We start from the raw sequence: 41,708 nt of genomic DNA, 5'->3' as shown, positions 1-41,708 counted from the left end.
CCGCGATCGAGTCCGGCGTGATCGGGTCCGAGCCGTCCACCGACACCGTGCTGTCGTCCGTGAAGTCCGTCCCGGTGACCGTGACCGACGTGCCACCGGCGACCGGCCCGTTTTCCGGGTCCAGCGCGGTGAGCGTCGGGACGGCGAGCGGGCCGGCGTTCGGTCCGACGGCGGCCGAAGCGAGGTTGACGATCGCAGCCGGGGTCGCCGCCGACGGCAGGAGCCCGACACGGAGCGCACGCTGGGTGAAGACGCCGCCGGAGGTCTCCTGCACGTTGCCCTGCAGGGAGAGGACCTGGGTCAGCGCGTTCGCCAGGGGCGTCACGACCGTGGTCCCGAGACCACTGATCGTGGTGTTGATCGGCGCGACCACCTGCGTGACGACCGGGTTCACGATCGGCAGGACCGAACCCGCCGGCACCGGGGCGCCGAGGAGCGTCACCGTCAGGCCTCGCAGCGACGACGTCAGCTGCGTCACGACACCCTGGAGCTCTGCGGTGATCGCCGGCAGGAGCTGCGTCGTGAGCGCGTCGGTGATGTACGGCAGCAGCTCGGTGTTCGGCGGCAGGTCGTTGAGGTCGAGCCCCTGGCTGGCGAGCACTCCGGCGACGTCGATCGTGATCGCGCCCGTCTGCAGGTTCGCGGTGATCGACCCGTCGGCGCTCGTCACGGTCGTGACCGAGTCGAGGGCGGCGGTCAGGTTCGGGAGTCCGGACACCTGCACCGCACCCAGCGCCCGCAGTGCCGTCGGCAGGGCGTCCACCGTCGGCTGCAGTCCGGCGAGCGTCCCCCGGAGGTCGGAGACGGTGGAGGCGAGCGCCGGACTGGTGAGCGCCAGGTCGAGGTCGGCGACGCCGTAGTCCCCGGTCTGCGCACCATCGGGCCCGGCTGCCTGCGCGGCCGTCGCCGAGACGGCACCGACCTCGAGGTCGAGGTCGGCCAGCGCGCCGGCGAGGTCCTGCCCGATCAGCCCGGACAGCGCGAACGACGCGTTCGCCTGCGGGACGCCGTCCTGGCCTCCGACACCGATCCCGCCGGTGTTCGTGACCGCACCGGAGGCGGCGAGGGAGCTGCCGTCCGGGTTCGCCTGCGCGTACTGGTTGACCGCGCCGAGCGTCAGGATGCCGTTGTCGCCGAGCAGGTTGAGACCGTCGCCGAGGTCGACGTCCACAGCGTTGAGCGCGGTCACGTCGAGCGGGTGGACATCGGTGTCGGTCGCTCCGCCCGTGTTCCGCGCGTCGGCGGGCGTCACGGCGAGCAGGTCGTCGAGGTTCAGACCGAGTGCTGTCCCGCTGAGGAAGCGACCCTGCCCGACGGAAGCGGCCGGGGCCGCCGTCGCCGGCGCCGCTGCGAGCACGCTGCCGCCGGCCCCGAGGAGCGCGGCGGTGAGGACGGCCAGCCCCTGGGCGCTCCTGACCCTCCACGGGCTCCGGCTCGACGGTCGTGATGATCCAGGCACGTTTTCGGCGCGCGCGAATGTCCCAAGCCTCATGTGGCTCTGCTCCTGATCCTGATCCGAGCGGTTGGTGAGACCGCTTCCGGCAGTTGGTGAGACCGCCGACAGCTGGTGTGCTGTGCAGGGAGCGTAATCCTGAGGACTCTCGCACGTCCAGGGCCCCCGATCGGGGGTCAGGAGCGTGCGCTCGCAGGATTCGCGCGCCTCGGTGTCAGGCGCCGCCGAGCGCCCGCGTCGCCAGGTGCAGCGCGAGGCGGGTCTCCGGGTCGGACAGGTCCACGCGGAGCCGGCGCTCGACGCGGGCGATGCGGTCCGCCACGGTGTTGCGGTGCACGCCGAGCACGGCCGCGGTCTCGGCGATCGAGGACTCGGCGTCGAGGTAGGCCGCGAGGGTCTCCCGGAGCGCACCACCACCGCGTTCGAGTGGCGCGAGGAGCTGCTCCGCCGCCGGGAGGAACGTGTCGGTCTGCGTCCACGCGAGCAGCAGCTGGGCGAGCCCGAGCCGGTCGACGTGCACGAACCAGCCGGACTCGGGCCGGGCTGCTGCCAACCGGACGGCGTCGCCTGCCTCGCCGAGCGTCCGGAGGAGTCCAGCGGGCCCGGCGTGCACGCTTCCGACGCCCACGTTCGTGTCGACCGCCTGCCGCAGCGTGTTCTGGGCCGTGCGGGCGCCGGCGGCGAGCGCGGCGACCGCGGCCCGGTCGAGCTCGTCCTCGGCGGAGGTCCACAGCGCCCACCCGTCGGCCTGCTCGACGACGGTCACGGTGAGGCCGTGCGACGCGAAGGCGGACTCGACTGCTCCGCGCAGCGCGACCGGGTCCACCGCCTCCCCGGATCCGCGCGCCGCCACGAGCCGGATGCCCACGTGCCACGCGTCGAGCCGCCACCCGGCCGCGATGGTGCGCTGCACGAGCGCGGGGGCCGGTGCACCGTCCGCCGCCCGGAGGTCGTCGAGCATGGCCATCCGGTACCGCGCGTCGCGCTCGTCGTCGAGCCGCGTGAGGACGAGGCGGTGCCCGGTCGCCACCGCTGCCACGCGGAGTGCGGTCGCGACGGTCGCCCGTTCGGCCCGGAGCGGAGCGGTGAGCCCCACCGCCAACCATGCCCGCGCGCCGATGCCGGTCGGCACGGGGACCGCGACGACCGTCTCCCCCGTGTCGTCCGACGCCCACACCGGCTCGCTCGTGCCGGACGTGCGAGCCAGGAGTGCAGCGGTCGACGACGCGACCGGGTCACCGCGGAGCGCCTGCCCGGAGGCGTCGAGGAAGCGGAGGCTGTGCCCGAGGCCGGACTCGAGCCGGGTGAACAGGTCCTCGAGGGCTGGTCCGGCGTCGAGGCCGACGCGCGCCGCGGTGAGGGCGGCCCGAGCCGCGGGGGCGTCGCCGGTCCCGATGAGCTCGTGCAGCCGGACGGAAGTCGCCCAGGGGTCGGGGGCGCCGACCACCGTGACGCCGAGCCGGTCCGCGAGCGCGACCGTCCCCGCGCCGATCGGCGGCGCGTCGTGCGTCGGAGCGACGACGAGCAGGGGCACGCCCGAGGTCGATGCACGCCGGAGCAGGACGTCGAACCGGGCGTCGAAGCGTTCGAGCGGCGAGAGCAGCACGACCGCGTCGTCGGCGTCGGTGATGGTCCGACCGACCTCGGCCGGCGTCCCGGCGACCCCGCGGACGACGGACACCCTGCCGGTGACGGGTCCGGCGAGCACGGTGGTCTGCGACCCGAGCAGCGGGAGGACCTCGGCGACGGCGATCACGTGACGACCTCCGGGACGGGATCGGCATCGATGCCGAAGGCCCGGGGAGCCACGCGTGCCGTCCGCCGCGGCTCCGCCCACCACCACGGCGCTCCGGGCAGGACGAGCACGGCGAGCTCGTCCCCGACCCGAGCGCGGTCGGTCGGCACCGGCCGGAGGGACCGGGCGTCGACCACGACGATGCAGCTCGGTGTGCTCGCGACGGGCTCGCCGTCGACGAGGCAGTGCACCCACTCGCTTCCCGCCTCGATACGCGCGACCGCACCGGTGCGGGCGTCGCGGACGGCCATCGAACCGTGCACGAAGGCCACCGCGTCGCCGCCGCGCTGGACGTCGAGCACCCGGCCCTCGGCGAGGACGCGACCACCCACAGCGTGCGCGAGGCCGGCCACGTCGATGGACGCTCCGGCCGCACGACCGACTTGCAGCGCCCGACTCACACTCCCGGTGACCGCGCGCTCGCCGAGGACCTCGGCGTCGACGGGGCCGATGGCGAACGCCGCCCAACCGCCGCTGTGCGACACGGCCTCGCGCCAGACGGTCTCGAGGTCCCGTGGGTCCGGCGCGTCGACGACGATCCGGAGCCCGCTCGAGGTCACCGCGGCGGCCGTGACGGCGGGCAGTGGGTCGACGAAGAGGGACAGCTGGTCGATGCGCGGGGTGGCCCGCCCCACGAGGTCGGCGTCGACGAGGGGCAGGCCGGCGGCGTGCGCCGTGAGGGCGGCGGCGGGTCCGGTGACCCCGCCGATCTGGGCCGCGACGACCGCGTCGGCGCGCAGGCCGGTCCACCGTTCGACGGCGGCGAGGGCGTCGGGCAGTTCACGACCGCTCGGCGTCTTCTCCTCGAGCACCGTCGTCGACCCGACGAGCCCCACCGCCACGACGGACCGGGTCTCCTGCCCGAGGGGGACGACCGGGACGTGCCCGTCGCCGATCGCCCGACGGAGCACGTGCACCATGTGGTCGACCTGGCCGCCGCCACCGCAACCCAGCAGGGCGGTGCCGCGGCCGAACTCGTCGACGTCGCCGGCCTGGAGGCCCGTCACGGCGCCGTCACGCTGCTCACCCGGGTGCACGCGCCCATGCTCTCACCCCGCAGGGTCCGCTCAGGCGGTGGTGGTGAGCGCCCGCTCCGCGGGCACCGGTGCCGGGACGAGCTGCTCGACCGGCACGAACGTGTCCTCGAGCCCGAAGCACGACGGACCGAACACCGCGAGGGCCTCCGGCGTCCGCATGAGGTCCGGGGTGGAGACCCCGACCACACGGACGCGTTGCCCGTAGCGGAGGCGCTCGGTGGTGATCGGCTCCGCCGTCTCGGCGTCGAGCACGCACACGAGGTCCGGGACCACCGCGACGAGCTCGCCGTCTCGGCGTGCGACGAGGTTCTCGTTCTGGAACGCGATCTCGAGCGTCGAACCGTCGGCGCCCTGGACGACCGCCCGGCCCTTCGCGAACCCGTCGACCGTCCGGCGTTCGACGTCGACGACCTTGCCGTCGAACAGCTCGCGCAGGTGCGTGTAGATCGTCTCCGCGAACGCGTCGGCGAGTGCCGCCACCGGGTCGCGGTGCTCCTCGCGGGCACGGCGGACGGCGCGGCCCACGGACAGCGCGAGCGAGAGGGTCCGCGGCACCGCCGTGTCCTTGACCTGTCGGCCGGTCATCGCGTACTCGGCGATGTAGGCGACCCCGCCGAGTCGGATCGTGACGCCGCGGGCGAGCCACTCCATCTGCCGGTTGTCGTGCCCGGTGTCGATGACGACCCCGTGCCCGTTCTCGTCGCTGATCGCGAGCGGGGAGCCCGGGACGCCGTACACCGAGAACGTCTCCATCTGGAGCTCCGGGAACGCCCGGCCCATGCCGTCGGCGTCCACGACGGGCAGTCCGCCGGTGGCGCCGACGAGCAGCGGGATCATCGAGTTGATGCCGCCGCACTCGATCGGCATGGTGGCCGTCGCGGTCCGACCCAGGTGCTCTTCGAGCCGCCGGAGCGCGCCGAGGGGCTCCGGCCCGGCGGGGATCCGCTCGAGCACGACGGTCGGGGCGCCCATCTGCGCGGTCGGGATGACGAGCGCGTCGTCGTCGAGCTCGGACGGGTCGAGGATCGTGACGGGCCCGTGCTCCTCGATCGCCGCCTTGACGAGCAGCATCCCGATGGTCGGGTCGCCGCCGCCACCGGTGCCGAGCAGCGCGGCCCCGCGGGCGAGGTCGGGCAGGTCGTCCACGTCGATGGTCCAGCTCATCGGGTCGCTCCTTCGCTGACGGTGCCGTCGTGGCGGACCGCCGGGGTGTCGTAGCCGAAGTACGTCGGGCCGGCGAGGCCGAGGCCGCCGACGGAGTGCCACCGCTCGTCGGCCGGTGCGGTGACGACGCGGACGCGTGCGCCGAACCGGAGTCCTTCGGTGGTGATCGGTTCGCCGGTCTCGGCGTCCAGCGTGACGATGAGGTCCGGGGTCGTGGTGCGCACCGAGCCGGCCACCTCGACCAGCAGGTGCTCGTTCTGGAAGGCGAGCCGTGCCTCCAGGCCGGTGTCGGGTCCGGACCCGACGATGCGGGCGGTCCCGCGCGCGAAGCCGGTCACGGTCCTCCGTTCGACGTCGGCGACCTTGCCCTCGAAGACGACGGTGCCGCCGAGGACCGCCGCGACGGCCGCGACCGGGTCCTCGTTGGCCGCCCGGGCGTCGGCCAGGGCCTCGCCCAGCTCGACGCAGCGCGAGAGGCTGCCGCGCACGTACGACTCCTTCACCTGCGTGCCGGACATCGCGTACTGGGCGGTGATCGCCGAGCAGCCCATCTCGACCGTCGCCGTGCGGGCGAGCCGTTCCGCCCAGCGGTTGTCGACGGTGTCGAAGACGGCCGTGTTGCCCTTCTCGTCGGCGAGCGCCATCGGTGTCGCGCTGATGCCGGACAGGGTCGGCAGGACCATCTGGACCTCGGGGAACGCCCGACCCATCGCGTCGGCGTCGATGACGGGCAGCCCGAGCTCGGCCGCCGCCACGATCGGGCTGGTGGAGTTGACGCCGCCGATCTCGATGCAGGCGATGTGCGTCGGCGTGACGCCGAGGTGCGTCGCGAGGCTCCGGACCGCCTCGGCGAACTGGCCGGCGGAGGGGAGCTTCTCGACCATCACCGTGGGAGCGCCGATCATCGCGACGTTGAGCACGACCGCGTCGTCGGGCAGGTCCTCGACCGCCACGACGGGCACGGGGCCGTGCTCGCGGACGGCGGCCTCGGCCAGCAGGCGGCCGATGTAGGGGTCGCCGCCGCCGCCCGTGCCGAGGATCGCGGCACCGCGGGCGAGGGCCGAGCAGTCCGGGCCGATCTCGGTCAGGCGGTGGAGTGCCCCCGCGGCGGGGACGGCCTCGATCGTGCTCACCGGACCAGCGCCCCGAGCGCGAGGTCGCCCACGGCCTTCGCGCGGATGCGGGTGGCGTTGCCGGGCAGGTACGGGATCGGGACCTCGTCGAAGTCGACGATCGCGACGCTCGACGGGTCCGCACCGGCTGCCACGGCCCGGTCGACGGCCTCCTGGCGGGCCTCGTCGACGACGCTCGCCCGCTTGCCGTCGCTGATGGCGTAGACCTTGTCGACCTCGCCGGAGACCTGCGCGATCGCGGCGCCGATGGCGTTCGCGACAGAGTAGTGCTCGGGGCGGTGCACCGTGCCGAGGCCCGGGAGCTCGTCGGGCAGCAGCACCGACCCGCCGCCGACCGCGACGACGGGCAGCGGTGCCGACGACGTCCGCATCCGCTCGACGACGTCCGCGACGCGCTCCGCGATCACCGCGAGGGCACGCTCAGCGACCTCGGCGGGCACGCCCCGGACCCGGGCGGCGTCGCCGATCGCCCCTCGCCCGCCGCGCACGGCGACGTCGGTGGCGGTGAGGGTGTCGCCGCCGAAGACCAGCCCCTCCTGCGTGAGGCGGTAGCCGACGGAGTCCGGTCCGACGAGCGCGCCGTCCTCACGGATGCGCGAGCCGCCGCCGATGCCGATCGACAGCACGTCGGGCATGCGGAAGTTCGTGCGGATGCCGGCGACGGTCACCTCGCCCGTCGCCTCGCGCGGGAAGCCGCCGGTCAGGACGCCGACGTCGCTCGTGGTGCCGCCGACGTCGACGACCGCACAGGTGTCGAACCCGGACAGCACGGCCGCGCCGCGCATCGAGTTCGTGGGGCCGGAGGCGAAGGTGGCGACCGGGTAGCGGCGGGCGTACTCGACGTCCATCAGGGTGCCGTCGTTCTGGCTGAGGAAGAGCGGCGCCGCGATGCCGCTCGACGACACCGACGCGGACAGGCCGTCGACGATGCCGTCCGCGAGCTCCCGGAGCGCGGCGTTGATGATCGTCGCGTTCTCCCGCTCGAGCAGTCCGATGCGGCCGATCTCGCTCGACAGCGAGAACGCGACGTCGGGACCGAGCTCGGCGGCGAGGATCTCCTGGGCGCGCTGCTCGAACTCGTCGTTGATCGGCGAGAACACGGACGAGATCGCCACGGAGCGGATGCCCGCCGCCGCGATGGCCTCGGCGTGGCGCTTCAGCTCGTCCGGGTCCAGCTCCGAGATCACGCGGCCGTCGAACTCGTGGCCGCCGTGGGCGAGGAACGCGCGGGCCTGCACGGCGTCGACGAGGTGGCCGGGCCAGTCCGTGAACGGCGGCAGCGAGGCCGTGGCGGGCAGGCCGAGCCGGACCGCCGCGGTCGGCGCGAGGCCGCGCGCCTCGATGAGCGCGTTGATGAAGTGCGTGGTCCCGATCATGACCCCGTCGACGTCGGCCGAGCCGAAGTCGCGCTGCTCGCGGAGGCCGGCGAGCGCCGCGACGATGCCGGAGGTGACGTCCTCGCTCGTGGACCGTTTCACGGCGGCGGCGACCGTGCTGCCGTCCATGAGGACGGCGTCGGTGTTGGTGCCGCCGACGTCGATGCCGATGCGCATGGGGTTCCTTCCGGGTGGTGCGGGTACGGGGTGGTGCGGGTACGGGGTGGTGCGGGTGCGGGGTGGTGTCGGGGACCGGCCGTCCCGCCGCCGGATCAGGTGGGGGCGGGACGACCGGCCGTGGGTGGCGGCCGGGTGGGGGGACCCGACCGCCGGTCTGGGCGCTACGGGGCGGGGGCGGGGGCCGGCGCGGGTGCGTGCTCGTCGGCCGCGGGCTGCTCGGTCCTGCTGACGCCGAGTCCGCGGACCCATCCGGCCTTGCCTGCGACGACGTAGAGCACGAAGGCGATGACGACCGAGTTGATCGACGGGATGCCGACGGTGACGAAGTACCCGACGACCGCGGCGATCGCCCAGATGACGAGGGTCGCGGGGACCCAGGTCGGGCTCGTGGCCGGGAGCGACTCGCTCTCGCTCAGCTCGCGGCGCCACCGCTTCACGACGAAGTACTCGGCGACCATGATGCCCGCGATCGGCGGGAAGACGACACCGAGGACGATGAGGAACGGCGTGAACGCGTCGAGGAACCCGACGGCGGCGAGCACCGACCCGACGACGCCGAGCACGAGCGTGACCACCCCGCGGTTCACCTTGCGGCCGAACACGACGTCGATGAAGTTCGTGACGCCGAGGCTCGAGCTGTAGATGTTCCAGTCGTTGATCTTGAACGTGCCGAGCAGGATCACGAGGATGCCGACCCAGCCGACGCTCGACGTGATCACCCGGGTGATGTCCGACGAGCCGACCGCGTGGGCGAGCAGGACCCCGGCGAGGCCGATCACGTACTCGCCGAGCGTCACCCCGAGTGCGGTCTGCTTGACGACGTCGCCGACCGACCGGTTGAAGCGGGTCATGTCGGGGGTGATCACCGCGCCGACGATGAACCCACCGGCGACGAGGGTGGTGCCCGCGACGAAGCTGAGCTCCGGACCGGCCGGGGCCTTCGCGGCGAGTTCGGCGATGGAGTGCTTGCTCAGCTCGACCACCACGGCCCAACCGACGAGCACGAGGAACAGCGGCACCGTGACGTTCGCGAGCCACTGCATCGAGTGGAAGCCGCGCAGCACGATCGCCGTCACGACCAGGCCGAACACGAGCGACCACGCCCACGCGGGCAGGACGGGCAGGATCGCGACGAGGCCGGCGGCGGACACCCCGGACTGGATGCCGAACCAGCCGATGAGGCTGAGGCCGATCGCGAGGCCGACGAGCGCGGAACCGGCCTTGCCGAAGCCGGTCCACCGGGCGATCACGGAGGTGTTGAGGCCCTCCCGCATGCCGATGACCCCGACGAAGGCGGACACGATCTCGAGGATCACCGCGCCGAGCGTGATCGCCCAGAAAGCTTCCCAGAAGCCCATCCCGAAGCCGAGGGTGGCGCCGAGCAGGAACTGGGAGAGCGCGGAGATCTGCCCGAAGCGCTGCACGGCGACCTGGAACCAGCCGTAGCGGGCGGAGCGGGGGACACGGGACAGGGAGTAGTCGTCGACGACGACGGACGGGGCTGGTGGTGCTGACGCTGCACTGGCCATCGGGATGCTCCTGGGGGACGGGGAGCCGGTCGGGGCGACCGGGTTGCGGCAACGGTAGTGAGCGGTACGGATCTCCAGAACGGGCAGAGTGTCGTGACAGGCATGTGAACTCGTGCACACTGCACAACCCGGCTGCCGCGCTCCGATCGATCGCCGATCCCACCGAAGGGCGGACGGGAGGCGCGGGGCGGGCCCGCCACGCGCCTCCCGTCCGGACCTGGCGGCGTCCGCGACCGCGTGGCCGGACCGCTCAGTCGGCTGCGGTCGACGACACCGTCGGCACCCCGCCGACGAGCGTGAGCTCCGTCCCCGCGATCAGCCACGTGTGTCCGTCGTCGGGGTTGCCCTGGAAGAAGAGGTACTCGCGGCCGTCGTCGTCGCGGAGGTACCCCGGGTGGCCCGACTCGGAGTGGTTCCAGGAGCCCTCGGACCCGGCGGGCACGAGCGGCTCGTCCGACCCGCGCGTCCACGTGCGGCCGTCCGGACTCGTGGCCCAGCCGATCTGCTGCGGCGCGTTGTTGTAGGCGCCCGCGTAGAACATGGTGAACCGCTCGCCGTCCCAGCGCAGCGCCGGCGCCTCGATGCAGTCCTGCTCCCACGGCAGCTCCGGCGCCAGTGCCGGGCCATCGACCGACAGCTGCTCCCAGTCCCCCGGGCCGTATGCACTGCCCAGACGCGCCCGCGAGGTCCCGAGCAGCTGCGTCGTCATCGTCGGGTCGCGCGTCACCCACGCCAGTAGCAGCCACTCCCCCGCCACCACGAGGTCCGCGTCGATCGCCCGGCCGCACGTCCAGTCCCCGGTCGGTCGGAACACCGGGTTCTGCGGGTTCGGGGTGAACGTCACGCCATCGTCGCTGACCGCGTGGCAGATCGAGTCCTCGCGGCCGCGGCCGTAGGTCTGGAAGAAGAGGTGCACCCGGCCGTCGATCACCACCGCGCCGGGGGCTGCCGCTCCGCTGCGGTCGTACTCGCCGAACGACGGGAGCTCCGCCACGGTGTGCCACGAGACCAGGTCGTCGCTCTCCGCGATGCCGACGGACCAGCCCTCGGGTTCGTCGTCGCTCGCGGAGGGCAGCGAGAAGTAGAGCAGGTAGCGGTCGCCGAAGCGGATGACCGAGGGGTCCTTGGCGTATGGGCGTCCGCGGCGGGAGGTGTCGCCCCAGGGGGTGCCGAGGAGGCGGACGGTGGGGGCGGGGGTCATGGGGACAGCCTGCTCCGTCGGTGCGGGTGGGGTCGCAGCCGGGGTTGTGACGTGGACCGCTTGCCAGCGGATCGGGTCTTGCTCGGCGCTGCACATCGCGAGGTGCTGCGTTCCGGCGCTTCGGTCGTTGCGAAACCGTGACCACGTGAGCGAGATATCGTCTTTCAGCCGTGAAGTTTCAATGCCAGGATGCGATTGCGGCGACGAGGCCGCCGAAAGGATCACGATGAACCCCTTCACCCACCGCCGAACCGGTCTGGCATTGATCACCGTCGTCTGCGCATCGCTCAGCGCATCGCTTCTCGGCGCGGTTCCCGCGTCCGCTTCCCCAAGCGATGCCCCGGCGATCGTCCAACGCGCGGAACACGCGCTCGGCCTGCAGGACGATGACGTGACCGATGCGGTTCGGGTGCTGGATCCTGGCACGGTCGAGACGATCCCCGCTTCCGCGGACGCGCCTGCGGTGCCGGTCGTCGTGAACCCCGACAACCGACCGGGTGCTTCATACACCGCCGACACGCTCGCCGACGATTCGATTCGCTTCGCAGCTGTGTTCTCCTCGCGAACAGCGAGCACAGCCTCGTGGAAGCTCGCGGAGGGATCCGAGCTCGACGCCCTTCCCGACGGACGCGTGAGCGTCGGTGACGCCGACGGCAACCTCCTCGCGGGGATCGAAGCTCCATGGGCCGTCGACGCAACCGGGCAGCGAGTCCCCACGCACTACACCGTGTCAGGAACCACACTGACCCAGCACCTCAACTACACGCCGAACACGGTGTTCCCGGTCGTCGCCGATCCGAAGATCACGTCATTCCCCGGATACTGGACCGTGAAGTTCACCCGCTCCGAGAGCATCACGGTCACCAGCACCGTGGCTGCCTGCGCTGCGTTCTTCTCGAAGTCGCCCGTTCCCGCGCTCAAAGCCCTGACCATCGGGTGCGCTGTGTTCGCCGCGTACGGCACCCCACAGCTCGCGAACGGGAAGTGCCTCAGCGTCCACATCCTGGGTGCGCCACCCGTGTTCGCGACCTGGTGGCCCACGTGGCCCAAGTGCTAGGAACAGATCATGACACTCCTGATCGGCCTGCTCGTCGGAGGAGCTTTCGGCGTTGCGTCGGCCTTCGCGAACCGGTTCTGGGGAACCGTGCTCGCGTGTGTCCCGATCGCTTTGTGGTTCATCGCCTTCGCCGTCGTGTCACGTGGTGGCCTCCGAGGCGACGAGGTGGGCCCGCTCTGCTACGGACTGTTCGGCGTCGTCGTCGGCCTGTTCGTCGGGCAGATGGTCAACCGTCAGAATGCACGCCGCACCCGCTGACGATCGAACATCGCCAGCGCCGGCGCCGGCGCCGCAGGCGCCGGCATGGCCGATCCGGGCGTGACCCAACTCGGCGTGCACACGCTGACCGACGACCGGGCAATGCCGTACCGCACCGACCATGCCTCCGAGGCCGACGAGGACCGGCGCGCGAATGAGCCCGACGACGATCACCCCGGCAGCAGCAAGGACGGCACCTACCGGTCAGAGAACAACGACCCTGGCCGCGTCGATGTCGCCCAGAAGGAAGGCGCTGGGCCCAAGCATGTCGGCAAGAGGCTCGGCGCGGAGGCCGAGACCACGAAAGTAGCACCCCTCGACGGTGTACCGAACGCCCGCGTCCACGACGGCTTGGCGAAGAAGCCCGGCGGCACCTACGTCGGCATCGAGATCAAGAGCGGCACCGCCAGCCGGAACTCCGCGCAGCTCGCCTTCGACGCCGCTGTCAGTCCCAGCAACCCAGCCACCGCGAGCCTCAACGGCAAGCACATCAAGATCCCCGGGGCCATCGAGGAGAAAGTACCCTGAGCCCGATGTTCGTCATGACCACCAACTCCGAGTCCAGCATGCGGCTCACGGACAGCTTCCGGCCGTACCGGGACCAGATCCGCTTCAACCTCGGTCAGCTCGACAACGACGAGGACTGGGCCTATCAGCTCTGGTTCGTGCCCGACTCGGCTGGTTGGCCCGACGCACCTGGCTACTCAGACTTCGACTGGAACAGCCGCTACATCCAAGCCGGCGGCAGCGCCGAGCGGATGAGCGTCGAGATCCAACGCGTCGAGGACGGCGAGCTGCGTCACTACGTCGTCGGGCGAGCGCACGACACCGATGAACCGCTCACCGAGACGGTCAACGTCGTCGGCACCGACCACCCCGTGCACCCGGCCGAGGTGTTCGACGCCGACGAAGCGACCGAGATCTTCTTCCACTACTTCGGCGACAGCGGCACCGTGCCTGACGGGTACGTGCTGCGCTACCTCGACCTGTCGTAGTACGGCGCAAACCAATCACCCGCGCTCGGCCAGCCACCGTGCATGTGTCGGGGTGTCGCGCCGAGGCGGCAAAAAGAAGACCCCCTCCGGATCCGGCTAGTTCACCGATCCGAAGGGGGTCTTCACTGGCGGGCGATTCACGGATCTCCCTACTTCCGCGCAGCGACGCGGTTTCGGAAGGATGGGCGTTGCGGTCGTTTCCTCCGAGCTGTGCCGGATTTTCCTCCGGGTGACGCCATCCCCACCTGACCTGGGCTTTCCTGGCTTCCAGACCTTCGCGTTCCGAGCGGGGCCAGCCTTATCGCCGAAGGAGCCGGGGCTGCGTCCGCTCGAGTCGTTCCTGCGAGAGTATGCGGTGGCCGTCAGACCTGCTTGGTTCCTAACCCTCGATGATGAACCTGGCGCGCTCGTAGAGCTCGTCGAACGTGATGACCTCAACCTCGTTGTGCGATTTTCGGTAGAGCTCGAACGACTCCATCTGCTCGCCGTTGACGCCGGCGTCGGTTCTGAACTCGGCGAGGCTGCCAATGACCAAGACTTGCCGTGGCCGGGTCGTAGAGAAGTCCAGGCCGGTTGGTGAGCCGTCCGGGGCCGTCTTGCCCTCAATCTGCTTGATCATGTACCGGAACGCCTTGCGCACGGTTTTCTGTAGCTGCGCCGTCCCGCCGACGAGCTCGTCAGACGGAGCATAAACGTCCGGCGGACGGTACGCTGCGGCCTTCAGGAGCTCGGTGTCGTGGCGTTTGATTTCACAGAACAGGAGCGTGCTGATGCGGGCGCGCGTTCGCATTATCGCGTCGCTTCGCTTGCCCGCGCCTGTCCAGACGTTGTTGCCGACAGTAATACGTTCGAGCTTTCCCTCGTCGAGTGCAGCGTGAGAGACGAGGTCGAGCCCGTACCCGAAGATCCAAGACGCATCTTCGAAGAAGCGCTGCCATACCGTTTCTACGCCTCCGCCCCCGCTTGCCACCCGCTGCTGCATGTAGTCCGGATCGTGCAGTAGGCGCTCGAACTCCGCCAGGTGTTGCTTGCGGCCAGCAAGGGCGGCCATCTCTTTCTCAGTGAGCGGGGTCTCGAGCGCGGACTGAATGATGGGAAGGATGTCAGCGCGCGAACGTCCCTTCAGGGCCGCGGCGAGTTCCGCGTCTCCTGCGTCGATGACGCGGAAGGCTGAGCCGTCGACCTCGATCGTTGCGAGGTTGACGAGATAGGCCATCAGGCGCATGAAGTTCTCATGCCCGCCATCAGTGTCGACGAGCGCCTTGATGACGTGGCTTCCGCGGATCTTGCCCGTTTCCCAGTCCTGAATCGCACGTTTGCTCTTGTCGCGCTTCCAGAGCCGGATGCGAGGCGAATATGTGTCGCCATGCGCAATGAGACGAACTCCGCAGTACAAAGCCACTCGCTCGCGGTCGTCGAGGAGGAAGTCCTTGATCAGTCTGTGGCCATCGACGTCGTAAAAGTAATGGAACGTGTCCGTGCCGGGTCGGATCTCGAGCCCGTCAAGCTCTTGATGCTCCATGTCCAGAGTCGTGGGGTCATCAAGGTTGTCCAGCCAGCCTTGGAAGGTCATCGATCGATCCCGATGCCGTTCGAAGGTTTCGTTCTCACGCCCCGAGCTCCTCGTAGTCGATCGCACTCAGTAACGCCTGCAGTTCCGGCTGCTCGTCGAGCGGGAGCGGCGTGAGTGTCTTGGATACTCCGACCTGTTTCAGTTGCAGTTCTGAGGTCACGTCGTTGAGGATGCGGGCGGACTCAGTCGTCGTCCACTGCACACCGTCCAGCCAGTCCCGTTCGAACCGTGCTGCGACGAGTACGTCGGGGTGGCGGTTGCCGTATGCGTCGCGTTCCGGTGTCGTCGCGGCGACGATGCGGACCGAGTTCAGCCCGGGCGCGACAGCGAACGCTTCTTTGACGGTGACGAGGATGCAGCCGGCGACTGCGGTCGCGTGCCACACTGCTGCTTCCTTCTTCGGCACGGCTTTGATGGTCGGCCGACCCGTTGGGGTGACTTCGGGTTTCTTCTGCGGCATGCCGGCGAGTGTGGGGACGATGACAACGAGGGTGGCTTCGTCTCCGGTGACACCGAGCGGTGCGGCCGCGGCGTCGTTGTCTTCGAAAGCAGCCGCGAGAGTAGCGATGACCGCGTCTGGGTCGTTCGCCTGGAGCTGCGCCCATTCAGCGTCGAGTTGTGCCTGGGCAGCGGCGCGCTGCTTGGCCAGCTCGAGTTCCCGGGCATGAATCTCTGACTGTGCTGCCGCGGCTGCTTGTGCGAGGGCGTCGCGTCGGCGACCGCGGGCGAAGATGCTGATGCCTCTGAGGCTTGCCTTGCGATGGCGCTGCTCCACCTCAGCGGTGTCGATGAGTGGCGGTTCCGGAGCAACGGGCTGCTGAACAGGAGTGAAGTGCTCATGGTGCAAGCTCTCGATTCGTCGGTACACCTCGACGAGCTGGTCAGCGGCTTCCGCGCGGCTCGACGCGGCACCCGACCGGGTCACCGAGCCGGACGAGCTGCGCCGGCTGACACCGAGGCTCGTCGAATAGGTGACCGGCCCGACCCCTGAGGAGAAGCCTGTCGCTCCGCCGCCGACATGAACTCGTGCCGCTCGCGGGCCGATGCTCGTCCGCACGCCTCGGCTTGACACTCGCACCCGCACACCGGGTGCCATCCGAACTGAGAACCCCACGGACTCAGCCTAGAGGTGACATTGGCTCAGCCTCAAACCCCTCTCTGGGTGGTCGAATTGGCACGTCAGGCGACGGGCACGGACCGCCCGTTGCATGCCATCGACGAGCATCAGGTCGCCTGTCAGCCCCACTGCACGCCAGCGCAGACAAAGATCCCATCCGATCACGAACGAACACACTGGATACGAGCACCCAGACCGTGAACCTGGCTTCACGCTCGTTGCCCCTATCGCGGCCGCTTGGATACCGTTGCACAGTAGACGAGGAATGAGGCAAACGGTGGCGAAGAGCAACCTAGGCGCGTACCAGACGATGGTGGAGCTGGCGAAGAAGACGAACGGCCCGGTCAAGCTCGGCATCTACATCCTGGCGGGCGGCGTATTCATCGGTTCAGTGGCCGGCGCAGCTGCCGGTCCCGCAGTCAAGAAGGGCGCGAGTCGAACGGTTGCGTCGGTCAGGCGACGTTTCACGACGACGGCGGCGGCAGCGGGACGCGTGTACACAGTCTCTACCGGCGCAGATTGCGGCGCGGGGAACTACCTGCAGGTCGGCGACCGGTTCCGGATTGTTAAGGAGATCGAAGAAGGCGTGCTGATCGTCCTCGTGGGCGAAGACGAACCTTTCGGCATGGTCGACCCGGCGCTGCTCAGCAGCATCTCTGACTTCCGGCGCAACGGCAAAGCCTAACCTCGCTGCCCTTGCGCGGCGCGGCGGCTAGTGCCGGAGAGCCCAGCCGCAGCGACGCATATCCATGAAATCTCGCAGGCCGACGTGGCCGGTGAGCCACAGTTCGCGGAGGGGGCGCCGATGGTCGTCGCCGCGCTCACGAAGGTCGCGGTCGTGGCGCACAACGCGAACTTCGATATGGCATTCCTCCGTGATGAGTTGAAGGCCGCCGGTTGGAGTGCTCCGCGAATTGCGTCGTACCGCACATCGGACGCCAGCTACGCGTACCCGCCAAAGATGGACCGCCGCCGCATCGCTGCCTGTTGTGCGCTTCAGTCCAGGCACCCCCGCCCGATGCTGCACCGGCTCCGCCGCCGGCTACAGCTGGCAGCGACCGGCTTGATGGAATGCGCGTATCGGAGCGGACTGCTGACTTGCTGGAGAGTGGCTTGCGGTCGAAGCAGTGACCGGCGCCTCGCCCTTCTGGCAGAGGTCCCCCTTATGAGCGCCGTCACGTGCCGTCGTCGAGACGCTCTGCGAAGATCAGCGCCGTCGGTCATGATTCGACGCGGATCAGCTCCTTCGCAGCGACCGGTCGGTCGTCGTCGCTGAGGATGAATGGCTTCCCTGACATGGGCGACGGCCAGGCGAGGGCGCCTCGTTCGCGTACATCCCAGCCGAGTGCTCGAAGAAGACCCGCGCCGTCGCGGGTAGTCGTCGCGACGACCCGCTGGAAGCCGGCGTCGCGGGCTAGGGCGACGCCTTCTTGCTCGAGTGCCGTTGCGAGCTTGTCCTTTCGGTGGGGCGGAGCGACGCAGATGTGTTGCAGTACCGCTGTCTGTGTGTCGACGATGCGCAGCTTGGAGTCCAGATACGGCGCGAGGAAGGCGTAACCGACAACCTCGTCGTTCTCATCTGCCGCGATGAGAAGGACGTGCAGGGCTCATACCTCTGCGGGGAGGTCGAAGAACCCCTGGAGGTCGAGTTCGTCTTGCGGGTCGGGTAGTGCCTGCTGCGCCAGCGCCTCCACGCCGGGGACGTCTTCACGGGTGGCGAGGCGGATCCCGATGGGCACGGGGAGAGCATCTCACAGCTCCCGTTCACCGCCGCGCATAGGTCGAGGGTCGCTCGTTCCCAGAAGGAGACACTGTGATCGAAACGACCACCACCCCCGCCACCGCGACCGCCGTCTGGCGGTACCGCCCGTTGCCGAGGGCTGGCCGGCCCGTTCGGAACGGGTTCACTGGCTATGACGAGTCGGCTGCAGCAGCGCTGGCGAACGCCGTCGGCCTGCAATTGGTGCTCCTCTCCTCCGACGGCGTCGAGGCGAGCGGTGCTCGGTGACGCCTGTTGATTACGGACGTCCATCTAAGGGTGGGCTCCCCGTACCGCACTTGGCGCTGCCCAGACGTTCGGACGCTGCCCGCCCTCATTTCAACGCTGCAGGTAAGCCCCTCAGACGCGCGATTGCGCGCCCAGGCCATCTGCCGGGTGCCTGCTGCCTGCTTGCCGCGCACGGATGCGGTGAGGACGGTGATTGCGGTGACGGATAGGCTCCCGGGCGTGGAAGGCACTCCGGATCGCAGACAGGGCGCCCTGCTGGCGTCGGTGTTCTCGCCGGTGACGGTGCGTGGATTGGCACGTGAGGACGTCGGCGCTGCGGCGCCGCGGTTGCAGATTCTGGCCGAGTTGATGCGCGCCGTTCCTGGCGCCTCCGTTGGTGACGCTTTCGATGCGGCGCATCGGCTGCTGTCCCGCGGATACCGAAGCGAGTACGTCTTCAAGAACGACATCGTCTCTCGTGTGGTGTTTGGCCGGCACAGCCCTCGCACGGCGTCGGCGCTCGTTGAGCAGCCGACGGGTGAGTCCATCGCTGACGTGATGGTGCTGAACGGTACGACCACCATCTACGAGGTGAAGACTGACCTGGACCAGTTCACCCGGCTCGCCGGCCAGTTGAGGGATTACTGCAGCAGAGCCGAGTTCGTGAATGTCGTCACGTCTCCGGCACGCGTTGCTGCCGCCGCGGCGGCGACTCCGGAGCACGTTGGCATCATTGCGTTGCAGCAGCGTCGTGGTCAGCTGACGACGTTTCGTGCTGCGCAATCGAACCTGGCGCGTTTGAACGTCGCCCATCTGTTCCGGTTCCTTCGGACCGCGGAGGTGCAGGCTGTGCTGCGGCAAACGCATGCGTATGAACCGAACAGCCATCAGGGGCTGATGTGGGAGGAGATGGAGCACCTGTTCATGACCTTGCCGATTCCGGTGGCGCACAACCTGGTGCTTCAGCAGCTCCGCACCCGCGCCGATTCGTTGCGCGATGTGGTCACTGCGCCAGAGCTGCCGGAGAGTCTTCGCGCTCTCATGTATACGCAGTCACCTTCGAAGGTTGGGGTGCGTCGTCTGCGCGAGCGTCTGCGCCTGCCGGTGGCCCTCTTTCTGGGGTAGGAGCTGTGAACCCTTTCATGCGAACGTGAGGAAGTGTATTTTCCTTACCTCTATGGTCGTACCGCCGAACTGCTAGCGATCACGGAATCGGCTCACGATTTCGGCTCTCCGCAGCAGATCTTCCCTCTGATCGAAGCTGTTCGCCCGTCGGCGGCCCTACGTCGTTGCTTGGATGCGGTTGAAAAGGCCGGCAAGGAGATTTACGTCATCGTCAACCCGTCGCGCGGGAAGCTGCAGGCTCCGTCAGCGCAGACGCTTTGGCAGACGGAGATGACTGCGCACCTCGCGAAGTCATCAGTAGTGCGGCCCACATTCCGACAGGAGGACAGCACGCCGTTGACGGCACTCCAAGCGTTCGTGAAGCAGTACTCCGGTCGCGCCATCGGCGTAGTCCTCACGTCAAATGCGATTGCGCCAGCGGACGTTGCCGCGGCACTGAGTAATGCCAATGCGGTGGTGTTCCTGATGACCTCGGTGAACCGGACTGCTTACTCGACTGCCGTTGGAAGTGCGGCAACTATTGATGTTGAGGATAACTTCCAGACCGAGGCACGCAACGCGGACTACGTTGGTACCAAGGGGCAGGGGACGAACCACCTTACGTGGACAGGTCGGGCCGGCTTCAGCGACTTCACCGTGCTGCCCGCTGTATTCAAGGACGGCGGCGGCCCAACCGGGGCCGTCGCAGTGCATCTGACGTATGAAGAGCCTGCTGAACTTCGAGTGCAGCATTTCGTTTCGACGATCACCTCGAGTGGCGGTGCGCCGAGCCCGAAGTTCGCGCAGGCACTGAATCAGCTCGTGGCGCAGTTCGCAGCTACTCCCTCCCGGTTCCGGAAGTCCCCCGCACTCGACGACTACCTTCACCAGGCAAAGGTGGGTCAGTACACCAGCCCGGAGCGGAACAAGCGCCTGCAGATCATCCATCACCTCTTCACTGTCGCGCGGCACCTCGGGCTTTAGGCAATAGCGGCTGTCCTCCGCTCCTGGCCAGAGCCGCCCAACCAGGGAGAGCAGTGCAATGCTGGGCTGCCTCCCGCGTCACGCCTTTGCGAGGCGGCATGGGCTGGATCGCGCTTCGCCCCGTGAGGGCTCACCATTTTGAGTGCGACGTGGCCGCTGGGGACAGCGGCCACGTCTTGCCAGAGGTGTGCGCGGAGCCAGTCGGTGACCTTGGACACGTTGAACGGATCCCCATCCTTGACCGGTGACGTCGACGACCAGCACGACATCGTTCGCGTCCACAAGCTTCTTAATGCCGTCCCGGAGCTCTCCCGCGGCGAACTCCGTATCGGCTGGTGCTGGTGCTGGTGCAGATCAGCTTTGCGCCAGCCGATAGCGGAGTTCGGCGATGAACTCGAGCGCGTGCCCGGCGAAGTGGCTGGAGTGGACATCGACCCGACGCAGGGCCATGTGCTGCAGGACAGCCGAACGGCTCTGCTTTGAAAGATGCGGAGCGACGGAGCCGAGTTTCCAGATGACGACGGCCAGGACTGCTCCGATGGGGCGGTCCACGAGCCGGTTTCGCCGGCCGCCTGACGGAGCGCCGCCCGCGTGAACAGCTCGCGCTAACGCTCTGCACGCGCGGTCACGTGTCGCGCTGCTCTCCTCGGAGGTAAGCGCGACGTAGACGTCATCGATCGCCTCGGCGAGCGTTTTCGTGCTGTTGCGGTACCCGTTCCGGTGGGCGCCGACAACGCCGGCGATCGTTGCGCAGATGCCGACGACGACTCCGACTGTATCGCCGGCACTCGAACCCATCGTGCAGAGGTTGATCCCGTTGGCCAGCAGCGCGCCGCACCCGACGCCCGACAGTATCGGCATGAGTGTTCGCAGCAGGGTTACGTGACGCGGCGCAACGACGGCTACCGACAGTGCGGGCGGGCAGGTCAGCGCGATGAATGACACCGCCAGCAGGCTCAACAGACCTACGAGGGCGCCGTTCACAAGCAGTTCGGTCGCGTCCGGGGCGCCTTGCGCGAGCAGCAGGAGGCGGGCGGAGGAGAAGCTCAGCAAGATTGCGAAGGCACAGAGGACCAGTGCGAGGCCGCCGCGCATCCAATGGTTGACACGCTCGACCACCATGGCGGCGGCTCGGCCCCACCGCGCGTATAGCCCTCCCATCACGGACACCGCTGAGAGCATCAGCGCAGCGAGGAGGCGCGTTCCAATTGGAGCGGGCAGCAACGCCAAGCTCCCGAGCGCAGCGGATCCGGAGATGACCGCGGAGGCGATGAGTGTCGGCTTTGCCCATGGAGGGGTCACAGTCAGTGCCCGGTCTCCCGTGATTGCTCGCTCTTGCGCGACGAGCATCAGAGCGGAGGTGTCCTTCCGCGACCAGTCGGAGGAGCGCTGCAACGGGTCCGGCAGAGAGGTGCGCATGTGTCGATCGTGCCGATGAGCACTGACAAACGAGACCCTGACGTTCGCTGGGCGCTCACGCGCTCAGCACAGCGGTCGCACGGCGTTGTCACGGCGGTGCTGCTGGAAGCAAGATCAGCGAACAACTCCTTCGGCTTCCCTTCCGTTGGATGCTCGGAGGTTGCGTGGGCCGTCCGCAGTGGGCGCGGATCCGGCTCCGAGCGATGTACACGTATATGTCGTCGTCGCATCGCCGAGGACGGTCCCCGCAGCCACAAGTCCGGATGAGGTCCGCGCTGTCGCATCCTCGCGGTGACGGGGCAGGAAACTTCACTTCACAGGAGGTACCCGAAGGCGTGCAACTCCACCCTTCGGTCCTGCAAGACGCCCTGAGCTGTATCGCACTCTGTCGCAGTGCGGTCGCAGCGACGAATCGGATGAGTGGTGTTGAAGTGCAGTTTGCGGCAGCGCAAGATGATCGTTGAGGGCTGCCGCCACCGCGACGTGGTGTTCTGACCGGAACGGCAGTACGTTCCTGCCATGAACGACATCGACATGGAGCAGCAGGATCGGATCGCTGCGGAGGACAGGGTGGAAGCAGCTGCCCGTGTCCGCCGCGGGTATCTGCAGATCCGTGCTTCGTTCGTGCAGAAGGCATTCGGCGACGACCGCGCGAGCACCCTCGCGACGCTGGTGCAGGCTCGGCAGCCGCGGGCGTTGCTGCTGTACCTCATGCTGCTCTATGTGTGGCCGTGGCTCAAGGACGAGAACGAACCGTTGGAAGCGACAGCTTGGATGAACTTGCTCCATTCCCGGCTTAGCGTCGACGATCGTGATGCGCAGTCATTGACTTGGTCTGAGTCGACGTTGTCACGAACTTGGCGGTATCTGGAGAAGCAGCAGCTTGTCACGAAGACGCGCGGGAAGCGGAGCCGCTTGCTGGTCAAACCGCTTCGCGAGGACCGAAGCGGCGCCTACGAAGCTCCGTCCGGCGAGAAAGAGAACTGGGACGAGGTGTATTTCACCATTCCGGACCGTTTCTGGCTTGGCGAGGATTTCGCTCGACTTTCCACACCCGGGCTGGCGATGCTGCTTGTCATCGCTAAGGAGACGAATCGGAAGAAGGAGTTTCGTGCCACCTTCGACCAGTTCGCGGCGTGGTATGGCTTCAGCCGCAGCACCGTCGCCGCTGGCATCAGCGAGCTCCGCGACGCCGGCATGCTCGTCGAACGCATCGAATGGATTGACGCTCGCCTGTCGAAGATCCGTAAGACCAAAGAGGTGCACTACTCCCTAGCTGGGCCCTACAGCACGGCCGCGCGGAACACCGCGAAGCGTAACGCGGACCGGCGCCGTCAACGCGCCGCGAAGGAACCGTCGCAGCAGTCGCGACGGCGGACGCCAAGGTTCAGCGGCAGCACCCAGACGAAAGGTCGCACTGGTGTCACGAAACGTCGATGAACGGTGGCGGACTAGACGCCACGCGATACGAGACGGATGGAGCTCGACGCTGCGGTACGTCGTCGTCGTAACTGTTCCCGGGCTCAGTGTTGTCTTCGGCGCGTGGCTGCTCAGGCACGTGTAACAGCGTCAGGTTGCAGCGAACGACTTAGAGCGCGAACCCGCCGACTTCGACGCGCTGTCCACCTCCCCACGGCATGCTGAGGAGGACGTGAGCGTCTGTTGCGCCATCGCCGTCCGGTCCCCCCAATGGTCGGAGCCTCTCTGTCCTCGCCGCATGTCGACAAAAGTGGCTGATCGGGAACGCGCGACCAGCCGTTCACGGGATGCGTTCGTTGATGGCCGCGGCCTTACCGTCATCCTCGACGATGACGATGTTGCGGCGATGGCGGAGCTCAGTCGCGACGGGAGTTGGGATCTCAGGTCCGCTGCTGGCTGGTTGTTCGACCAACGCATCAAACCGCTGATCTGATGGGCCAGCGGCGCGTGTCCTGTCGAGTCACGCTCCGACGTCCGGGGTAGCTCATCGGTACGGGCTGATGTCGTCGATGCTGAACTCGAGGTCAGTCCCGTAGTGCGACAGCTCTGCAGTGCCGGTGAGGACAACCGCCGTCGTTTCGCTACTTTCAACGAGTTCAGGCGTTCGACTATCGTCGACCAGGGTTTGGGTGACGACGTCGAAGTTCATGCGAACTTCGAAATTGATGTGCAGGTTGAACGTGCCGTAGTACACGCGGGTGTGTTGGTAGAGCAGTTTGGGGTCACCAGCGTCTACGAGCCGCACGGCATCGACATCGTCCAGACCGACGTCAGCGGGGCTAAGCGATGGCGGATCGCCGGCGAGTAGGTGGTCCATGAGCCGGTACTCGAGGTCATCTGGTTCGCTGTAGCCGTAGCCGGCCGCGTCCTCGTCGCTGAGGAACACACCGGGGATGCTCACCTTTGTGAGATCGGGCACCCAGTCCAATCCGACGGGGTCAATGTTTCGGTCCAGGATGTCGTCCAGCAGCTGCGGGTGGAGGGCCGCCTTTCCGTCCGACTTCAATGCGAACGCTGCCAGATCTGACGAGACGAAGATGACATCGTCCTCTTCCCACCATTGTTCGGCTGTGTCGAGGACGAACCACCAGTGCAACGCGTCCCGGTACCCAGTTCCGGATTCGGAGAACGGCCTAATCCGATTGATTGCGCGGCGCGCGAGTTCTCGATGCTCGACGATCGGCACAGCAAGATCGACGGTGACCCCAACCGCGGCGAATCGTTGATGCAGTGTCTGCTCGTAGCGTTCCCCTTCCGCGAGCGCTTCGTCGGCGGCTGCGTCGAGGTGGGTTCGCACCGCTTCGGATGCGCGCCGCCGTTCCTTGCGGATACTGACGGCGGTCGCGGCGCGAGTTCGTTTGTAGACGGCGACGGCTTCGTCTACGGCGAGCCGCGGCACGATGATCTTCAGGCGCGCGCCGTTGATGGCCTCCGCCGCGTTATCCCAGAACGCGCCGCGCAACATCGGGTTCGATACCAGGACGTTCGCGTCGAGGATGAGGATCACCGTCTGAGAGTAACGCCGGTTTCCATGGATAAGCCGTTCGACGGGGCACCGCATCCGGAGCAGCATCCACTGGCCGAGACCACTGGCTTTCGCCAGCGATCAACCGCTCTGCCGGCCCGAGGCAGGGGTGGCCGGAACCCTCGGTGATTCAGGGTGCCGTCCGGGAGGGAATAAGCACGGCGGCTCCCCCTTTCTGGGGTACTCCTGCCGACCAGCGAACGCACGGGAAGCCCGTACCGTAGATGAGCGTTCGTCGATACGGCTGGCGTCATGTCACGTTTGGACTGGGGACGTTTTGGGGCTGCTTAATTGGCTATTCGGCCCGCGTCGGCGCACGGACGCGAAGGGTTCTACGGCGGGAGCCGGTTCGCCGCGTCCGCACGCTCCGATCGTTCCTGCGTACGCGGTCATTGATGTGGAGACGACGGGGCTTTCGCCGCTTCGCGACCGAATCATCGAGCTTGCGATTGTTCGGATCGACGAGTCGGGCGTTGTGGTCGACGAGTGGGTATCGCGGTTCAACCCGGACGGTCCAGTCGGCGCTACACATATTCACGGCATCACGGACGCTGACGTCGCCGCCGAGCCACGGTTCGCAGACGTCGCGTCGTCGATTGTCGCCGCGCTGTCCGGTCTTGCCGTCGTGGCCCACAACGCAACGTTCGACCTCGCGTTCCTCCGCCACGAGTTGGCAGCCGCCGGTTGGCGTGTCCCACGGATAGCGTCGTACTGCACGCTGGACGCCAGCTACGCTTACTTGCCGGACATGGACCGCCGACGCCTTGTCGACTGCTGCTGCGCAGTCGGAGTGCGTCTCGATGACGCGCATTCCGCGCTCGGAGACGCTCGAGCTGCCGCCGCACTGCTCGGTGCATACCTGAGCGTGAACGGCGGACCGGACCCGGTTCTGATGGAAGTGACGGCGTCCGCTCGCTCCGCGGCTTGGCCGTCGCGCCCAGCGGGTCGACCGTCGACGGCGCAGCGAGAGCCTGCCGGCGCCGCGAATCCGGTCCGCCCGCTACGGATCACTCCACCGAAACCGCCCGCCCCAGCGTTGCTGCAGCAGCTGACGGCGATGTCGCTGCTCGAGGTGATCGATGAGGGTGCTCCCGCCGGCACAACGGCCTACGTGGAGCTGCTCTTCGACGCGCTGGAAGACGGCGATATCACGGGCACAGAAGCTCAAGCGCTGCAGGAGCTCGTGGCCGAGTTCCACTTGTCAGCTGCGGACACGCATTCAGCGCATGAAGCATTCCTGCTCGCGCTCGCCCACCGGGCCCTGGACGACGGTCGCGTCTCGCACCAGGAGCGCCGCGAGCTGAAGACCGTGGCGTCCCTGCTGGGTGTCGCGGAAGCGAAGGTGAAGCAGGTCCTTGACCGGGCCGACGCTGCCCGTGATGCCCGGTTGGGAGCCGAGCTCCTGCCGCTGCCAGCCGCCTGGCCGCACGGCGAGCCCTTGCGCGTCGGAGACCGGGTCGTTTTCACCGGCTGCGACGAAGCGCAACGGTTCCGCCTTGAGCAACGCGCCCAGGAACTTGGCGTCCGGGTCGCCGGCTCCGTCTCCCGACTCACCGCCGTGCTCGTCACCGACGGGGCGTTCTCAGGCACCAAAGCCGCGAAGGCGCAGCAACTCGGCACTCGCCAGGTCCACCCAGACACCTTCGCCCTGCTACTGCAGCATCTGCAACCCGCCGTCAGCAGATCGGCGACCGTGCACGACCGGAAGCAGATCGCTCCGCCGCCCGATTCCGCCGCGTCCGTCGCTCCACCCGGCCCTGGCGCTGCTGGCGCTGCGCAGCTTGCATCATCACCTGCAGCCATCCGTGCGTGGGCGTCCGCGAATGGGTTCGACGTCGGAACTCGCGGGCGTCTGCCTCGTGAGGTTTCTGATGCGTTCGCAGCTGCTCACCCCGGAACCTGACCAAGCAGAACGCCGGTACGAGACGTCCATCTTCGACTCAGGGGGAAATCCGATGGAAAGCATACGAAGCGCCGGGACGCGCCTGCGGTCATGGGTTCACGACGGGTGGCCCGAGGTGAAAAAGCAAAAATGGAACTTCACCGGGTTCGGTGTTGGCGCGGCCGCAGGCACGATCGGCATCATCGTCATGATCCATATTTTGGAGCGGGCGACCGCAACGCCGCTTGCAGTGGTGAGCGTCGCAGCTGGCATTGTTGCTCTCTTCGGTGCTCTTCTTCGAGTCACTGCGCACTTCTACGGCGGGCCAAGGAGCAAGGGCGTGGACATGGCGGGGAAAACTCTCGCCCTGTGCGCAGCGTTGCAACTCACACTGTTGGGGCTCTTCGAACTCGGGCTACTCGGCGCATGACCAGCGACGCAAGCCCCGCTCCAGCCCACGGATACGCGGGACGAAGCCGCGCAGAAAAGAGAGAAGCTTCATTCTGGACCACGACCGGATGGCGATCACGGGCGCTTTCGACACCGCGCGGCGGCTGTTGTCAGAGACTGGTGCTCGTCAGCGACCATTCGGCTGGGACGACATCGCAGACGAACGAGCGTTCACCGTTGCCCTGCAAGGCTTACTGGAAGAACTCTCGGCTCACTTCAGCGCCCGACTCCTCAACCCGGTGCCCCTCCAGCACGCCGCTGAGGCGCTTGCACGTCATCAGAGGCTGATCGAGTCGGAGAACCCGGCGTGTTCATGCACACATCTCGAGAATTAGCACACCCTGGCAGGATGCTGGGCTGATGAACCGGACCCGGCTTTCAACGGTTGCCCGTGCGGCCACCGAACCGCCCGCCCTTCGGGTCAGTTGCGGGCCCGCTCGTATCCGCGGTGAACGTACTCAGCCCACCGGGTCTGGTTCGAATCGCCACCCGAGAGGAGCGTGGCGCAGCGTCGAGTACCCATCGTGTTCGAGAGCCACTGCGAGCTGCCGAGCCCAGTGTGCGCGTCGGATGCTGATCCCGTCTCGCTGCAGCGGCATGATGCGGAGCTGCGCTGCGGTCAGCCCGCCCCACGGAGATCGCCGATCACTGTCGGTCGGGATGATCAGTGGCCGCTGATTACCGCCCCATCCCCGACCAGCGGATGCGTCCTCGAGCGTGCTGTACCCACTCGCTTGCAACGCGTCGGAGAGGGCAGCCAGCCGCTCCGGGTCGGCGCTTAGCAGCGGTTGCCGTCGCAGCAGCGCGACCGGGATCTGCGCGTAGTCGGATCGCTCAAGATCCGTGGGCGTGGGGAACATATTTCCCTCTTCCTGGCGGCGGTAGACCGCCAGTGCCTCTATGCACGGACATCGGGCGGAGCCGCGTTCAACTGCGCAGGCGAGCGCCGATCGTCCAAAGCTGCTTCGAGTGCACGTCTTCAGCGACGTTACCCTCGCTTCGGTAGGTGAAGGCGTGCGGCGATCACCGCCAACGAAGGTTCATTCGCGCTGACCGCGCGGGAACAACGTCCAGCCGCTTGTCTCGCATCCCGATACCGTTGAAGAAGGCTCGAACCGCAGCCGTGGGCACAGCTCGTCTCCCGGCAGGCGAATCGACGATGGGGTCGTCGCAACGACGACCGCAGTTGCTACACGCCAGCGATAACTTGATGGAGGGCGCGAATGTCGAAGCGGTTCAGCATCCCCGAGGAGCACGAGTCGGCCCTGCACTTCCTGGTGCTGGTGGAGGAAGCAACGGACCAGCACATCGCCAGCGCTGTCGCCGCCACCATTCACGGCGGCATGTTCAAAGGACTGGGATTGGCGCATGTCATCGGGTTCGCGCCCATCGGCTCCGATCTGGAGCGACTCGGTTTCGCCACACGTCGAGATGGAGTCCTCGTCCCCACGGCTGCTGGAATCCGCACAGCGGCTAAGTTGGCCAAGGCCGCTGAAGCTCCGCCAGCACCACAGTCGGTGATCGTAGGCATCGCAAGTGAACCCGTGTTTTATACGCAGATCCTGCAGGAGCTAGCTGACCGCGCTGATGTACTCGTGGTCGACCGGTTCCTCGGCGCGGCTGATGTTGTGGTCCTCGGTCAACTGCATGCGGTAAGACGTGTACTGACCGGCTCAACCCGCAGCCACAGCCGAGGTGAACGCTCCGATGCTGCGCGTCGGGACCAGCTGGCGATCGCCGTCGGCTCCCTCTCAGATGTTCGCGTCCGGTTCTCCACCGAGTTGCATGACCGGTACATGCTTCCGAGCGACGGCAAAGGACTGATGCTTGGAGGTTCGCTCGGCGGTCGGAAAATCACCGCGGCTGTGGAACTGTCAGAGCCCGCGACACGGCACCTCCGAGCCGAGTTCGACGCCGTGTGGGACCGTTCATCCCCGGTTGAAGGAGTCACCCCTCCCGCCGCCTGACCCTGAGCAAGTGGCAGACCTCGGCGATGGTGTCGGTGTCAGTGTCGGTGTCGGTGTCGGTGTCGGTGTCGGTGTCGGTGTCGGTGTCGGTGTCGGGGAGGATGTCGGCGTCGGGTGGGAGCAGTGCGGTGACCTCGGGACCACGTAACTGTCACCACAGCGGACGGAACCCCGGAGCCGATGCGAGCGCCCGGGCCCGTCCGCCGGGGACGAGAGTTCTTCGTCCTCTGGGTCGCGACTGAAGACGAGTGGGAGCGGGCTCAGCACGAGGACACGGAGCCAGATGGCTTGCCCTGGCCCGCGGAAGCCGTCGTCGGACTTACGCCCGATCCGCACTCGAGCTGAGGACGCTGTTACAGCAGTTGCGCAAGCCGTTCACCTGGATGAGAGCGACCTGAAGTCTGCCAGGACGACCGGTCGTGACCGGTCAAGCATGAGCGTCGGCAAGCGCCGCGCCGAGATGCCATCCGCACTGAGAATCCCACGGGCTCCGTGAAGAGGTGCCATCGACTCAGCCTCCGGCCCCGTTTCCGGGTGACCGAACCCGTGACGTTGAGCGACGAACCTTGACCGCCCGTTTCCGTCCCGTCAACCAGCAGGCGGCGACGTCGGTCACTTCCCTCCCAAGTGTCGCCGCCTCGATGCTTCTGCCTGGGCTGTCTGCTCGCTGCAAGCGGTTGTCGCCTCGTATGCGCGGCGGTAGCGGGAGCGGTCCGTCGCTCCCCTCTTCCGCGGCCCGTGCACACGGGAGTCGCGGTCGGAGAGGAACGCGTCGATGCGGGGGAGGTTCGTCGCGGCAGCGATGAAGGTGAACACGAAGCTCTGCGCTGCGAGACCGCGCATGCGCGCCTGCGGTTCTCGTCCGGCGTTCATCTGCATGTTGAGGGACTCGGAGGCCTGCCGGGCGTGGGCGTAGTAGCGGAGCCACTCGTCTGCGGCTTCGGCTTCGGCTTCGGCTTCGGCTTCGGCTTCGGCGCGACGGGTAGCGGAACTGTTGCCCATGTCGAGCCGGCTTCGGTCGGTGATGAGCTGGACGCCGAGCTGCGACAGCGGGTCGTGGAAGTTCACAGGGGTGAGGCCCATGGAGTACGCACGGTCGACCGCGAGACGGTTCGGCTTCCAGCCGCGCGCCTGGAGCGATGTGATGCCCGCGAGCGCCCGGTCAGGTGAGAGTTCCCGAACTCTTGAGAGAAAGCCCTGGTCAAAGATCAACTCACGCGAGCGGACGAAGGACCGACCGATGCAACGCCGCAAGGCCGAAGCGACGCACCTATTCATCCGTGCGCGCCAACGAAGACAGGAGGCGAGCCGCTAGTCCGTGCCTGCTGAAGCGCATCTGAACTCGGCATGCGATCGCCGCGAGCCACGACGAAGGCCCCCCAGGGATTCCCTGGGGGGCCTTCGCTGGGACTTCACGAGTTCCGTGAATCTTTTCGACGAGATCCGTGAATCGCCCTGTGGCGGTACCGGTGGGATTTGAACCCACGGTGGAGTTGCCCCCACACATGTTTTCGAGACATGCTCCTTAGGCCGCTCGGACACGGTACCGGGAGAGAGTTTACACGACTCCAGCGGCCCGTCGGACCACGCGCCCGTCAGCTCGTCCTCCACAAGTGCCTGCCCGGTCGCACTCGTCCACCACCCAGCCCACTCACCGAGAAGCCCCGAGTCCGCCCGCGTACCGTCCTCGGCATGAAGTCACGCACCATGATTGCCCTGCTGTCGTCGATCCTCGGCGGAGCGACGGTCGTCGGTGCCGGCCTGTTCGGCGCCCGGGCGGGGATCCGCGGGCAACGGGCAGCGTCGCAGCGTGTGGTCGACATGCTCCCCGTGAACGCCCAGTGGTGGCGGGAACGGCTGCAGCACGAGGGCCAGCTGACGTACCTGGCGATCGGCGACTCCGCCGCGCAGGGCGTCGGTGCGACGGCGCCGCACCGCGGGTACGTGGGTCTGCTCGCCCGACGGATCCGGCACCGGTCGCGGATGACGGTCCGCGTGGTGAACCTCAGCGTGTCCGGCGCGACGACGTGGGCGGCCAAGAAGGAGCAGCTGCCGAAGCTCCGCGGCTACTCCCCCGACGTCTGCACGGTGTCGATCGGGGCGAACGACATCGCCGACTTCGACCCGGACGGCTTCGAGCGGAACCTCCGTGCGATCTACGGCGCCGTGCCGTCGCACGCCATCGTGGCCGAGCTGCCGTGCATGTTCGTGCCGGACCGGGAGCGCAAGGTGGCCGTCGCGAACGAGATCGTGCACCGCGTGGCGGATGAGTTCGGGCTCACGGTGGCACCGCTGCACGTCATCACGAAGCGCGTGGGGCTCCGTCGGACGTTCCTCAACAGCTACGGCGACCTGTTCCACCCGAACGACCGCGGCTACGAGATCTGGGCGAGCGCGTTCGAGCCCGCGGTGGACGCCCGCGTCGACACGGTGGCGGCGATCCGGCAGTACCTCTCAGCGCGGGAGGCGGAAGACCTGGGCGCCGGCGCGGCCGCGGTCGCCGCGGCGCGGGCCGAGCACGACGCCGAGGACGCCGGTGCCCTCGACCACGCGGACCGACCCGGGCGGATGGACCGCCTCCGCCACCGCGTGACGGGCTCGATCCCGCTCCCGGACCACGCCGATCACCGCTCCGGCGATGTCGGCGGCCGCGCCTAGCCTGGGCGTCATGGCGCGCGCTCAGTCCCTCTACCGCTGCACCGAGTGCGGCTGGACCAGCATCAAGTGGGTCGGCCGCTGTGGCGAGTGCCAGTCCTGGGGGACGGTCGAGGACACCTCCGCCGCGACGGCCAGCACGCGGGGCACGTCCGCCATCGCGGTGGCGGGCGCGCGGATCGCGCGCCCCATCACGGAGGCCCGTGGCACGTCGGTCCAGCGGTGGCAGACCGGCATCGGCGAGTTCGACCGGGTGCTCGGCGGTGGTGTCGTCCCTGGGGCGGCGGTCCTGTTGTCGGGCGAGCCCGGGGTCGGGAAGTCCACGCTCCTGCTCGAGGTCGCCTCCCGAGCCGCGGCGGCCGGCAAACGCGTCCTGTACGTCAGCGCCGAGGAGTCCGTCGACCAGGTGCGGCTCCGCGCCGAGCGCACAGGAGCGATGCACGACGACCTGTTCCTCGCGAGCGAGGTCGACCTCGGCGTCATCCTCGGGCAGATCGACCAGGTGCAGCCCGACCTCCTGATCGCGGACTCGGTGCAGACGATCTCGTCGGGCTCCGTCGACGGCATCGCGGGCGGCACGTCGCAGGTGCGCGAGGTCGCGTCGACGCTGATCCGGGTCGCCAAGGAACGAGCACTCCCGGTCCTCATCGTCGGCCACGTGACGAAGGACGGCACGATCGCCGGACCCCGACTGCTCGAGCACCTCGTCGACGTCGTGTGCCACTTCGAGGGCGACCGACAGACCGCACTCCGGTTCGTCCGTGCGTTGAAGAACCGCTTCGGCCCGACCGACGAGGTCGGCTGCTTCGACATGGCCGGCGACGGCATCCACGAGGTCCCCGACCCCAGCGGTCTGTTCATGTCCCGGAACGGCACCCCGGTGTCGGGCACGTGCGTCACCGTCGCGCTCGAGGGTCGTCGAGCCCTCCCGGTGGAGGTGCAGGCCCTCGTCGTCCCGAGCTCGGCTCCGCAGCCGCGCCGCGTGGTGAACGGGGTCGACTCGTCGCGCGTCGCGATGTTGCTCGCGGTCCTCGAACGCCGAGCGGGCCTGAAGCTCTCCGACGCCGACGTGTACGTCTCCACGGTCGGGGGCATGAAGCTGACCGAGCCCGGGGCCGACCTCGCGATCGCGCTGGCCCTCGCGAGTGCGGCGCGCGACCGTCCCTACCCGCACACCCTCGCGGCGGTGGGCGAGATCAGTCTGGCCGGCGAGATCCGTCCGGCGACGGGGGCGAAGCAGCGTGCGAACGAGGCCGGTCGTCTCGGCTTCACGACGGTCCTCGGGGCCGACTCCGAGCACCTGCGAGAGGCGCTCCGCGTCGCGTTCTCCCTGACGAAGTCCGTCCGGGAGCGCGAACTCGACCGCGCGTTCTGACGCGGAGGCGACGGGCGTTGCGGAGGCGAGCCGCGCCTCCAGGCCGGGCGATCCGTTACGCGCGGAGCGCGGCGAGCAGGTCCTCGGGCGTCGACTGCATCGTGTGCGGTCCCGCGATGTCGAAGAACACGCCCTCGAGTGATTCGAGGTGCTCGGCGATGAACGCCTCGAGCCGCGGCCCGTCGTAGACCATGACCTGCCGGATCTTCTCGTCCGGGACCATCGCGGTGTACGCGTCGGCCGACGAGAACAGCAGGAGGATGCGCTTGTCCGAGCCCTCGCGCCCGAACACGCGGACCTGCATGTCCTTCTTGCCGGTCACGAGCCGGGGGACGATCACGATGTCGTTGCGCAGCGCGAACGCGACCGCGGCGACGTCCTGCTTCGCGAGGGCTTCCTCGAGCTGTTCGCTCCGGAAGCGCTGTTCCTTGTCTGCCATCACCCCTAGTCCACCAGATTCTTCGGCCCGAATGCGACCCCGGCTCTTCCCTTGACGCCCAGGGACGGTAAGTTGGTCACAACCGCTCCGGCGGGAGTCCATCGTTCTTCCGGTGCACAGCACCACGAGCGCCATCGGTCACTGACCTTCCCAGGTCGCCTGGCCCCGAACCCGTTCCGCCGGTCCATGCCCGCGGGGCGCATCGATCCGACGACGACCGTCGGCGGATCAGCGGCAGAACATGCCGCCTCGCAAGAAAGTAAGGAAACGCCATCATGGCAACTGGGACCGTCAAGTGGTTCAACAACGAAAAGGGCTTCGGCTTCATCGCTCCGGACGACGGCAGCGCTGACGTCTTCGCGCACTTCTCCGCGATCTCGGGCAGCGGCTACAAGTCGCTCGAGGAGAACCAGAAGGTGGAGTTCGAGATCACCGAGGGCCGCAAGGGCCCGCAGGCCGAGAACATCTCGGTCATCGGCTGATCACCGGAACACCCTGAACGGGCTCGTCGTCTCCGGACGGCGGGCCCGTTCTGCTGTCCGCTCCCGGCGCCGCATTCGCGCGACGCGGAGATCGGGACGCCGGCACGCGGCCTGCTACTGCAGGATGAACTGCACCGACTTCGCACTCTGGATGTTCCCCACCGCGACCGACAGGTGGTAGCTCGCTCCCCCAGCGGTGACGGACGCTCGCGCGGAGTCGCACGTCGTGGTCGACGACCGGGTGCGGTCCCACGCGATCGACGGCGTCGTGAGCTTCTGCCCCGCCTTGATCGTGACGTCCTGGTCAGTGCCGTTCGTCTGGCAGTCCTTCGACGACCAGTACTGCTCCTCCCCGGAGCTGATGGTGAGCACCTGCTGCGCCGACCCAAGGTCGATGTGGCACGCGTTCGATCCGGTGTTCGTGATCGACATGGCGATCTTCGGGTCCTCGGTGGGTCCGTAGGAGGTCTTGTCGACGACGGGCGTCAGCTCGATCTGGTCCTTCGCGCACGCTGCGCCGTCGGCAGCGGCGGACGCGGTCGGCGTCGGTGACGACGCGCCCGACGCCGCCCCCGCGCCACCAGACGAAGACCCGGACGACGACGAGCCGGAAGAAGAAGACGAAGAAGACGACGAGGCCGAAGAAGACGACGCCGACGCCGACGGCCCCGCCGCATCGGCCCCGGTCGCCCCGGAGCCCCGTCCAACGACGATCAGCACGACGACGACCACGACGAGCAGCACCGCACCGAGCACGAGCGCACGGCGACGCCAGTAGACACCCGGCTTCTCCGGGCCGACAGGGTGGCGGAACGACGACATGGGCACAGGGTAGGACCCCGGACCCCGCGCGTTCGGATGCCGCGCGACGCGTCAGGGCATCTCGTCAGAGGATCTTCAGCATGCGGGTGTTGCCGAGCGTGTTCGGCTTCACCCGGGCGAGGTCGAGGAACTCCGCGACCCCCTCGTCCGACGAGCGCACGAGCTCGGCGTACACCTCGGGCGAGACGACCTCTTCCCCGATCTCGAGGTACCCGTGCTTCGTGAAGAACTCCACCTCGAACGTCAGGCAGAAGATGCGGGCGACACCGAGCTCGCGGGCGTCGTGCTCGAGCGCCTCGAGCATGCGGTGTCCGACGCGCTTGTGGATCCAGTCGGCGTCGAGGGCGAGGGTGCGGACCTCGGCGATGTCGTCCCAGAACACGGCGAGGGCGCCGCAGCCGATCGGGACGCCGTCGGGCCCCTCCGCGATGCGGAACTGCTGGATCGACCCGTACAGGGCGACGTTCTCCTTGCCGAGCAGGATGCGTCGATCCACGTAGGGGGCGATCAGCCGCTGGATGTGCGGGACGTCGGAGGCGACGGCCGGGCGCACGAGGATCCCGTGCTCGTCGCGTTCGTGGAAGGCGTGCCGACCGTGTGCTGTCATCCGGTTCACTGTAGCGCCGTCCCGGAGCGCGGTTCCCGAACACCGCCCCCGCCACCCGCAGCCCGCTCGGCCGACCCACGCGGTTCCCGGACGCCCACCCAGAGGCACCCGCCTAGCGTCGGCGCCGCACACAGGGCCGACTCGCCACACCAGACGGACGGCCCGGAACCGCACACGACGAAGGAGCAGCATGCCCCAGATCATCGAGACCGTCGACGTCGACGTCCCCGTCCGCCAGGCCTACGACCAGTGGACCCGCTTCGAGGAGTTCCCGGAGTTCCTCGACGAGGTCGTGAAGATCGTCCAGGTCGACGACACCACCACCGACTGGACCGTGGAGGTGGCCGGTCAGGAGCGGGACTTCCGCGCCGTGATCGCCGAGCAGCACCCCGACGAGCGGGTCGCGTGGACGGTGGCAGACGGTGAGACCCAGCACGCCGGCGCCGTCACGTTCCACAAGCTGTCGGACACCCAGACCCGCGTCACGGCGCAGATCGACTGGGAACCGACCGGGTTGCTCGAGAAGCTCGGTTCCGCGGTGGGTGTCGGCGGGCACGCCGTGAAGAAGGACCTGCAGAACTTCAAGGAGCGCGTCGAGAACGCCCCCACCGAGCCGGGGTGGCGCGGCGACGTCCAGGCCTGACCCGGGACACGGAACGACCCGAGACGCAGCACGGAACGAGCAACGGCCCCGGTCCTGAAGGACCGGGGCCGTCGGCGACTCGACGAGTTGGGGGGAACGGTCGAGCCGCTCACATCCGAGGAGCTGGGGGGAACGCCTCGGGTGTGGATCCACCGTACCGCGCGAGCGCGGCACACGTGGCGCGTGATCCGCGCAACGTGACGGGATCCGGACTGCGCCGGACCACCAGACGGACGGGAGGCGCGGTGCCAGCTGGCACCGCGCCTCCAGTCAGAAGGTGGTCGCGTCCTAGGACTCGATCTCGCCGGCCGTCTCGGCAGCGCCGGTGAGGACCTCCTCGCGACCCGGCTGACGCCCGGTCTCGAACTGGAACGCACCGTCGTGGAAGTCGACCTTGACGTGGTCGCCGGCGTTGAGCTCACCCTGCAGGATGTGCTCGGACAGCTGGTCCTCGACCTCGTGCTGCATCGCGCGGCGGAGGGGGCGAGCACCCAGGGCGGGGTCGAACCCGACCTTGATGAGCTGCTCCTTGGCGGCGAGCGTGAGCTCCACCGTCATGTCGCGGTCGAGCAGGCGGTCCGCCAGACGCTTCACGAACAGGTCCACGATCTGCAGCAGCTCGTCCTGCGAGAGCTGCGGGAACACGATCGTGTCGTCGACGCGGTTGAGGAACTCAGGCTTGAAGTGCTTCTTGAGCTCCTCGTTCACCTTCGAGCGCATGCGGTCGTAGCCGACGCCCGAGTCACCCTCGATCTGGAAGCCCACCGGGCCACCGGCGATGCCCTGCGAACCGAGGTTCGTGGTCATGATGATGACGGTGTTCTTAAAGTCGACGACGCGACCCTGACCGTCGGTCAGACGGCCCTCTTCGAGCACCTGCAGCAGCGAGTTGAAGATGTCCGGGTGGGCCTTCTCGATCTCGTCGAAGAGGACCACGGAGAACGGCTTGCGACGCACCTTCTCGGTGAGCTGGCCGCCCTCCTCGAAGCCGACGAACCCGGGAGGGGCACCGAAGAGTCGCGAGACCGTGTGCTTCTCGCCGAACTCCGACATGTCGAGGGAGATCAGCGCGCCCTCGTCGTCGAAGAGGAACTCGGCGAGCGCCTTGGCGAGCTCGGTCTTCCCGACACCGGTGGGGCCGGCGAAGATGAACGAGCCCGAGGGACGGTTCGGGTCCTTCAGACCGGCACGGGTGCGGCGGATCGTCTTCGAGAGGGCCGAGATGGCTTCCTCTTGTCCGATGACGCGCTCGTGCAGGGCCTTCTCCATGAAGACGAGCCGCGAGGTCTCCTCTTCCGTGAGCTTGAACACCGGGATGCCCGTGGCCTGCGCCAGGACCTCGGCGATGATGCCCTCGTCGACGGTGCCGGACGCGGCGACGTCACCCGCACGCCACTGCTTCTCGAGGCGGAGACGCTCGCCGAGGAGCTTCTTCTCCTCGTCGCGCAGGCTCGCGGCCTTCTCGAAGTCCTGCTCCTCGATGGCGGCTTCCTTCGACCCGCGGACCGTCGAGATCTTCTCGTCGAACTCGCGGAGCTCCGGCGGCGCCGACAGGATCGACAGGCGGAGGCGTGCGCCGGCCTCGTCGATCAGGTCGATGGCCTTGTCCGGCAGGAAGCGGTCCTGCACGTAACGGTCGGCGAGGTTCGCCGCGGCGACGATCGCGCCGTCGGTGATGGACACCTTGTGGAACGCCTCGTACTTGTCACGGAGGCCCTTGAGGATGTTGATCGCGTGGGGCAGCGACGGCTCGTTGACCTGCACCGGCTGGAAGCGACGCTCGAGTGCGGCGTCCTTCTCGAAGTGCTTGCGGTACTCGTCGAGCGTGGTGGCACCGATGGTCTGGAGCTCACCACGGGCGAGGAGCGGCTTGAGGATCGACGCGGCGTCGATCGCGCCCTCGGCAGCACCGGCACCGACGAGCGTGTGGATCTCGTCGATGAAGACGATGATGTCGCCGCGGGTGCGGATCTCCTTCGTGACCTTCTTGAGGCGCTCCTCGAAGTCACCGCGGTAGCGGGACCCGGCGATGAGCGACCCGAGGTCGAGCGAGTAGAGCTGCTTGTCCTTCAGCGTCTCCGGGACGTCGCCCTTGACGATCGCCTGGGCGAGGCCCTCGACGACCGCGGTCTTGCCGACGCCCGGCTCACCGATCAGGACGGGGTTGTTCTTGGAGCGACGGGAGAGGATCTGCATGACCCGCTCCATCTCCTTCTCGCGCCCGATGACCGGGTCGAGCTTGGCGTCGCGCGCTGCCTGGGTGAGGTTCCGACCGAACTGGTCGAGGACCTGCGACCCCTGCTGCGCGTTCTGCTGGGTCTCGCCGCCGACGGCGACCGCTTCCTTGCCCTGGTAGCCGGACAGGAGCTGGATGACCTGCTGGCGGACGCGGTTGAGGTCCGCGCCGAGCTTGACGAGCACCTGGGCAGCGACACCCTCGCCCTCGCGGATGAGGCCGAGGAGGATGTGCTCGGTGCCGATGTAGTTGTGGCCGAGCTGCAGCGCCTCGCGCAGGGACAGCTCGAGCACCTTCTTGGCGCGCGGCGTGAACGGGATGTGCCCGGTCGGCTGCTGCTGCCCCTGCCCGATGATGTCCTGGACCTGCTCGCGGACGGCATCGAGCGAGATGCCGAGCGACTCCAGCGCCTTGGCGGCGACGCCCTCGCCCTCGTGGATGAGGCCGAGGAGGATGTGCTCGGTGCCGATGTAGTTGTGGTTGAGCATCTTCGCTTCTTCTTGAGCGAGGACGACAACACGACGGGCTCGGTCGGTGAATCTCTCGAACATGTGCTCTCCCTTGCCGGACCGGATGCTGGCCCGGTGACGTACATCGAGACTAACCAGCGCACCCTCGGTGGTCTGCCCCTGTTCGCCGTGGGCGTGACCCCGGTGCGCTCCTGCGCACCTCCTGTTCACAGAGCGGACGGGAGGCACGTGGCGGCGCCGCCCCGTGCCTCCCGTCCGCCACCCGGTCAACGCCCCGACGCGTCGGCCGTCAGCGGGTCGTGTGACCCGCGCGACGCGCCGTCCGGCGCATCGCGCGGCGGAAACGCCCGCGCTCGACCCGAAGCGCGCCACGGGCGCGGTGCACGGTCGCCGAGTCGCCGTCGAGGGCCGCCAGGAGCACGTGCACGGGGCGGATCCGGTCGAGCGGGCTGGCGAGCACGGTCGCCCGCGCGAGCAGGCTCTCGACCGCGACGGTGCACGTCACGCGGTCGTGTTCGTCCGGGCACTCGTGACGGGAGTCGACGGGCGCCGCGATGCGCTCGCGGATCGCCGAGGGGGCCACACCGAAACGGTCGAGGACGGGCCGGAAGGCGGGCATCCCGTGGCAGAGGACCACCGCAGCGAGCAGGAGGTGTTCGACGTCCACGAACGCGGAACCCGCCTCGTGCGCTTCGAGGTCGGCGAGGAGCACGAGTTCGCGTCCTCGGCGGACGGACGGCAGCGCGACGGACAGGTGGGGCGGCGTGAGGGTGATCGACATGGTGTATGTAGAATATCATAGCGGTCGACGACCTTCCCGGCCCGTCAGGAGCGCCCGGTACGATCCGCACATGGAGCAGCCCGTCGTCGGCCTCGTCGTCCACCCCACCAAGAACGTGCAGGAGTCCGTCGAGACCCTGCGTCGGTGGAACGCCTCCGGCCGCGGCGAACTCATCGCCCGACGGGCCGACGCGCAGCGGCTGGGCGGCACCATCGACGTCGTCGACGAGGACGAGTTCACCGACCGCGTCGACATGGTCGTGGCCCTCGGCGGGGACGGCACGATGCTCGGGGCCATGCGGCTCGTGGCGCGGCGCCCCGTCCCCGTGCTCGGCGTGAACTACGGCAACGTCGGCTTCCTCGTCGAGATCGAGCCGCCGGAGCTCGAGACCGCGCTCGAACGGCTGTCGGCCGGCGAGTACCAGCTCGAGCCGCACCACGCGCTCGAGGCGAAGCTGTCGTGGAGCGGCGCCCGCACCGAGTACCTGGCGTTCAACGACCTCACCGTCGTGCGCCGGCCGGGGGCGGGGCAGGTGTCGGCTGACCTCAGCGTCGGCGGCCTCGGGTACGGGTACTACCGGGCGGACGCCGTCGTCGCCTCGACGCCCGCCGGGTCCACCGCGTACAACTACGCCGCCGGCGGACCGGTGCTCTCCCCTGCCCTGTCCGGCTCCGTCGTGACCCCGGTCGCACCGATGGCGGGGATCGACCGCTCCGTCGTGCTGGCGGCCCGCGAGCGGTACCGGCTCGACATCGCCGAGGGCACCCGGAGCGCGGCGCTCGAGGTCGACGGGCTCGTCGTCGGCGAGGTCGCGACCGGCGCACAGATCGACATCCGCCTGCGGAAGGACGCCGCGAGCGTGGTCCGGCTCGACGCGGCACGGCACGGCAGGACCGGTCGGGTGAAGCTCAGCCTGCTCGACCTGCCGGTACGCCCGGACCAGCTCATCGAGCTCATCCCGCACGATCTCCGGCAGAAGCTCGGGCACGAGCTCGAGGACTGACGGCTCCGGCGGCCCGCCGGTGTCGGCCGCGGGCGGGAACGCGCTCGGCCGCGGTTGGTCACAGGCGGGAACGTGAATGGCCCGCCCGTGCCGGAGCACGAGCGGGCCGTCCCATCACCCCACGGACCGCCTTCCCACGGGCGGCCCGTTCCCCGAGCCGGAGCGGTGCTCCGGCCGAAGTGTCGCTGACCTCAGTCGGTCAGGTACAGCTGCATGTCCTGCGAGACCGCCTTGGCGAACAGGCGCAGCTTCGCACGGGACTCCACCCGGCTGACCGCCTGGCGGGTCGTGTGCACGATCTTCGAGATCTCGTCGAGCGTCATCGGCTTGTCGTCGTCGAGGCCGTAGCGCATGCGGATCACGTTGGCCTCGTCGCTCGGGAGCTCCGCGACGATCGAGCGGATGTCGCGGTGGAGCAGCGTGGTCTCGGTGAGCTCGTTCGGGCTGGCGGCGTCCTCGTCCTCGATGAAGTCGCCGAGCTCGCTGTCGTCCGAGTCGCCGACGACGGTGTGGATCGACACCGGCTCGTGCGAGCGGCCCTTGAGGTCGAGGAGCTCCTCGACGCTCATGCTCAGCTCGGCCGCCACCTCGTCGGGCATCGGCGCGCGGCCGAGGTCCACCGTCAGGTCACGCTCGGTGCGCGAGATCTTGTTGATCAGCTCGACGGTGTGGACCGGGATGCGGATCGTGCGGGCCTTGTCCGCCAGGCCGCGGGAGATGGCCTGACGGATCCACCACGTGGCGTAGGTCGAGAACTTGTAGCCCTGCGTGAAGTCGAACTTCTCCACCGCGCGGACGAGCCCGAGGTTGCCCTCCTGGATGACGTCCATGAACGGCAGGCCGCGCTGCGAGTACCGCTTGGCGATGCTCACCACGAGGCGGAGGTTCGAGGTGATCATGCGCTCCTTCGCGCGCTCACCGTCGCGGACGAGCCAGCGGAGCTCGCGCTGCAGGGTCTTGTCGAGGCCGGACTCGGTGTTGAGCTTCTCCTCCGCGAACAGACCGACCTCGATGCGGCGGGCGATCTGTGCTTCTTCCTCGGCGGTGAGGAGCGAGAGTCGGCCGATGTGGCGGAGGTAGTCGCCGACCTGGTCGACCGATGCGCCGCGGACGCCGGCGAGCTGCTCGTCGGCCTCGACCTCGGTGTCCAGGGTGGTGGTCTCGGCGGAGGCGTCGGCAGCCTTCGCGGCCGCGGCCTTCTTCGTCGTGGAGCGGCGGGTGGTGCCGGTCGTCGTGCTCGGTGCTGCCGTTGCGATCGTCATGTGACTCTCTCCCTGCGTTCGACGGTGATGGGCCTTCAGTGGGGGTGCTGATGAGTAAAGCGGTTGCGAGGCGTACCCCACAAACCGAAGCGATCGATTCCCAGGCGTCTCCGTGATTCAGCACCCGAACCGTCCCCCGAGGGGTACAACCCCGGCTCAGTCTGGCCCGCCGTCCGGCCCGAGATCAAGGGGCTTCCGCCGAGTTTCCGCGGTTGCATCGGACTCTCTTGCGCGGACGCAAGGATGTACCCCGATTCGCTGCGTGAGA

General features: G+C 68.4%; 40 protein-coding genes and 1 tRNA gene. 19 read left to right on the top strand and 22 right to left on the bottom strand.

Features of this window, described 5'->3' with window-relative positions; translation table 11 throughout:
- The 8 genes from Csp2054_RS18360 to Csp2054_RS05265 all read right to left on the bottom strand — a co-directional run.
- A partial coding sequence (locus tag Csp2054_RS18360) for a choice-of-anchor G family protein (RefSeq protein WP_141399146.1) occupies positions 1-1,492 on the bottom strand: 1,492 nt, incomplete at its 3' end.
- 175 nt (positions 1,493-1,667) lie between these two features.
- Positions 1,668-3,209, bottom strand: a complete 1,542-nt coding sequence (locus Csp2054_RS05295; RefSeq protein ID WP_096898249.1) for a PucR family transcriptional regulator — start codon at positions 3,207-3,209, stop codon at positions 1,668-1,670.
- The gene (locus Csp2054_RS05290) at positions 3,206-4,285 is read right to left on the bottom strand and encodes a DUF917 domain-containing protein (RefSeq protein WP_096898248.1); all 1,080 of its coding nucleotides are present in this window, start codon (positions 4,283-4,285) and stop codon (positions 3,206-3,208) included. The genes Csp2054_RS05295 and Csp2054_RS05290 overlap by 4 nt, the downstream gene beginning before the upstream one ends.
- A gap of 30 nt (positions 4,286-4,315) precedes the next feature.
- Complete coding sequence (locus Csp2054_RS05285; RefSeq protein WP_096898247.1) at positions 4,316-5,449, bottom strand: DUF917 domain-containing protein; 1,134 nt, start codon at positions 5,447-5,449, stop codon at positions 4,316-4,318.
- Positions 5,446-6,537 (bottom strand): DUF917 domain-containing protein, encoded by a 1,092-nt coding sequence (locus tag Csp2054_RS05280; RefSeq protein ID WP_096898275.1) that lies wholly within the window; start codon positions 6,535-6,537, stop codon positions 5,446-5,448. The genes Csp2054_RS05285 and Csp2054_RS05280 overlap by 4 nt, the downstream gene beginning before the upstream one ends.
- A gap of 41 nt (positions 6,538-6,578) precedes the next feature.
- A complete protein-coding gene (locus tag Csp2054_RS05275; protein WP_096898246.1) occupies positions 6,579-8,135 on the bottom strand; it encodes a hydantoinase/oxoprolinase N-terminal domain-containing protein in 1,557 nt (518 codons plus the stop codon).
- Positions 8,136-8,299: 164 nt separating this feature from the next.
- Positions 8,300-9,667, bottom strand: a complete 1,368-nt coding sequence (locus tag Csp2054_RS05270) for a purine-cytosine permease family protein (RefSeq protein ID WP_096898245.1) — start codon at positions 9,665-9,667, stop codon at positions 8,300-8,302.
- Positions 9,668-9,917: 250 nt separating this feature from the next.
- Positions 9,918-10,868, bottom strand: coding sequence for a family 43 glycosylhydrolase (locus Csp2054_RS05265; protein ID WP_096898244.1), 951 nt, complete (start codon positions 10,866-10,868; stop codon positions 9,918-9,920).
- Positions 10,869-11,013: 145 nt separating this feature from the next.
- Between Csp2054_RS05265 and Csp2054_RS05260 the strand changes: the two genes are divergently transcribed.
- Genes Csp2054_RS05260 through Csp2054_RS05245 form a run of 4 tightly spaced genes read left to right on the top strand, consistent with a single transcriptional unit; the run spans position 11,014 to position 13,178 of the window.
- On the top strand, positions 11,014-11,925 hold the full coding sequence (locus Csp2054_RS05260) for a hypothetical protein (protein WP_141399145.1): 912 nt from the start codon (positions 11,014-11,016) through the stop codon (positions 11,923-11,925).
- 9 nt (positions 11,926-11,934) lie between these two features.
- Positions 11,935-12,183: a hypothetical protein gene (locus Csp2054_RS05255; RefSeq protein ID WP_096898242.1), complete on the top strand. Its 249-nt coding sequence runs from the start codon at positions 11,935-11,937 to the stop codon at positions 12,181-12,183.
- Positions 12,184-12,228: 45 nt separating this feature from the next.
- Complete coding sequence (locus Csp2054_RS05250) at positions 12,229-12,711, top strand: hypothetical protein (protein ID WP_141399144.1); 483 nt, start codon at positions 12,229-12,231, stop codon at positions 12,709-12,711.
- A gap of 5 nt (positions 12,712-12,716) precedes the next feature.
- Positions 12,717-13,178 carry a hypothetical protein gene (locus tag Csp2054_RS05245; protein ID WP_096898240.1) on the top strand — a complete coding sequence of 154 codons (462 nt, stop codon included), beginning with the start codon at positions 12,717-12,719 and terminating at the stop codon, positions 13,176-13,178.
- 379 nt (positions 13,179-13,557) lie between these two features.
- Here the strand turns inward: Csp2054_RS05245 and Csp2054_RS05240 are convergent, their stop codons facing one another.
- Together Csp2054_RS05240 and Csp2054_RS17660 are read right to left on the bottom strand one after the other, a co-directional pair.
- Positions 13,558-14,751 carry a Shedu immune nuclease family protein gene (locus tag Csp2054_RS05240; RefSeq protein WP_096898239.1) on the bottom strand — a complete coding sequence of 398 codons (1,194 nt, stop codon included), beginning with the start codon at positions 14,749-14,751 and terminating at the stop codon, positions 13,558-13,560.
- Positions 14,752-14,785: 34 nt separating this feature from the next.
- Positions 14,786-15,808: a hypothetical protein gene (locus Csp2054_RS17660; protein WP_141399143.1), complete on the bottom strand. Its 1,023-nt coding sequence runs from the start codon at positions 15,806-15,808 to the stop codon at positions 14,786-14,788.
- 337 nt (positions 15,809-16,145) lie between these two features.
- Here Csp2054_RS17660 and Csp2054_RS05230 point away from each other — a divergent pair, with 337 nt between their 5' ends.
- Both Csp2054_RS05230 and Csp2054_RS18700 read left to right on the top strand, forming a co-directional pair.
- Positions 16,146-16,553, top strand: coding sequence for a hypothetical protein (locus tag Csp2054_RS05230; RefSeq protein WP_141399142.1), 408 nt, complete (start codon positions 16,146-16,148; stop codon positions 16,551-16,553).
- Between the two features lie 30 nt (positions 16,554-16,583).
- Positions 16,584-17,144: an exonuclease domain-containing protein gene (locus Csp2054_RS18700; protein WP_141399141.1), complete on the top strand. Its 561-nt coding sequence runs from the start codon at positions 16,584-16,586 to the stop codon at positions 17,142-17,144.
- Here Csp2054_RS18700 and Csp2054_RS18695 read toward each other — a convergent pair.
- Both Csp2054_RS18695 and Csp2054_RS18495 read right to left on the bottom strand, forming a co-directional pair.
- On the bottom strand, positions 17,089-17,457 hold the full coding sequence (locus Csp2054_RS18695) for a GNAT family N-acetyltransferase (protein ID WP_411897136.1): 369 nt from the start codon (positions 17,455-17,457) through the stop codon (positions 17,089-17,091). The two genes, Csp2054_RS18700 and Csp2054_RS18695, sit on opposite strands and share 56 nt — an antisense overlap.
- Positions 17,458-17,475: 18 nt before the next feature.
- A complete protein-coding gene (locus tag Csp2054_RS18495) occupies positions 17,476-17,607 on the bottom strand; it encodes a hypothetical protein (RefSeq protein WP_255252617.1) in 132 nt (43 codons plus the stop codon).
- 74 nt (positions 17,608-17,681) lie between these two features.
- Here Csp2054_RS18495 and Csp2054_RS05220 point away from each other — a divergent pair, with 74 nt between their 5' ends.
- From Csp2054_RS05220 to Csp2054_RS05210, 3 genes are all read left to right on the top strand, one after another.
- Positions 17,682-17,876: a hypothetical protein gene (locus Csp2054_RS05220; RefSeq protein WP_096898236.1), complete on the top strand. Its 195-nt coding sequence runs from the start codon at positions 17,682-17,684 to the stop codon at positions 17,874-17,876.
- 219 nt (positions 17,877-18,095) lie between these two features.
- On the top strand, positions 18,096-18,980 hold the full coding sequence (locus Csp2054_RS05215; RefSeq protein WP_141399140.1) for a sce7726 family protein: 885 nt from the start codon (positions 18,096-18,098) through the stop codon (positions 18,978-18,980).
- 33 nt (positions 18,981-19,013) lie between these two features.
- Positions 19,014-19,943, top strand: a complete 930-nt coding sequence (locus Csp2054_RS05210) for a sce7725 family protein (protein WP_096898234.1) — start codon at positions 19,014-19,016, stop codon at positions 19,941-19,943.
- 354 nt (positions 19,944-20,297) lie between these two features.
- Here the strand turns inward: Csp2054_RS05210 and Csp2054_RS05205 are convergent, their stop codons facing one another.
- On the bottom strand, positions 20,298-21,362 hold the full coding sequence (locus Csp2054_RS05205) for a hypothetical protein (RefSeq protein WP_096898233.1): 1,065 nt from the start codon (positions 21,360-21,362) through the stop codon (positions 20,298-20,300).
- Positions 21,363-21,881: 519 nt separating this feature from the next.
- On the opposite strand from Csp2054_RS05205, the gene Csp2054_RS05200 reads away from it, so the two are divergent.
- Both Csp2054_RS05200 and Csp2054_RS05195 read left to right on the top strand, forming a co-directional pair.
- On the top strand, positions 21,882-22,802 hold the full coding sequence (locus tag Csp2054_RS05200) for a transcriptional regulator (protein ID WP_096898232.1): 921 nt from the start codon (positions 21,882-21,884) through the stop codon (positions 22,800-22,802).
- 277 nt (positions 22,803-23,079) lie between these two features.
- A complete protein-coding gene (locus Csp2054_RS05195; RefSeq protein ID WP_141399139.1) occupies positions 23,080-23,274 on the top strand; it encodes a hypothetical protein in 195 nt (64 codons plus the stop codon).
- 51 nt (positions 23,275-23,325) lie between these two features.
- Here Csp2054_RS05195 and Csp2054_RS05190 read toward each other — a convergent pair whose 3' ends face one another.
- Positions 23,326-24,348 carry a PIN domain-containing protein gene (locus Csp2054_RS05190; protein WP_176491566.1) on the bottom strand — a complete coding sequence of 341 codons (1,023 nt, stop codon included), beginning with the start codon at positions 24,346-24,348 and terminating at the stop codon, positions 23,326-23,328.
- Between the two features lie 415 nt (positions 24,349-24,763).
- Between Csp2054_RS05190 and Csp2054_RS18670 the strand changes: the two genes are divergently transcribed.
- From Csp2054_RS18670 to Csp2054_RS05175, 3 genes are all read left to right on the top strand, one after another.
- A complete protein-coding gene (locus tag Csp2054_RS18670; protein ID WP_317951516.1) occupies positions 24,764-26,269 on the top strand; it encodes a histone-like nucleoid-structuring protein Lsr2 in 1,506 nt (501 codons plus the stop codon).
- Positions 26,238-26,678, top strand: coding sequence for a hypothetical protein (locus Csp2054_RS05180; protein ID WP_141399138.1), 441 nt, complete (start codon positions 26,238-26,240; stop codon positions 26,676-26,678). Before Csp2054_RS18670 ends, Csp2054_RS05180 begins: the two co-directional genes overlap by 32 nt.
- A 1,243-nt stretch (positions 26,679-27,921) precedes the next feature.
- Complete coding sequence (locus Csp2054_RS05175; RefSeq protein ID WP_096898227.1) at positions 27,922-28,665, top strand: hypothetical protein; 744 nt, start codon at positions 27,922-27,924, stop codon at positions 28,663-28,665.
- A gap of 612 nt (positions 28,666-29,277) precedes the next feature.
- Here Csp2054_RS05175 and Csp2054_RS05170 read toward each other — a convergent pair.
- Together Csp2054_RS05170 and Csp2054_RS05165 are read right to left on the bottom strand one after the other, a co-directional pair.
- Positions 29,278-29,877, bottom strand: a complete 600-nt coding sequence (locus Csp2054_RS05170; RefSeq protein ID WP_141399137.1) for a hypothetical protein — start codon at positions 29,875-29,877, stop codon at positions 29,278-29,280.
- Positions 29,878-30,123: 246 nt separating this feature from the next.
- Positions 30,124-30,213 (bottom strand) — tRNA-Ser (locus Csp2054_RS05165).
- Positions 30,214-30,357: 144 nt separating this feature from the next.
- On the opposite strand from Csp2054_RS05165, the gene Csp2054_RS05160 reads away from it, so the two are divergent.
- Both Csp2054_RS05160 and radA read left to right on the top strand, forming a co-directional pair.
- Complete coding sequence (locus tag Csp2054_RS05160) at positions 30,358-31,323, top strand: SGNH/GDSL hydrolase family protein (protein ID WP_176491565.1); 966 nt, start codon at positions 30,358-30,360, stop codon at positions 31,321-31,323.
- A 10-nt stretch (positions 31,324-31,333) separates the two neighbouring features.
- Positions 31,334-32,695: a DNA repair protein RadA gene (radA, locus tag Csp2054_RS05155; protein ID WP_096898273.1), complete on the top strand. Its 1,362-nt coding sequence runs from the start codon at positions 31,334-31,336 to the stop codon at positions 32,693-32,695.
- A 55-nt stretch (positions 32,696-32,750) separates the two neighbouring features.
- Here radA and Csp2054_RS05150 read toward each other — a convergent pair whose 3' ends face one another.
- A complete protein-coding gene (locus Csp2054_RS05150) occupies positions 32,751-33,134 on the bottom strand; it encodes an SseB family protein (protein WP_096898224.1) in 384 nt (127 codons plus the stop codon).
- Between the two features lie 275 nt (positions 33,135-33,409).
- Here Csp2054_RS05150 and Csp2054_RS05145 point away from each other — a divergent pair, with 275 nt between their 5' ends.
- Positions 33,410-33,616 (top strand): cold-shock protein, encoded by a 207-nt coding sequence (locus Csp2054_RS05145; RefSeq protein ID WP_096898223.1) that lies wholly within the window; start codon positions 33,410-33,412, stop codon positions 33,614-33,616.
- 114 nt (positions 33,617-33,730) lie between these two features.
- Here Csp2054_RS05145 and Csp2054_RS18010 read toward each other — a convergent pair whose 3' ends face one another.
- Positions 33,731-34,438 (bottom strand): hypothetical protein, encoded by a 708-nt coding sequence (locus Csp2054_RS18010; protein WP_096898222.1) that lies wholly within the window; start codon positions 34,436-34,438, stop codon positions 33,731-33,733.
- 64 nt (positions 34,439-34,502) lie between these two features.
- Positions 34,503-35,045: an amino-acid N-acetyltransferase gene (locus Csp2054_RS05135; RefSeq protein WP_176491564.1), complete on the bottom strand. Its 543-nt coding sequence runs from the start codon at positions 35,043-35,045 to the stop codon at positions 34,503-34,505.
- A 190-nt stretch (positions 35,046-35,235) separates the two neighbouring features.
- Between Csp2054_RS05135 and Csp2054_RS05130 the strand changes: the two genes are divergently transcribed.
- Positions 35,236-35,688, top strand: coding sequence for an SRPBCC family protein (locus Csp2054_RS05130; RefSeq protein WP_096898221.1), 453 nt, complete (start codon positions 35,236-35,238; stop codon positions 35,686-35,688).
- A 288-nt stretch (positions 35,689-35,976) separates the two neighbouring features.
- On the opposite strand, the gene Csp2054_RS05125 is transcribed toward Csp2054_RS05130, so the two are convergent.
- A complete protein-coding gene (locus tag Csp2054_RS05125; protein ID WP_096898220.1) occupies positions 35,977-38,475 on the bottom strand; it encodes an ATP-dependent Clp protease ATP-binding subunit in 2,499 nt (832 codons plus the stop codon).
- Positions 38,476-38,683: 208 nt separating this feature from the next.
- On the bottom strand, positions 38,684-39,175 hold the full coding sequence (locus Csp2054_RS05120) for a Clp protease N-terminal domain-containing protein (RefSeq protein ID WP_096898219.1): 492 nt from the start codon (positions 39,173-39,175) through the stop codon (positions 38,684-38,686).
- A gap of 70 nt (positions 39,176-39,245) precedes the next feature.
- On the opposite strand from Csp2054_RS05120, the gene Csp2054_RS05115 reads away from it, so the two are divergent.
- A complete protein-coding gene (locus tag Csp2054_RS05115; RefSeq protein ID WP_096898218.1) occupies positions 39,246-40,178 on the top strand; it encodes an NAD(+)/NADH kinase in 933 nt (310 codons plus the stop codon).
- A gap of 191 nt (positions 40,179-40,369) precedes the next feature.
- Here the strand turns inward: Csp2054_RS05115 and Csp2054_RS05110 are convergent, their stop codons facing one another.
- On the bottom strand, positions 40,370-41,440 hold the full coding sequence (locus tag Csp2054_RS05110; protein WP_096898217.1) for a sigma-70 family RNA polymerase sigma factor: 1,071 nt from the start codon (positions 41,438-41,440) through the stop codon (positions 40,370-40,372).
- Positions 41,441-41,708: the final 268 nt, after the last annotated feature.

This window comes from Curtobacterium sp. 'Ferrero' (assembly GCF_002412165.1).
GTDB lineage: Bacteria > Actinomycetota > Actinomycetes > Actinomycetales > Microbacteriaceae > Curtobacterium.
The sequence above is the reverse complement of the archived record's forward strand: the minus strand, read 5'-3'. Positions and strand labels throughout refer to the sequence as shown.

Bases quoted from the DNA above. Each gene is read 5' to 3' on its own strand.
- Csp2054_RS05180 (WP_141399138.1), top strand. From the start codon at position 26,238: ATGCGTTCGCAGCTGCTCACCCCGGAACCTGACCAAGCAGAACGCCGG.
- Csp2054_RS05250 (WP_141399144.1), top strand. From the start codon at position 12,229: ATGGCCGATCCGGGCGTGACCCAACTCGGCGTGCACACGCTGACCGAC.
- Csp2054_RS05110 (WP_096898217.1), bottom strand. From the start codon at position 41,440: ATGACGATCGCAACGGCAGCACCGAGCACGACGACCGGCACCACCCGC.
- Csp2054_RS05150 (WP_096898224.1), bottom strand. From the start codon at position 33,134: ATGGCAGACAAGGAACAGCGCTTCCGGAGCGAACAGCTCGAGGAAGCC.
- Csp2054_RS05145 (WP_096898223.1), top strand. From the start codon at position 33,410: ATGGCAACTGGGACCGTCAAGTGGTTCAACAACGAAAAGGGCTTCGGC.
- Csp2054_RS05205 (WP_096898233.1), bottom strand. From the start codon at position 21,362: ATGCGCACCTCTCTGCCGGACCCGTTGCAGCGCTCCTCCGACTGGTCG.
- Csp2054_RS05265 (WP_096898244.1), bottom strand. From the start codon at position 10,868: ATGACCCCCGCCCCCACCGTCCGCCTCCTCGGCACCCCCTGGGGCGAC.
- Csp2054_RS05125 (WP_096898220.1), bottom strand. From the start codon at position 38,475: ATGTTCGAGAGATTCACCGACCGAGCCCGTCGTGTTGTCGTCCTCGCT.
- Csp2054_RS05200 (WP_096898232.1), top strand. From the start codon at position 21,882: ATGAACGACATCGACATGGAGCAGCAGGATCGGATCGCTGCGGAGGAC.
- Csp2054_RS05115 (WP_096898218.1), top strand. From the start codon at position 39,246: ATGGAGCAGCCCGTCGTCGGCCTCGTCGTCCACCCCACCAAGAACGTG.
- Csp2054_RS05195 (WP_141399139.1), top strand. From the start codon at position 23,080: ATGTCGACAAAAGTGGCTGATCGGGAACGCGCGACCAGCCGTTCACGG.
- Csp2054_RS05120 (WP_096898219.1), bottom strand. From the start codon at position 39,175: ATGTCGATCACCCTCACGCCGCCCCACCTGTCCGTCGCGCTGCCGTCC.
- radA (WP_096898273.1), top strand. From the start codon at position 31,334: ATGGCGCGCGCTCAGTCCCTCTACCGCTGCACCGAGTGCGGCTGGACC.
- Csp2054_RS05270 (WP_096898245.1), bottom strand. From the start codon at position 9,667: ATGGCCAGTGCAGCGTCAGCACCACCAGCCCCGTCCGTCGTCGTCGAC.
- Csp2054_RS05135 (WP_176491564.1), bottom strand. From the start codon at position 35,045: ATGACAGCACACGGTCGGCACGCCTTCCACGAACGCGACGAGCACGGG.
- Csp2054_RS05160 (WP_176491565.1), top strand. From the start codon at position 30,358: ATGAAGTCACGCACCATGATTGCCCTGCTGTCGTCGATCCTCGGCGGA.
- Csp2054_RS05240 (WP_096898239.1), bottom strand. From the start codon at position 14,751: ATGACCTTCCAAGGCTGGCTGGACAACCTTGATGACCCCACGACTCTG.
- Csp2054_RS05175 (WP_096898227.1), top strand. From the start codon at position 27,922: ATGTCGAAGCGGTTCAGCATCCCCGAGGAGCACGAGTCGGCCCTGCAC.
- Csp2054_RS05130 (WP_096898221.1), top strand. From the start codon at position 35,236: ATGCCCCAGATCATCGAGACCGTCGACGTCGACGTCCCCGTCCGCCAG.
- Csp2054_RS18010 (WP_096898222.1), bottom strand. From the start codon at position 34,438: ATGTCGTCGTTCCGCCACCCTGTCGGCCCGGAGAAGCCGGGTGTCTAC.
- Csp2054_RS05245 (WP_096898240.1), top strand. From the start codon at position 12,717: ATGTTCGTCATGACCACCAACTCCGAGTCCAGCATGCGGCTCACGGAC.
- Csp2054_RS05275 (WP_096898246.1), bottom strand. From the start codon at position 8,135: ATGCGCATCGGCATCGACGTCGGCGGCACCAACACCGACGCCGTCCTC.
- Csp2054_RS05255 (WP_096898242.1), top strand. From the start codon at position 11,935: ATGACACTCCTGATCGGCCTGCTCGTCGGAGGAGCTTTCGGCGTTGCG.
- Csp2054_RS05285 (WP_096898247.1), bottom strand. From the start codon at position 5,449: ATGAGCTGGACCATCGACGTGGACGACCTGCCCGACCTCGCCCGCGGG.